At 43.2% G+C, this 57,671-nt stretch carries 57 protein-coding genes and 1 tRNA gene (1 of these 58 running past the window's edge); 18 read left to right on the top strand and 40 right to left on the bottom strand.

What is annotated here, in order from left to right; genetic code table 11:
- Positions 1-826, bottom strand: the 5' portion of a protein-coding gene (recA, locus tag AC2A4J_RS18115; RefSeq protein ID WP_255828026.1) for a recombinase RecA. It extends 242 nt beyond the left edge of the window; the window shows 826 of its 1,068 coding nt (coding positions 1-826); the start codon lies at positions 824-826; the stop codon falls past the left edge of the window.
- Positions 827-936: 110 nt separating this feature from the next.
- Positions 937-1,431 (bottom strand): CinA family protein, encoded by a 495-nt coding sequence (locus AC2A4J_RS18110; protein ID WP_205115792.1) that lies wholly within the window; start codon positions 1,429-1,431, stop codon positions 937-939.
- Positions 1,432-1,510: 79 nt separating this feature from the next.
- On the opposite strand from AC2A4J_RS18110, the gene mutS reads away from it, so the two are divergent.
- Both mutS and fdxA read left to right on the top strand, forming a co-directional pair.
- Complete coding sequence (mutS, locus tag AC2A4J_RS18105) at positions 1,511-4,165, top strand: DNA mismatch repair protein MutS (protein ID WP_484177015.1); 2,655 nt, start codon at positions 1,511-1,513, stop codon at positions 4,163-4,165.
- Positions 4,166-4,305: 140 nt separating this feature from the next.
- Positions 4,306-4,629: a ferredoxin FdxA gene (gene fdxA, locus AC2A4J_RS18100; RefSeq protein WP_012071401.1), complete on the top strand. Its 324-nt coding sequence runs from the start codon at positions 4,306-4,308 to the stop codon at positions 4,627-4,629.
- A 558-nt stretch (positions 4,630-5,187) separates the two neighbouring features.
- On the opposite strand, the gene AC2A4J_RS18095 is transcribed toward fdxA, so the two are convergent.
- A complete protein-coding gene (locus tag AC2A4J_RS18095; RefSeq protein WP_484177014.1) occupies positions 5,188-6,408 on the bottom strand; it encodes an EAL and HDOD domain-containing protein in 1,221 nt (406 codons plus the stop codon).
- A 162-nt stretch (positions 6,409-6,570) separates the two neighbouring features.
- Between AC2A4J_RS18095 and ilvD the strand changes: the two genes are divergently transcribed.
- The 3 genes from ilvD (at position 6,571) to AC2A4J_RS18080 (ending at position 10,598) form a co-directional block, all read left to right on the top strand.
- Positions 6,571-8,415, top strand: coding sequence for a dihydroxy-acid dehydratase (gene ilvD, locus AC2A4J_RS18090; protein WP_205115793.1), 1,845 nt, complete (start codon positions 6,571-6,573; stop codon positions 8,413-8,415).
- A 94-nt stretch (positions 8,416-8,509) separates the two neighbouring features.
- Complete coding sequence (locus AC2A4J_RS18085; protein ID WP_255828022.1) at positions 8,510-9,352, top strand: 23S rRNA (adenine(2030)-N(6))-methyltransferase RlmJ; 843 nt, start codon at positions 8,510-8,512, stop codon at positions 9,350-9,352.
- 22 nt (positions 9,353-9,374) lie between these two features.
- Positions 9,375-10,598, top strand: a complete 1,224-nt coding sequence (locus tag AC2A4J_RS18080; protein WP_255828021.1) for a sensor domain-containing diguanylate cyclase — start codon at positions 9,375-9,377, stop codon at positions 10,596-10,598.
- A 75-nt stretch (positions 10,599-10,673) separates the two neighbouring features.
- Here AC2A4J_RS18080 and AC2A4J_RS18075 read toward each other — a convergent pair whose 3' ends face one another.
- Complete coding sequence (locus AC2A4J_RS18075) at positions 10,674-11,093, bottom strand: secondary thiamine-phosphate synthase enzyme YjbQ (RefSeq protein WP_255828020.1); 420 nt, start codon at positions 11,091-11,093, stop codon at positions 10,674-10,676.
- A gap of 6 nt (positions 11,094-11,099) precedes the next feature.
- Positions 11,100-11,609, bottom strand: a complete 510-nt coding sequence (gene folA / locus AC2A4J_RS18070) for a type 3 dihydrofolate reductase (protein WP_484177013.1) — start codon at positions 11,607-11,609, stop codon at positions 11,100-11,102.
- Positions 11,610-11,771: 162 nt separating this feature from the next.
- Here folA and AC2A4J_RS18065 point away from each other — a divergent pair, with 162 nt between their 5' ends.
- The gene (locus AC2A4J_RS18065) at positions 11,772-12,623 is read left to right on the top strand and encodes a thymidylate synthase (protein ID WP_484177012.1); all 852 of its coding nucleotides are present in this window, start codon (positions 11,772-11,774) and stop codon (positions 12,621-12,623) included.
- Between the two features lie 86 nt (positions 12,624-12,709).
- On the opposite strand, the gene AC2A4J_RS18060 is transcribed toward AC2A4J_RS18065, so the two are convergent.
- From AC2A4J_RS18060 to AC2A4J_RS18040, 5 genes are read right to left on the bottom strand one after another with little or no spacing between them, the layout of a single operon-like run.
- Entirely contained in the window at positions 12,710-13,216 is a 507-nt protein-coding gene (locus tag AC2A4J_RS18060) for an N-acetyltransferase family protein (protein ID WP_484177011.1), read from the bottom strand.
- Entirely contained in the window at positions 13,200-13,811 is a 612-nt protein-coding gene (locus AC2A4J_RS18055; RefSeq protein WP_484177010.1) for a GNAT family N-acetyltransferase, read from the bottom strand. Before AC2A4J_RS18055 ends, AC2A4J_RS18060 begins: the two co-directional genes overlap by 17 nt.
- Positions 13,812-13,818: 7 nt before the next feature.
- Positions 13,819-14,616 carry a prolipoprotein diacylglyceryl transferase gene (gene lgt, locus AC2A4J_RS18050; protein WP_484177009.1) on the bottom strand — a complete coding sequence of 266 codons (798 nt, stop codon included), beginning with the start codon at positions 14,614-14,616 and terminating at the stop codon, positions 13,819-13,821.
- 23 nt (positions 14,617-14,639) lie between these two features.
- A complete protein-coding gene (gene ptsP, locus AC2A4J_RS18045; RefSeq protein ID WP_484177008.1) occupies positions 14,640-16,928 on the bottom strand; it encodes a phosphoenolpyruvate--protein phosphotransferase in 2,289 nt (762 codons plus the stop codon).
- A gap of 49 nt (positions 16,929-16,977) precedes the next feature.
- On the bottom strand, positions 16,978-17,463 hold the full coding sequence (locus AC2A4J_RS18040) for an RNA pyrophosphohydrolase (RefSeq protein WP_255828013.1): 486 nt from the start codon (positions 17,461-17,463) through the stop codon (positions 16,978-16,980).
- Positions 17,464-17,598: 135 nt separating this feature from the next.
- Between AC2A4J_RS18040 and AC2A4J_RS18035 the strand changes: the two genes are divergently transcribed.
- Positions 17,599-18,255, top strand: a complete 657-nt coding sequence (locus AC2A4J_RS18035; RefSeq protein WP_484177007.1) for a histidinol-phosphatase — start codon at positions 17,599-17,601, stop codon at positions 18,253-18,255.
- Positions 18,256-18,340: 85 nt separating this feature from the next.
- Here the strand turns inward: AC2A4J_RS18035 and AC2A4J_RS18030 are convergent, their stop codons facing one another.
- Entirely contained in the window at positions 18,341-19,537 is a 1,197-nt protein-coding gene (locus tag AC2A4J_RS18030) for a class I SAM-dependent rRNA methyltransferase (RefSeq protein ID WP_484177006.1), read from the bottom strand.
- Between the two features lie 102 nt (positions 19,538-19,639).
- Here AC2A4J_RS18030 and AC2A4J_RS18025 point away from each other — a divergent pair, with 102 nt between their 5' ends.
- A complete protein-coding gene (locus tag AC2A4J_RS18025; protein WP_484177005.1) occupies positions 19,640-20,506 on the top strand; it encodes an HDOD domain-containing protein in 867 nt (288 codons plus the stop codon).
- A gap of 110 nt (positions 20,507-20,616) precedes the next feature.
- On the opposite strand, the gene AC2A4J_RS18020 is transcribed toward AC2A4J_RS18025, so the two are convergent.
- The 9 genes from AC2A4J_RS18020 to recJ form a co-directional block, all read right to left on the bottom strand.
- The gene (locus tag AC2A4J_RS18020; RefSeq protein WP_484177004.1) at positions 20,617-21,684 is read right to left on the bottom strand and encodes an ABC transporter ATP-binding protein; all 1,068 of its coding nucleotides are present in this window, start codon (positions 21,682-21,684) and stop codon (positions 20,617-20,619) included.
- Between the two features lie 24 nt (positions 21,685-21,708).
- The gene (locus AC2A4J_RS18015) at positions 21,709-23,373 is read right to left on the bottom strand and encodes an ABC transporter permease (protein WP_484177003.1); all 1,665 of its coding nucleotides are present in this window, start codon (positions 23,371-23,373) and stop codon (positions 21,709-21,711) included.
- A 55-nt stretch (positions 23,374-23,428) separates the two neighbouring features.
- The gene (locus AC2A4J_RS18010) at positions 23,429-24,496 is read right to left on the bottom strand and encodes a Fe(3+) ABC transporter substrate-binding protein (RefSeq protein WP_484177020.1); all 1,068 of its coding nucleotides are present in this window, start codon (positions 24,494-24,496) and stop codon (positions 23,429-23,431) included.
- Between the two features lie 287 nt (positions 24,497-24,783).
- Positions 24,784-25,611 carry an HDOD domain-containing protein gene (locus AC2A4J_RS18005; RefSeq protein ID WP_484177002.1) on the bottom strand — a complete coding sequence of 276 codons (828 nt, stop codon included), beginning with the start codon at positions 25,609-25,611 and terminating at the stop codon, positions 24,784-24,786.
- Positions 25,612-25,753: 142 nt separating this feature from the next.
- Positions 25,754-26,959 (bottom strand): UbiH/UbiF/VisC/COQ6 family ubiquinone biosynthesis hydroxylase, encoded by a 1,206-nt coding sequence (locus AC2A4J_RS18000; protein WP_484177001.1) that lies wholly within the window; start codon positions 26,957-26,959, stop codon positions 25,754-25,756.
- A 31-nt stretch (positions 26,960-26,990) separates the two neighbouring features.
- Positions 26,991-28,298 (bottom strand): aminopeptidase P N-terminal domain-containing protein, encoded by a 1,308-nt coding sequence (locus AC2A4J_RS17995; RefSeq protein WP_484177000.1) that lies wholly within the window; start codon positions 28,296-28,298, stop codon positions 26,991-26,993.
- Between the two features lie 81 nt (positions 28,299-28,379).
- On the bottom strand, positions 28,380-28,970 hold the full coding sequence (locus AC2A4J_RS17990; RefSeq protein WP_255828004.1) for a UPF0149 family protein: 591 nt from the start codon (positions 28,968-28,970) through the stop codon (positions 28,380-28,382).
- 125 nt (positions 28,971-29,095) lie between these two features.
- On the bottom strand, positions 29,096-29,938 hold the full coding sequence (gene folD / locus AC2A4J_RS17985; RefSeq protein ID WP_484176999.1) for a bifunctional methylenetetrahydrofolate dehydrogenase/methenyltetrahydrofolate cyclohydrolase FolD: 843 nt from the start codon (positions 29,936-29,938) through the stop codon (positions 29,096-29,098).
- Positions 29,939-30,073: 135 nt separating this feature from the next.
- Entirely contained in the window at positions 30,074-31,798 is a 1,725-nt protein-coding gene (recJ, locus tag AC2A4J_RS17980; protein ID WP_484176998.1) for a single-stranded-DNA-specific exonuclease RecJ, read from the bottom strand.
- A gap of 353 nt (positions 31,799-32,151) precedes the next feature.
- Here recJ and AC2A4J_RS17975 point away from each other — a divergent pair, with 353 nt between their 5' ends.
- Entirely contained in the window at positions 32,152-33,384 is a 1,233-nt protein-coding gene (locus AC2A4J_RS17975; RefSeq protein WP_255828001.1) for a sugar MFS transporter, read from the top strand.
- Positions 33,385-33,462: 78 nt separating this feature from the next.
- Here AC2A4J_RS17975 and AC2A4J_RS17970 read toward each other — a convergent pair whose 3' ends face one another.
- From AC2A4J_RS17970 to ffh, 10 genes are all read right to left on the bottom strand, one after another.
- Complete coding sequence (locus AC2A4J_RS17970; protein ID WP_484176997.1) at positions 33,463-34,569, bottom strand: GGDEF domain-containing protein; 1,107 nt, start codon at positions 34,567-34,569, stop codon at positions 33,463-33,465.
- Between the two features lie 161 nt (positions 34,570-34,730).
- Positions 34,731-35,453, bottom strand: coding sequence for a 16S rRNA (uracil(1498)-N(3))-methyltransferase (locus AC2A4J_RS17965; RefSeq protein ID WP_484176996.1), 723 nt, complete (start codon positions 35,451-35,453; stop codon positions 34,731-34,733).
- An 84-nt stretch (positions 35,454-35,537) separates the two neighbouring features.
- Entirely contained in the window at positions 35,538-36,923 is a 1,386-nt protein-coding gene (gene thrC, locus AC2A4J_RS17960) for a threonine synthase (RefSeq protein WP_484176995.1), read from the bottom strand.
- 12 nt (positions 36,924-36,935) lie between these two features.
- Positions 36,936-38,237, bottom strand: coding sequence for a homoserine dehydrogenase (locus tag AC2A4J_RS17955; protein ID WP_484176994.1), 1,302 nt, complete (start codon positions 38,235-38,237; stop codon positions 36,936-36,938).
- 162 nt (positions 38,238-38,399) lie between these two features.
- Positions 38,400-39,116 (bottom strand): thioredoxin fold domain-containing protein, encoded by a 717-nt coding sequence (locus AC2A4J_RS17950; protein ID WP_484176993.1) that lies wholly within the window; start codon positions 39,114-39,116, stop codon positions 38,400-38,402.
- Positions 39,117-39,221: 105 nt separating this feature from the next.
- The gene (rplS, locus tag AC2A4J_RS17945) at positions 39,222-39,584 is read right to left on the bottom strand and encodes a 50S ribosomal protein L19 (protein ID WP_255827995.1); all 363 of its coding nucleotides are present in this window, start codon (positions 39,582-39,584) and stop codon (positions 39,222-39,224) included.
- A gap of 69 nt (positions 39,585-39,653) precedes the next feature.
- Positions 39,654-40,406, bottom strand: coding sequence for a tRNA (guanosine(37)-N1)-methyltransferase TrmD (trmD, locus tag AC2A4J_RS17940; protein ID WP_114412617.1), 753 nt, complete (start codon positions 40,404-40,406; stop codon positions 39,654-39,656).
- A gap of 22 nt (positions 40,407-40,428) precedes the next feature.
- On the bottom strand, positions 40,429-40,974 hold the full coding sequence (rimM, locus tag AC2A4J_RS17935; RefSeq protein ID WP_113917778.1) for a ribosome maturation factor RimM: 546 nt from the start codon (positions 40,972-40,974) through the stop codon (positions 40,429-40,431).
- Between the two features lie 15 nt (positions 40,975-40,989).
- Positions 40,990-41,238: a 30S ribosomal protein S16 gene (gene rpsP, locus AC2A4J_RS17930; protein ID WP_012071436.1), complete on the bottom strand. Its 249-nt coding sequence runs from the start codon at positions 41,236-41,238 to the stop codon at positions 40,990-40,992.
- A gap of 178 nt (positions 41,239-41,416) precedes the next feature.
- A complete protein-coding gene (gene ffh / locus AC2A4J_RS17925) occupies positions 41,417-42,802 on the bottom strand; it encodes a signal recognition particle protein (protein WP_255827994.1) in 1,386 nt (461 codons plus the stop codon).
- A gap of 129 nt (positions 42,803-42,931) precedes the next feature.
- On the opposite strand from ffh, the gene AC2A4J_RS17920 reads away from it, so the two are divergent.
- The 3 genes from AC2A4J_RS17920 (at position 42,932) to AC2A4J_RS17910 (ending at position 45,614) form a co-directional block, all read left to right on the top strand.
- A complete protein-coding gene (locus tag AC2A4J_RS17920) occupies positions 42,932-43,699 on the top strand; it encodes a cytochrome C assembly family protein (protein ID WP_484176992.1) in 768 nt (255 codons plus the stop codon).
- Positions 43,700-43,782: 83 nt separating this feature from the next.
- Complete coding sequence (locus tag AC2A4J_RS17915; protein WP_484176991.1) at positions 43,783-45,039, top strand: HlyC/CorC family transporter; 1,257 nt, start codon at positions 43,783-43,785, stop codon at positions 45,037-45,039.
- Positions 45,040-45,068: 29 nt separating this feature from the next.
- Positions 45,069-45,614: an NUDIX hydrolase gene (locus AC2A4J_RS17910; protein ID WP_484176990.1), complete on the top strand. Its 546-nt coding sequence runs from the start codon at positions 45,069-45,071 to the stop codon at positions 45,612-45,614.
- Here the strand turns inward: AC2A4J_RS17910 and AC2A4J_RS17905 are convergent.
- From AC2A4J_RS17905 to dinB, 10 genes are all read right to left on the bottom strand, one after another.
- Positions 45,595-45,903, bottom strand: a complete 309-nt coding sequence (locus tag AC2A4J_RS17905) for a YqfO family protein (protein ID WP_484176989.1) — start codon at positions 45,901-45,903, stop codon at positions 45,595-45,597. The genes AC2A4J_RS17910 and AC2A4J_RS17905 overlap by 20 nt on opposite strands.
- 47 nt (positions 45,904-45,950) lie before the next feature.
- Positions 45,951-46,814, bottom strand: coding sequence for a DUF72 domain-containing protein (locus AC2A4J_RS17900; protein WP_484176988.1), 864 nt, complete (start codon positions 46,812-46,814; stop codon positions 45,951-45,953).
- Positions 46,811-47,320 (bottom strand): transcription elongation factor GreB, encoded by a 510-nt coding sequence (gene greB / locus AC2A4J_RS17895; RefSeq protein WP_255827988.1) that lies wholly within the window; start codon positions 47,318-47,320, stop codon positions 46,811-46,813. The genes AC2A4J_RS17900 and greB overlap by 4 nt, the downstream gene beginning before the upstream one ends.
- Positions 47,321-47,436: 116 nt before the next feature.
- Positions 47,437-48,267 carry a mechanosensitive ion channel family protein gene (locus AC2A4J_RS17890; RefSeq protein ID WP_484176987.1) on the bottom strand — a complete coding sequence of 277 codons (831 nt, stop codon included), beginning with the start codon at positions 48,265-48,267 and terminating at the stop codon, positions 47,437-47,439.
- A gap of 37 nt (positions 48,268-48,304) precedes the next feature.
- Positions 48,305-48,556: a hypothetical protein gene (locus AC2A4J_RS17885; protein WP_255827986.1), complete on the bottom strand. Its 252-nt coding sequence runs from the start codon at positions 48,554-48,556 to the stop codon at positions 48,305-48,307.
- A 119-nt stretch (positions 48,557-48,675) separates the two neighbouring features.
- On the bottom strand, positions 48,676-49,134 hold the full coding sequence (locus tag AC2A4J_RS17880; RefSeq protein WP_484176986.1) for a DUF2489 domain-containing protein: 459 nt from the start codon (positions 49,132-49,134) through the stop codon (positions 48,676-48,678).
- A gap of 30 nt (positions 49,135-49,164) precedes the next feature.
- The gene (locus tag AC2A4J_RS17875; protein WP_255827984.1) at positions 49,165-49,977 is read right to left on the bottom strand and encodes an inositol monophosphatase family protein; all 813 of its coding nucleotides are present in this window, start codon (positions 49,975-49,977) and stop codon (positions 49,165-49,167) included.
- A 48-nt stretch (positions 49,978-50,025) separates the two neighbouring features.
- Positions 50,026-50,694: an alpha/beta hydrolase gene (locus tag AC2A4J_RS17870; RefSeq protein ID WP_484176985.1), complete on the bottom strand. Its 669-nt coding sequence runs from the start codon at positions 50,692-50,694 to the stop codon at positions 50,026-50,028.
- Positions 50,695-50,814: 120 nt separating this feature from the next.
- Positions 50,815-51,795, bottom strand: a complete 981-nt coding sequence (locus AC2A4J_RS17865) for a hypothetical protein (protein ID WP_255827982.1) — start codon at positions 51,793-51,795, stop codon at positions 50,815-50,817.
- 70 nt (positions 51,796-51,865) lie between these two features.
- The gene (dinB, locus tag AC2A4J_RS17860) at positions 51,866-52,924 is read right to left on the bottom strand and encodes a DNA polymerase IV (protein WP_484176984.1); all 1,059 of its coding nucleotides are present in this window, start codon (positions 52,922-52,924) and stop codon (positions 51,866-51,868) included.
- A 392-nt stretch (positions 52,925-53,316) separates the two neighbouring features.
- Here dinB and AC2A4J_RS17855 point away from each other — a divergent pair, with 392 nt between their 5' ends.
- The 6 genes from AC2A4J_RS17855 to AC2A4J_RS17830 all read left to right on the top strand — a co-directional run bounded on the left by AC2A4J_RS17855 (position 53,317) and on the right by AC2A4J_RS17830 (position 57,176).
- A complete protein-coding gene (locus AC2A4J_RS17855) occupies positions 53,317-53,946 on the top strand; it encodes an LPP20 family lipoprotein (protein WP_484176983.1) in 630 nt (209 codons plus the stop codon).
- Positions 53,947-53,949: 3 nt separating this feature from the next.
- The gene (locus AC2A4J_RS17850; protein ID WP_484176982.1) at positions 53,950-55,143 is read left to right on the top strand and encodes a flagellar assembly protein T N-terminal domain-containing protein; all 1,194 of its coding nucleotides are present in this window, start codon (positions 53,950-53,952) and stop codon (positions 55,141-55,143) included.
- Positions 55,144-55,200: 57 nt separating this feature from the next.
- The gene (locus tag AC2A4J_RS17845; RefSeq protein WP_484176981.1) at positions 55,201-55,431 is read left to right on the top strand and encodes a cell division protein ZapB; all 231 of its coding nucleotides are present in this window, start codon (positions 55,201-55,203) and stop codon (positions 55,429-55,431) included.
- The gene (locus tag AC2A4J_RS17840) at positions 55,428-55,901 is read left to right on the top strand and encodes a hypothetical protein (protein WP_484176980.1); all 474 of its coding nucleotides are present in this window, start codon (positions 55,428-55,430) and stop codon (positions 55,899-55,901) included. The genes AC2A4J_RS17845 and AC2A4J_RS17840 overlap by 4 nt, the downstream gene beginning before the upstream one ends.
- A gap of 186 nt (positions 55,902-56,087) precedes the next feature.
- Positions 56,088-57,041 carry a ProQ/FINO family protein gene (locus tag AC2A4J_RS17835; protein ID WP_484176979.1) on the top strand — a complete coding sequence of 318 codons (954 nt, stop codon included), beginning with the start codon at positions 56,088-56,090 and terminating at the stop codon, positions 57,039-57,041.
- A gap of 51 nt (positions 57,042-57,092) precedes the next feature.
- A tRNA-Tyr gene (locus AC2A4J_RS17830) sits at positions 57,093-57,176 on the top strand.
- Positions 57,177-57,671: the final 495 nt, after the last annotated feature.

Below are 57,671 nucleotides of genomic sequence, written 5' to 3'. Positions count from 1 at the left end.
CTTCGCCCATGCGGTAAATACCAGCACCGTACATGATTTGGAATTCAGCTTGTTTAAATGGCGGTGCAATCTTGTTTTTCACCACTTTAACGCGGGTTTCGTTACCAATCACTTCATCACCCTGCTTCACCGAGCCGATACGACGAATATCTAAACGTACAGAAGAGTAAAACTTAAGCGCATTACCGCCCGTTGTTGTTTCTGGAGACCCAAACATCACACCAATTTTCATACGAATTTGGTTAATGAAAACAACAAGGCAATTGGCATTTTTGATAGAACCGGTCAATTTACGCATTGCTTGAGAAAGCAAACGAGCTTGAACACCAACAGAAGAACTACCCATTTCGCCTTCAATTTCAGACTTAGGAACCAAGGCAGCCACAGAATCGACGATAACAACATCGACACTATTAGAGCGTACCAACATATCTACAATCTCAAGAGCCTGCTCACCCGTATCTGGTTGAGAGATCAAAAGATCAGCGATATTTACACCTAGCTTTTCTGCGTAAGAAGGATCAAGCGCATGCTCGGCATCAATAAAGGCACAAGTCTTACCTTGTTTTTGTGCTTCCGCAATCACACTTAGCGTAAGTGTTGTTTTACCTGAAGATTCTGGTCCGTAGATTTCACAAATACGACCATAAGGAAGACCACCCGCACCTAGCGCAATATCCAGACCTAACGATCCAGTAGAAACAGTATCAATATCAAGCTTGGCACCTTCGCCCATCTTCATGATGGCACCTTTACCAAATTGACGCTCGATTTGAGACAGCGCTGCATCCAGCGCCTTTTTCTTGTTGTCTGCAATAGATGACATGATGAATTCCTTGTGGATACTTTTCGTTGTGACTAATTGTCGTTGTCGGTAACTCTATCGTTTTTTTTGGGTAATCTCAAGAAATACTGTATATAAAAACAGTATTATTTTTAAACTCTTTCAAGCATCTCTTTTACACCGCGAAGAGCCTCTAAAACCGTCCCCTCTCTTACCGCCTGACGATCCCCAGAAAACAAAAATCGCTCTACTCTGGCTTCTTCACCAATCCGTTGCCAGCCAATATAAACACAGCCCACAGGCTTTTCTGGTGAACCGCCCCCAGGACCTGCCACACCACTTACAGCAACAGAAATGTCGCCGCCCAATTGTAAAGCACCAGCACACATCTCTTTTACAGTTTGTTCAGACACGGCGCCAAAAGACGACAGGGTTTCTTCTTTCACTGACAAACCACGCATTTTAGCTTCATTGGCGTAACTAATCACACCACCGAAAAACCATGCCGAGCTACCAGCTATTTCCGTGCATACCGCGCCAATCAAGCCACCAGTGCAAGACTCTGCCGTGACGAGTAACAGCCCTCTTTTTTGTAAGAGCTCTCCAGCTTGTTGTGCCGCGTGTGTCATTTTTTGCATTGGATTCATTATCATTATCCCTTAAATCCTTGGAAAATATCCCGTAGAATACCCCTCTATTTTTTGGATCACAATCGAGCTTTCCCAGATGAGCAAAACACCAGCAGATAACCATACACCAATGATGCGCCAGTACTTCGGCCTTAAATCACAGCATCCGAACCAACTGCTATTTTATCGCATGGGAGATTTTTACGAGCTTTTCTACGACGACGCTAAACGCGCGTCTCAGCTGCTTGATATTACACTTACCGCTCGCGGTCATTCTGGAGGCATGCCTATTCCCATGGCTGGCATTCCCTTCCATGCAGTAGAAAACTACATTGCACGCTTGGTTCGCATGGGCGAGTCCGTTGTGGTTGCTGAGCAAACTGGCGATCCAGCTACCAGTAAAGGTCCAGTCGAACGCCAAATCGCTCGCATCGTCACACCCGGCACCATCAGTGACGAAGCCTTTCTTGAAGAAAAGCGCGAGAACCTTTTACTATCACTTGCTCACCAATCCCGCAAAGGCTTGGATGTGTTTGGTTTTTCTTATCTAGACATGGCCAGTGGTCGTTTTTGCCTGTTTGAGGTCGATGGCCACGAAGCACTTTCGAGTGAGCTGCAGCGCTTGTCTCCAAGAGAAATACTTATCTCTGAAGATTTCCCTGCGCGCGCGACGCTTAAACTAGAAAAAGGCATTGCTGAACTTGGCCCTTGGCATTTTGATTATGAATCCAGCTATCGCCAACTTATTCAGCAATTCAACACCAAAGACTTATCCGGCTTTGGCTGTGAAGCATTAACGGCCGCCATCTCATCTGCTGGCGCATTACTGCAATATGCGAAAGACACACAGCGTTCAGCTTTGCCACACATTCAATCCATCATGGTTGAACACAAAGATGATTCGGTATTAATAGATGGCGCAACCAGACGCAACTTAGAAATCGATATCAACCTTACAGGCGGCACCAGCAACACAGTCGTGGAAGTTCTCGACAAATGCTCTACGCCAATGGGTAGCCGTTTGTTAAAACGCTGGTTACACACGCCAATTCGTGATTTGAACGAAATTCAGGCTCGTCAACAGGTTGTCGCTGAGTTAAAGAACAATCAAACTTACGACACTTTTGAAGCACCACTAAAAAAAGTCGGTGACTTGGAACGTATTTTATCTCGTGTTGCTTTACGCTCTGCTCGTCCTAGAGATTTATTACGCTTACGATTTGCCCTTGAAGCCGCGCCAGAGATCAACCAACTATTATCAAGCGCCACTTCTGAGCGACTACAAGAGCTCAATCAACGCATTATTGCGCAGCCAAATATCACTGAAACCTTGGCAAAAGCGCTAGTTGAAAATCCACCATCCGTGGTTCGTGATGGCGGCATTTTTGCTAAAGGTTACGATGAAGAATTAGATGAGCTGTTGGCGCTATCTACCAATGCCACCGATTTTCTTGCCGAGATGGAGCGCAGCGAAAAAGCTCGCACTGGAATCAGCTCATTAAAAGTCGGCTTTAATCGAGTTCATGGTTATTACATTGAGATCAGTCGCCTGCATTCCGATCAAGCACCGGTTGAATATATACGTCGCCAAACACTAAAAAATGCTGAACGTTTTATTACGCCAGAATTAAAAGCCTTTGAAGACAAAGCCCTCAGTGCAAAATCCAAATCACTTGCCCGTGAAAAAGAGCTTTATGAAAGTCTTCTAGATCAACTAAACGAGGCACTAAGCGAATTACAAACCACCAGCCAAGCCCTCGCACAGTTAGATGTACTGAACAACTTCGCCGAACGCGCTAACATACTTAATTTCAGCTGTCCGGAATTACACAATCGAGGCGGCATTCAGATTAGTGGCGGACGCCACCCGGTTGTCGAATCGGTTATTTCAGAACCCTTCGTGCCAAATGATCTCGACCTAAATGACAAGCGCTCACTGCTGATGATTACCGGTCCGAACATGGGTGGTAAATCCACTTATATGCGCCAAATCGCTCTCATCACTTTGTTAGCGCATACAGGTTGTTTTGTGCCTGCTGAATCTGCTTCCATTTCAGTAGTAGATCGAATTTTTACGCGTATGGGCTCATCAGATGACCTTGCTGGCGGTCGCTCAACCTTCATGGTGGAAATGACAGAAACAGCAAACATCCTAAACAACGCCAGTAAAAACAGCTTGGTTCTTATGGATGAAGTTGGACGTGGCACCAGTACTTTTGATGGCCTATCTTTGGCTTGGGCTGCTGTTGACTATTTAGCTAACAGGCTAAAATGCCACGTATTGTTTGCAACGCATTACTTTGAACTCACTACGCTAGCAGACCAGCTAGAAAATGCCGCCAACGTTCACTTAACAGCAACCGAGTACGAAGATGAAATCGTCTTCTTGCATAAGGTTCATGAAGGTCCAGCTAGCCAGTCGTATGGTTTACAAGTTGCGCAATTAGCAGGGGTTCCTCGTGATGTTATTGGGCACGCTAAGCAAAAGCTGAAAGAACTAGAAGTCGTAACAGGAATAGACCTTGATAGTCACTCTTTAGAGACTTCAACTATTTCAGCAACGTCAACAAAAGTAAAAACCAAAGAACATGCTATACAGGAGAGCAACAATGGCTACCAACCTCAGCAAGCAGATATGTTTGCTCAGGCGGAACAAAACGCCTTGAAAAATGCCCTTGAAGAACTGGATTTAGACAACATGACGCCATTAGAAGCAATAAGCGCCTTGTACCAACTTAAATCTCAGTTGTAATAGGTTCAGGACTGAGACTACTGTTGATATAAGCTAATAGCAGATAAATGTAGAATATTGTCGATTGTTGCTTGCCGCGAAATGGCCTATACCTCTAAAATAGTGCGCAATCATTTTTATAGCTTGTAAGGAGAAGTCGAATGGCTTTCATCGTTACCGATAACTGCATTCGCTGCAAATACACTGACTGTGTTGAAGTTTGTCCTGTGGACTGCTTCTACGAAGGCCCTAACTTTTTGGCGATCAACCCTGACGAGTGTATCGACTGCGCATTGTGTGAACCTGAATGTCCAGCTAATGCCATCTTCTCGGAAGATGAATTGCCTGAAGATCAAGAAGTATTCGTCGAATTGAACCGCGATCTGTCTTTGATCTGGCCAAACATTGCCGAGAAAAAAGACGCTCTTCCTGATGCTGCGCAATGGGATGGTGTTGAAGATAAATTAGAGCACTTAGAGCGTTAATTTAACTCAGCACTAAATCTAAAATCCAAGTATAAAAAAAGCGACTTTAAGTCGCTTTTTTTATAATTAACGTCAACACTAATCGACGAATGATAAATTTTAGGCAAAAAAAAAGGGCGCCTATTGGCAACCCTGCTTTTTGCTAACATCCTGTAAGCAACTCTTCCGATAAGTAAAACATCACTGTTTGCGTCTTCCTGAAGCTTCCAAACTGTCCTTATTACATGGCGTATCCATCAAACCACGTTTATTCCCTTGAACAATCCATTGCTCTTGAACATCCGAATTCAATCCTCAACACCATCAATGGCATATCATCAAGCACTCCATGTGCTCTTCATCCATGAACTCCGTTTGGATAAGACACAATTTACCAGCTAAAAAATATATATCAACCTTGCAAAAAACTGACATTTGAAAAATATTTACTTATAAATCAAATAGATAAGTAATAACCACAATAGAACATGACATTAAGCCACGTAACAAACGGGAAACACCTACAGACATGTAAGAAAAGGACTACACAGGATCAGGGTTTCTTTAAAATACACTTCATCAAACGGCAAGTAGAAATTCGTCGGCCCATCTGATCGCATCTAAATAGGTCTTTTTCAGATCCCCTAAATCTTGAGAATTCTTTATGGTATGGCCATTACCATAAAGCTCGACTAGATCAAGCGTATTACCCACTCTTCCAGATCGATGTACTATCGCATTAATAAATTCGCTGGGTAGAGGTAACTCACCAAGCACTTCGTCTAATTTCATACCAGTGCAGACATCGATCATAGACAACATTCCGGCTAAAAAATATTTGTCTTGATTATTATATCCTCGGCTTTGGGCAAACAACTCCGCATGTTTCGCGCGAATCATTATTTGCTCTAACAACACATGGCGATCGCCCACCATTTCAGACATTAACAATAAATTAGTTAATGATTTAAGTTTTTCTACACCTATAAGCATAATCGCCAAACGAACAGAATCTACAGAAGCGACTAAGCCTGTTATAGGAGAGTTTAAATAACGCAGTAGTTTATGAACCAGTCCAGCGTCTTGGCTAACTATCTGTTCCAATTCATCAATGCTTAAAACGGAGGTATTTAACAGCGAAGACATCAGTTGAAGCAGCGTCATGCTATTTACTTTGGACGCTTTACTAGACATTAACTCAGGCTTTTCAAAAAAGTATCCCTGGAAATACTCAACACCTAGCAAACGACAAAATTGATAGTCTTCCCACGTCTCCACTTTCTCAGCAATAACTTTGATACTGAAGCCTCTTAGCGCTTCAACTTGCTTATGAAAATCATCTCTACCTAACGCCTGAACATCTAATTTAATGTAATCAGCCAGCTCAATAAAAGGCGTGAGCTTACTATCAAATACAAAATTATCTAATGCGATGGAACAACCCTCTTTCACCCAACGGCGTAAAGATGACAGCAGAATGGCATCAAAGCCCGAGCCGGCAAGCACTTCAATGACGATATTTTCTTTGTTAATAGGCATGCCGCTAGAACTTAACAAGTAAGCGCGAGGAAAATTAATAAAGGCTTTACTGGTACCCACAAGGCTTTCCATACCGAGCTCAAAAAGACTGGCCGCAATCACCTGAGCTGTCGCACCTACCTCATCAATGACGTCTGCCTGTGCTGCGACAGTATTCTTGCGATAAAGAAGTTCATACCCCATTACAGCAAGGCGACTATCTACTATTGGTTGCCTTGCCAATGTAACGTTAGAGTGGGCTGACAGTATGTTTTCGGCCATATCGTTTCCGTTTCAATAAAAATATCAGTATCGATTCATACAGTGTCTCAATATTGCCTAAAAATTGCCATTGGGCATACGCAATAATCTTGGTAACATGGACGCATTAAATGTAGACAACTATATAAAACAAAATAAAGCAAAAAACCTGTGGGGAAAACAATGCCAGTATATCGCTCCAAAACAACTACATCGGGCCGTAATATGGCCGGAGCTCGTGCGCTATGGCGTGCAACCGGAATGACAGACGATGATTTTCAAAAGCCAATCATCGCCGTGGTCAACTCTTTCACTCAATTTGTACCAGGTCATGTTCATCTCAAAGACATGGGGCAACTGGTTGCTCGTGAAATTGAAGCCGCTGGCGGTGTAGCGAAGGAATTTAACACTATCGCTGTCGACGATGGTATCGCCATGGGTCATGACGGAATGCTTTACAGCCTTCCATCCCGTGATTTGATCGCAGACTCTGTTGAATACATGGTTAATGCTCATTGCGCCGATGCTATGGTGTGTATTTCAAACTGCGACAAAATCACACCTGGAATGTTAATGGCCGCTATGCGTATTAACATTCCGGTTATTTTTGTGTCTGGCGGCCCAATGGAAGCGGGTAAAACCAAGCTGTCTGAGAACAAGCTTGACCTAGTCGATGCTATGGTTATTGCTGCAGACCCAACGGCAACAGATGAAAAAGTCGCCGAATACGAACGTTCTGCCTGCCCTACATGTGGTTCTTGTTCTGGTATGTTTACAGCCAATTCCATGAACTGCTTAACCGAAGCACTTGGTCTAAGTTTACCGGGCAACGGCACGACACTAGCCACTCACTCAGATCGTCGCCGTTTGTTCCTAGATGCAGGTCGTCGCATTGTAGACATAACTAAACGTTTCTACGAAAACGATGAAGCAAACTGGGCACCACGCTCTATTGCAAGCTTCGAAGCCTTTGAAAATGCCATGACGCTAGACATCGCTATGGGTGGATCAACCAACACTATCTTGCACTTATTGGCGATTGCCCGTGAAGCTGGTGTTGAATTCACTATGGAAGACATCGACCGCTTGTCTCGTAAAGTGCCTCAGCTTTGTAAAGTAGCGCCGAACTCACCGAAGTACCACGTTGAAGATGTACACCGTGCAGGTGGTATCTTTGCTTTGCTAGGTGAGCTTGATCGCGCAGGCATTTTACACAACCAATGTCACACAGTGCACTCGAAAACCATGCTCGAAGCATTAGAGACATGGGATATTATGCGCTCACCGACTCCTGAAATTGTCGAGTTTTACAAAGCAGGACCTGCTGGCATCCCAACGCAGACAGCCTTCAGCCAATCTACTCGCTGGCCTTCTCTAGATGGTGATCGTGCAGAAGGTTGCATTCGTTCTATCGAAAATGCTTTTTCCCTCGAAGGCGGCTTAGCCGTACTTTATGGCAACATCGCTGCGGATGGCTGTGTTGTAAAAAGTGCCGGTGTAGACGAATCGATTCTTGTGTTTGAAGGCCGTGCTCACGTAACGGAATCTCAAGACGAAGCGGTTAAGAACATTCTTGATGATAAAGTAGAAGCCGGTGACATTGTCATCGTTCGCTACGAAGGCCCTAAAGGCGGCCCTGGGATGCAAGAAATGCTTTACCCAACGTCTTACATCAAATCAAAAGGCCTAGGTAAAGACTGCGCTCTATTAACAGATGGTCGTTTCTCTGGTGGTACATCAGGCCTATCTATCGGACACGTTTCACCTGAAGCGGCTGCCGGCGGCGCCATCGGTCTAGTTGAAAATGGTGACCGTATTTTGATCGACATTCCAAACCGTTCGATCAACGTATTGCTATCCGACGAAGAGTTGGCCCACCGTCGTGCCGCCATGGAAGCAAAAGGCGCAAACGCTTGGAAACCTGTTGAAGAGCGTCCTCGTAAAGTATCTCCAGCACTCAAAGTGTATGCACACTTTGCAACCAGTGCAGACAAAGGAGCGGTACGCGATATTAGTCAAATCGACTAATATCTAAAAAGTAATAAGCAAAAGGCCGCTTTGCCAAATATAGGCGTTGCGGCCTTTTTCATTCACAACCCAATAACTTACCACAGGAAAGACCATGCTCAGCTATCGCCATATTTATCATGCAGGCAACCACGCTGATATTTTAAAACATTTGACGGTCAGTCAAATATGTCGCCATTTCATAAAAAAAGACGCGCCCTTTTTCTATTTGGATACACACGCTGGCATTGGTCAATATTCCCTAAACTCTGAACAAGCGCAAAAGAACAAAGAATTTCACTCAGGTATCGCACGATTGTTAACTGAAGATAACCTTCCAGAGCCATTGGAAGATTTATTAGACATCGTCCGTGATATGAACCCAACGGATAAGTTGGAGTTTTACCCTGGCAGCCCAAAAATTGTCGATTATTACGTTCGCCAAAAAGACAAACTACACTTATGTGAGCTGCATCCAAACGATTACCCAATTTTAGCGGCGCTGTTTCCAAATAAGCGTAAAGCCAATGTTGTTAAAGACAATGGCTTCGCAGCAGTTAAAGCCATGTTACCACCACCGCAAAAGCGTGGATTCGTTCTAATGGACCCGCCTTATGAGGTGAAGAAAGACTACCAATACGTGGTTCAAGCATTGGAAGACGGTCACAAGCGCTTCCCTCAAGGCACTTATGCTATTTGGTATCCGGTATTAAATCGTCAGCAAGCTAACGAATTATTGAAATCGGTTAAAGCCACCAATATTCGCAATGTACTTTTGCTGGAACTTTGCATAAGAAATACAGAACAAGAGCGCGGCATGGCTGGAAGCGGTATGATTATCGTCAACCCACCTTGGACTCTAGAAAAAGAAGCCAAGGAATTTTTGCCGGTTCTGAGCAAACTGCTCGCAGAAGATAATGATGCGGATTACCAAGTCACTTGGATCACCCCAGAATAACCGAATTATAAAGGAGCGTGTCATGAACACCGCTTTCGAACTCGCGTTTAAGTACATGCCAACGCCTGCTTTTATAATAGAAAGCAGCTCTGGTAAACTATTATCGTGCAACCGCAACTTTGAAGTTTTATTTGAAAATTTTAATGCGACACCATCCGATACATGGGAATCCCTTTGTGAAGATGCTGTCTGCGCAGAAGATTGGCAAACACTCCAAAACAAAATTAAAACTGGCAATATTGAACGCTGCGAGAGCGTGATTCGTGTTGGTGACAAGCTCGTCAATATGCAACTGGAAATGCGCCATCTTGGCGAAACAGTGCTCGCTTGTGTTTACAATACAGATCACATGGATCTTTCTGCGGCTGAAAACACTCTGCTAAAATTCGCATTAACCGAATCATCTGCAGGGTTGTGGATCTGGGAAACAGGGTCAGATTTAGTCTCCTGTTCAAAATCCATTGCAACATTATTAAATTATCCACTCGATCAAACACCACGCTCAACATCGGAATGGCACGCCCTCGTTCATCCTGATGACGTGAAAAGACTGGCGACTGTAGTCAATGAGCACGTGGCTCTTAACCAAGATTATTATGAAGTGGAATACCGTATTTTGACTGGAGATCAGCACTATCTTTGGGTAAAAGAGCGCGGTCGAAGCTACACCAAAGGACCTGATGGTAGCATCAAAAAAATCATTGGTTTCATGGTCGATATTAGCCCCCAGAAAGCATTAGAAGAACATCTGCGCAACCAAGCTACTTTCGATGAACTAACAGGCTTGCTCACCCGTGGCGCCGCGCTGACACACTTCAAAAAACAATTGGGGTTGGCAAAGCGTCAATATACGCCGTTAACCATGGCGAAAATCAACCTTGATGCAAATGAACGCCTAAGCAAGCTCCCAATGGAAGCACGCAATATAGCCATTCAAACTTCCGCTCGCTATATTTATAAAAAAATCCGCGAGGCCGATGTATTGGCACGGGTAGAGCCTGACAAACTGCTGTTGTTACTACCTAATACCAGTGTAAAAGATGCCAAGACATTGTTAAAACATATCATCAACCCTACAGAAGATGAGAAGTCTGTCTTATTTGAAGGCAACTCAGATCCACTGGACTTCTGCGTTGGTATCGCCGCTTTTCCAGAAGATGGTGAAACGATAGAAGAATTGGCTCTTAGCGCAAATCAAGCGGTTGAAAATGGACAAGCTTCTTGTAAACAAATTGTGGTTAACTAAATCGAACGATCAAAAACAAAAACGCCGCATTGAAAAATGCGGCGTTTTTATTTTTACCAAATATTATTACCAGTATTACTCACCTTGCAGCGTTAATACCATCCGCCTCGCACCGCCATGATCTCGGTGCTCACCTAAATAAATACCTTGCCAAATCCCTAAGCACAAGCGCTTATCCCGAATCGGAATCGTCAAGGACGATCCCAACATGCTGGCTTTAATATGCGCAGGCATGTCATCACTGCCTTCGTAAATGTGTTCATAATAGGGTTGATCTTCCGGCACCATATGAGAAAAATGGCGCTCCATATCTCGGCGGACCGAAGGATCGGCATTCTCGTTGATCGTCAAAGACGCCGAAGTATGAAGCAATTGAACATGCAACAATCCTATCGACACAGGCGATAATTTAGACAAAGCCTCTTCTACCTGATCGGTAATCAAATGAAAGCCTCGACGCACCGCTGGCAATTGAACTTCAGCTTGCTGCCACATAACGAATTACTCTGCGCTGGTTCTTTGGTAAACAGAAAAACGGTAGTCGTATGGGTTTGGTCCTTCAGCGGCAAACGCTTCCTCACCTATTAGAGTAAACGAAGGCCAATCTACTTCTGGAAAAAACGCATCGCCTTTTACTTCAGCATCCACATGCGTAATGTATAAACGATCTGCGCGCTCAAGCGCTAATTGATAAATTTGTGCACCGCCAATCACCATGACTTCTTCTTGGCCATTGACCAAGCAAATATCTTCACCAAGGGAAATGGCATCTTCCAGCGTTGTTACCACATCAATCCCTTCTGCTTGATAAGCGGGGTCGCGACTAATAACAATATTACGACGTCCTGGTAGCGGCTTACCAATCGATTCAAAGGTCTTACGCCCCATGACAATGGGCTTACCGATCGTCGCTTGCTTGAAGTATTTAAGGTCATTTGGCAAATGCCAAGGCAAAGAGTTATTAATACCGATCGTTCGGTTCGTAGACATAGCGACAATAAGTGACAACATAAAACAACCTGCGTAAAAATCTTGGCTCTTCTTTACTCCGACAATCCAAGAGCAAAGGCTTCTGATATAATCAATGGCATTTATTATACCCATGACGAGCCAGATTGCATTTCTTAACCTGCGCAAGAAAGCGTCATCGGCAACACTGATAAGGCATTTTTTATGAAACAGTATTTGGATCTTTGCAACCGTATCGTCAATGAAGGTGAATGGGTCAATAACGAGCGTACTGGCAAACGCTGCCTAACCGTCATTAATGCCGACCTCACTTATGATGTAAGCAAAGGCGAATTTCCCCTCGTTACCACACGCAAAAGCTACTGGAAGTCTGCCATTGCTGAAATCATCGGCTACTTAAGAGGCTACGACAACGCAGCGGACTTTCGTGCACTCGGCACCAAAACTTGGGATGCCAATGCCAACGAAAACGACGTTTGGCTAAACAACCCTTATCGTAAAGGCGAAGATGATATGGGGCTTTGCTACGGCGCCATTGGCCGTAACTTCCCTAAGCCAGACGGCGGTCATATCGACCTATTAAAGCAAATTGTTGATGATCTAAGTCGTGGTGTGGATAACCGTGGGGAAATCCTCACATTTTATCACCCCGGCGCGTTTCACATGGCGTGTCTTCGCCCTTGCATGTACAGCCATCACTTTTCGTTGCTTGGTGATACGCTTTATTTAAACAGCACTCAGCGCAGCTGTGATGTGCCGCTCGGGCTAAACTTCAACATGGTTCAAGTATATGTATTACTTGCCATCGTTGCGCAAATCACTGGCAAAAAACCAGGTAAAGCCTTTCATAAAATAGTAAACGCTCACATCTATGAAGATCAGCTAGAATTAATGCGTGACGTACAACTAAAGCGCGAGCCTTACCCTCTGCCAACGTTAAAAATCAACCCAGAAATCAAGTCCCTAAAAGACATAGAAACTTGGGTCACCATGGACGACTTTGAAATCGAAGGCTATCAATTCCACGAGCCTATCGCCTATCCTTTCTCAGTGTAAGCAACTCTCGGTTCAAGAGACCTAAAAGCAAAACGGCGAACCATTTTGGATTCGCCGTTTTTATTGAAATGAACTTTGTGGATAGATTAATCCAACAAGAACTTTTCTATCAGAATCTCATCAATATATTTACCACGAACTTTAGCGTGCTTTTTCGCAGTTCCTACCACTTCAAAGCCTTGTTTTAAATATGTCGCTAAAGCGTTTGGATTATCCTCTCTGACGTAGGCAAATAACTTCTCATAACCTTTTGATCTCGCTAAGTTGAAAGTCGCTTCGAATAAACTCGATGCAACGCCTTGCCTTCTGCTGCTAGCATCAACGAAAGTGCCTATAATACCAACATGATCAAAAGCATGAGTATAGGCTGCAAACGGCTCGACATTTTGAAAGCCAACGACGTTTGAATTCTCTTCATTTAACGCCACATGAAACACACCACGTGTAGGAAAATTTTGAATAAATTGCTTCTCCTCTTCCTCTGAGAAAGTGGTATCAAGTACGGTAAAAAGACCTTCCTCGATAATGGGGTTCAAAATATTAATAATACCCTGTGCATCTTTAGTCTGTGCTTCTCTAACTAAAAGAGTCATCTCTTTCCTTAACGATTTTCTGGTATTCAATACAATTAATGTTTTTACCCTGCACTTCAGCAAAGTTTTCATGGATCTTGATTTCAACAAATCCGCTGTGTGTCAGTACTTTCTGCGAGGCAATATTATCCACAGAGACAAAAGCGATTAAGGTTTGTAGATTAAGCTCGTTAGCAAGTTGAATCATTTCTTTAACGGCACGTTTGGCTATGCCACGTCCAGTACAGTTCTCGCCCAACCGATAACCTAAATAAGCTTCCCTCAATACCAGATTAATATCGGTTAAATTGATACGGCCAGCAATCTCTCCATTGTCGTCAACAATAAGCATCGGCAACATGGCTTTTCTTTGATGTTGCGAAAGAAATTCTTCAATATGCTTTTTTACGCCATCGTCAGTGTAAAAACTAACTTCCCGCGGATTTATATGTGATTCAAACCAAACTCGATTCTTAGTTTCAAAACGCAACAAACACTCAGAATCCGATCGAGATAACAACCGAAGACTCGATTGTTGACCGCCAAGTTCCAAAGAGTGCACCACAGCCTTTTCCTTTATTCTTTTATAAAAAAGCAGCCAATTGGCTGCTTTCATTTGCTATTTATTGTTTGGGATATCGTTTTAACTTAAACCCTGCGACCATCAATCCAGCCCCAATGATCACCATAGGCAAAGACAAGAGCTGCCCTTCTGTCAGCCAACCAAAAGCAAGGTAACCAATCTGTATATCTGGCTCACGAACAAATTCTACTAGGATTCGGAAAATACCGTAGAAAAGTAGGAACATGCCGGAAACACAATAACGTGGCTTTGTTCTTTGCGAAAAGAACCACAAAATACAAAACAGAGCGACGCCTTCTAGGGCAAACTGATATAACTGTGAAGGATGACGAGCTAGTTGCAAAGGATCGTTAGGGAAGATCATAGCCCAAGGAACGTCTGTCGGCTTCCCCCATAATTCGCCGCCAATAAAGTTACCTAAACGGCCTGCTCCCAAGCCGATTGGTACAAACGGTGCCAGAAAGTCAGTCACATCCACAAGGTGTTTATTATAGCGACGAGCGAAGAAGAACATAGCGGTAATAACACCTAGCAATCCACCATGGAAGGACATACCGCCTTCCCATATACGCACAAGAATAAGTGGATTATCCACAAAAGCAGGAAACTGATAAAACAGAATATAACCAATCCGCCCACCTAAAATGACGCCAAGTGCACCATAAAATATCGCATCACTAACCATCTCTGGCGTCCAAAGCCCATTAGAGCGTTTGGCGCGATACATGCCGCACAGGTAAGCTCCGGCAAAACCGATTAAATACATAATACCGTACCAATGCACGGAAATTGGCCCTATTGAGATGGCGATAGGATCAATGTTTGGATATGAAATCATATTGAAAAAATCTCTGGTAGGTATTATTCCACGTTTGTGGTTTTAGATGGTCGAATCAAACGCTCGATATTGGCTTCGCGCATAAGTCGTGTCATGGTCTGTGTGACCGCTTCGGCATGAGATAGTTTCATCACTTCATTAAGCATGGCTTGGGCCTGTTCCATCGAAATGTTTCGAATCACTGCTTTCACCTTAGGAAGGCTAGTCGAACTCATCGATAAAACGTCGTATCCCATGGCCATCAATAAAATAGCCCCCATCGGATCGCCAGCCATTTCACCACACACACTTAAACCGACACCTTCATCTTGAACTTGTTCAACTATGCTGATCAGAGCACGAAGAACAGATGGATGAAATGAATTATATAAATCGGCAACTCGAGGGTTATTACGATCAACGGCTAATAAGTATTGAGTTAAATCATTACTACCGACAGAAAGAAAATCGACCATCCCTGCCAGTTCTTTTGCTTGATATACCGCTGCAGGAATTTCAATCATCACACCAACTCTCGGCATTTTGACATCGTATCCTTCTTCTTTCACTTCCGCATAAGCCCGACGAATAAGCGCTAACGCCTCCTCAACTTCTGCGACATTGGAAATCATCGGTAACATAATTTTTAGATTATGCAGGCCGGCACTGGCTTTTATCATGGCACGAATTTGCGCCATAAAAATTTCCAAGTGGTCTAAAGTTACTCGGATACCGCGCCACCCCAAGAATGGGTTCGCTTCGTTTATTGGAAAATAAGGCAGCGCTTTATCACCACCGATGTCTAAAGTACGAACCGTTACTGGTGCTGGAGCAAAACCCTCTAGTTGCTGGCGATAAATAATCACCTGCTCAGCTTCTGTCGGAAAACGATCTCGCACCATGAAAGGCACTTCAGTACGATATAGACCAATACCTTCCGCACCTCGATCTAAAGAGCGGGCAATGTCAGCGGATAAACCTGTATTCACATACAAAGAAAGGCGATGGTTATCAAGCGTTTCACAGGGTAAATCTTTAAGTGTTTCGTACTCTTCTTCTAGTAGCCGCTCTTCATCAACAATTTGCTGGTAATTTTCTATTAATGCTTCAGAAGGGTGGGTGTAGATTTTACCAAGATAGCCATCAACAATAAGATCCACTTTATCTAGCTGGGCATAAGGTAAATCCAACGCCCCCATGACAGTAGGAATCCCCATTGCACGAGCTAATATCGCCACATGGGAGTTACCAGAACCCATGACAGAAACGAGACCTTTGATCTTGTCAATTGGGATTTCACCCAACATAGATGCGGTCAGTTCTTCACCGATAATAATAGACGGCTCGCTGAAACGCTCTGCAACATTCGGGGCTTTTTCCTGCAAGTGAGATAAAATTCGTCGCCCAAGGTCGCGTAAGTCAGACGCACGCTCACGAAGGTATGGATCATCCATGCGGTTAAACTGCTGGATATGTGTTTGAATAACTTGTCTTAATGCACCCTGAGCCCAATTACCGTCTTTGATTTTTCGAACAACCTCTCCGGCAATGGAGTTGTCATCGAGAATTTTCAAATAAACATCGAAAAGCGCTTTTTCATCCGCTGAAAGGTGCTGACTAATTCGGTTACTGGCGCGACGAATATCTTGACGAACAGCATCTAAAGCCTGGTAAAAATCTTGGATTTCTTCTTCAAAATCTGTAGTGCTGCGGTCTGGAATCACATCCAAATCAGCAGGAGGAAACACCACGACACCGCGACCAATGGCCACACCTGAACTACCAGGAATACCTTTGTAACGGAAATCAGATCCACTGGGAATAACATTAGGGTTGATACTGGTAATCGCACCAGTGGCTTCAGCGTGGGCAATAACCCCCGCTAATTGGGCAGATAAAGTAATAAGAAAGGCTTCTTCACCCTCATCGAATCGGCGCTTGTCTTCATGCTGAACGACCAACACGCCTAAAACTTGTCGATGATGAATAATAGGAACCCCTAGAAAAGAACGATACCTTTCTTCTCCAGACCCCTTTAAATAATGAAAAGACGGGTGAATATGAGCGTCTTCAAGGTTAACAGGTTCAGCCCTACGGCCCACCAAGCTCACCAAGCCTTCATCCGCTTGTAGACTAACATTACCCGCAACGTCCGCATTCAAACCACGAGTTGCCATCAAGATATATTCTTTAGTATTTTTGTCTACTAAATAAATAGAACACACTTCTGCTCGCATAGCTCTGCGTACACGCCGGACAATAATATCCAGTGCCGCAGACAAAGACTGCGCGGCGGTCACTTCCTGGGTAATTCGTCTTAACAAACTTAGCATAGCTCTCCCATCAATCTATATTACCTCCAGCATCAAGCCAGCAAGTTTATCACTTTTCTAGTCGACGATGTGCGCAGGGGATCAGCTCTTTCAGCGCTCGGCGGTAAACATCTTTTTTAAATGCCACAACTTGGCCAAGTGGGTACCAATAACTTACCCAACGCCAACCATCAAATTCAGGCGTTTCAGTTCCATCCACGCACACAGATGCATCAGGGCAACGAATAGAAAGAAGAAACCATTTCTGTTTTTGTCCAATACATAAAGGCTTACTATTGTGTCTTAGCATGCGTTTAGGAAGACGATAGCGCAGCCAACCTCGGGTTTTCCCTACGATTTCCACCTGATGTGGGTCTAACCCCACTTCTTCTTTTAACTCTCGATATAAAGCTTCTTCAGGTGTTTCATCAGGTTTAATCCCCCCTTGCGGAAACTGCCAAGCATTCTGCCCAACACGTCTCGCCCAAAGGAGCTGGCCACGCTCGTTCATCAGTATGATGCCCACATTCGGTCTGTATCCGTCTGCATCAATCACGAGCTATCACCTTTTAATATAAAAATAAATTAGATTCATTGTTCCATAATTCCCCCATCTGCACAATTAAGACTGCTGTTATTTATTGTCTGCAAGGCTATAATTCGCGCACTTTAGAAGAATTGAGGACAGCTTGTGACACTCGCAATATTTGACTTAGACGGCACATTATTAAACGGCGACAGTGATTACACTTGGGGACAATTTCTGGTCGAGAAAGGCCTAGTAGACAGCCAAGAGTACAAACAGGCGAACGATAAGTTCTTCGAAGAGTACCAAGCAGGTACTTTAGACATTCATGAATATTTGGCGTTTAGCTTAGAACCACTCACCAAGTTTTCAAAACAAGAACTCGCTAAACTTCATAACACTTTTATGCAGGAAAAAGTTCAGCCGATGATGCAAGAAAAAGCCAACGCTTTGCTAAAACATCACAAAGACCAAGGCCATTTCTTGCTGATGATTACTGCGACCAATCAGTTTGTTACTGGGCCAATTGGCGATGCCTTGGGCATGGATCATATTATTGCGCCTGTACCAGAGATTATTGATGATCACTACACTGGGAAAATTATTGGCGTGCCAAGCTTTCAAGCAGGCAAAGTCACTCGCCTAAACGATTGGTTGGCTGAAACAGGATATTCAATGGAAGGCAGCTATTTCTACAGCGACTCTCGTAATGATTTGCCACTGCTAGAACTAGTCACACACCCAATTGCTGTTGATGCCGATGAGACATTAACAAAAATTGCCCAGGACCGTGGTTGGCAACATATTTCGTTAAGAGATTAATCAACGAAACGATGAAAACAAAAAAGCGCTGCCAGATATAATCTGGCAGCGCTTTTTACTATTACATTCTATAAACAAACGGAGCTTATAAGCCCATATTGTTATGTATACGATAAAATAGCGCTTTTAGATATTCCGTTTCTTCAATCGCAGGATGGACTGGGTGATCAGGCGCTTGTGTTCCACGATAGATTAATTGTGAGAAACGCTCTAATTGACGACTGTTACTGCGAATTATATCGTGCAATCGTCCAGTCTCTAAATGCATAGAACAAGAGCCCGACACCAAAATCCCGCCCTTCGCAACCAAGCGCATCGCCAGCTGGTTAGCACGATGATATGCTCCTTCACCTGCTTTAATATCTTTACGGCGAGCAATAAACGCTGGAGGATCCATAACCACAACATCGAAGCGCTCTTTGTCTTCAATCAAAGACTGCATCGCCTCAAAGGCATCACCATGCATTAAGTTAGAACCACCTTCATATTGATTCAACTTAAGGTTTTCACCTACATGACTCAACGCACTCTCAGACGCATCAATAAAAGTAACATCGGTTGCACCAGCTGATGCCGCTTGAACTCCCCAACCACCAATGTAGGAAAATACGTCTAATACGCGCTTTCCATCACAGAAGTTTTGCATGGTTTTACGGTTTTCACGGTGATCATAGAACCAGCCTGTTTTTTGTCCATCCCACACTGGCGCTTGGAACAACACACCATTTTCTTGTAGGAAAACCAATTCTGGCACCGTACCGAAAGCTTCTTCAACATAAGTCTCAAGGCCTTCAATTTGACGCATCTTGCCATCATTTTTCATCAGAATAGCTGACGGCTTCACCACATCTTGCAAAGCTTCAACAATTTCGTTTTTCACGCGTTCCATGCCTGCAGTCGAAATTTGTACGACCAATACATCGGCAAAGCGATCAACCACTAAGCCAGACAAGCCATCAGAATCACCAAAAACAAGTCGGTAATATGGCGCAGGATACGTAAGCTCGCGCAAAGATAACGCAATTTTTATACGATGAACCAAAGTCGATTTATTTAAAAACGTATCGGTACTACGGCTCATTAAGCGACCACAAATCAAGGTATTAGGATTGATTGTCGCAATTCCAAGAGGTTTACCTTGAGCTGTTTCGACAACAACCTGATCCCCTGGGGTAAATTGCTTTAATGGCGTCGCTGAGGTATCTACCTCATTACTGTATATCCATTGATGTCCAGCCCTTAATCGGCGATCAGCTTGACCTTTTAGTCGAATAACACTCAAAATTTTCACCCAGTATATTTAAAAAACGCTATTATAAAGACTCTAGATTCAATTGCTACGAATTACGTGGCAGTAAAGTTACTTGCCTTAAAGAAGTATGCCATGTCATCTACATTAAATGAAAATCAGCTTAAACTTATCCTGCAAGGCATTAGCATTCCACCACAGCCACAGATAATGGTGGATCTACACATGGAACAGGCCATGCCTGACCCAGACATGGACCGTATATCAGATATTATTTCACAGGATGTGAGCCTTTCAGCGGCCGTATTAAAACTGGTCAACTCAGCGTCTTTTAATTTGCCTAAAAAAATTACCTCAATTCAAAAAGCGGTGATGCTGCTTGGCCCAAATAGTGTCACTAATATTGTTAATGGCCTTGCGGTAAAAAGCGAATTGTCTGATGAGGCAATACAATCACTGCACAGTTTTTGGGACACAGCCAGCGAAGTTGCGGCGATTTGCTCCAGCCTAGCCAACCAACTTGGTTTTAAATATCAAGATGAATGCTATGCATTAGGGCTGTTTCATAACGCTGGTATCCCTTTGATGCTTAAACGCTTTGACGGTTACCAAGATGTGTTAAAACAAGGCTATCAAGACCCTGAGTTCAATCTAACCGACCTCGAAAACCAAACCTTTAAAACTAACCACTCTGTGATTGGCTATTATTTAGCAAAGTCATGGGGATTGCCTAAAAGTTGCTGCGCTGTCATAGCCAAACACCATCGGGTCGAATATCTATTTCGCCACAGAGTACCGGGCGACTCTATCAACCTAACCTTTGCTTCCATTTTAAAAATGGCTGAACACATAGCATCTACTTTCAGGCATATAGGTGGAGCAAATGAAGACCATGAATGGCAAAAAATTGGCCATTACGCTCTGGATCATTTAGAACTGACGGAATACGACTTCGAAGGCATGATTGAATTGTGCCACGAGCAGGGAATCGGAACGGTTTAACTCTTTGGTTGCATTATTTTACTAGCAAGCATCTATAAAAACGCCCAAGTCATTTGTTTGTAAATGACTTGGGCGTTTTTATTTAGACATCTTTTTCGAGGCACAATGTTCTAACGAGGGAACATCACCAAATGATCTAAATGGACGCTTAATCCAATTTCCTGACCAACAGAATGATTGTGATGGGAAGAGGCAAAACAATATACCACCTTGCCAGAAGACAATTTCACTCGATATAAAAAATGCGACCCTCGAAACCAACGACTGACAATAACGCCAACAAACTCACTGTCGTCATCATGCAAAATATCATCAGGACGGACCAACAAATCCACTTCTGTATTGTCAGCGAAACCGTGATCTAAATCTCCACGGATATTGCCTAAGTCAGAATGCACACAATCTGGCCCGCAGACGGTTGCCGTTAAGAAGTCCCCATGACCAATAAAACTTGCCACAAAGCGTGTTTTTGGCCGATGATAAATCTGATACGGTGAACCAGTTTGATGAATCACCCCTTCGCTCATAACCGATACCTGATCCGCCATGGCAAAGGCTTCCATCTGATCATGCGTCACCAATAAAGCACTCATTTTTTCATGCTGTAATATGGCCCGTATATCAGGCACTAGCTCTTCTCTTAGCTTGGCATCCAGCCCAGAGAAGGGTTCATCCATTAGCAATAATTTAGGCTTTGGCGCAATAGCTCGTGCCAAAGCGACGCGTTGCTGCTGTCCACCAGACAGAGAGTGCGGATAGCGAGACTCAAAACCTGCCAACCCAACTAAGTTTAACAAGTAAATCACACGTTCTTGTACTGACTCTTTAGGCCAAGCAGACAAGCCAAAAGCAATATTTTGTGCAATGGTAAGATGTGGAAACAAGGCGATATCTTGAAAAACCATACCAATAAAACGATGTTCAGGATTCACACTGTGAGATGGACTAGATATAACCTCGCCATCAATGCCTATTTCCCCCGCCATTAAAGACTCAAAGCCCGCAATGGCACGCAACAAGGTAGATTTACCGCACCCACTTGGTCCAAGCAAACAACCTATCTGCCCTTCTAATAACTTAAAGGAAGCATTTTTGACAACCGCATTCCCCTCGTAACCAACCGATACATCGGTCAATATCATTTCTTTCAATAGTTTATGAGGAGGTAACGATGACATTTGCAATCCTATTATTACTCAACTTTATTTAGCACTGTCAGTGCGAGAAGAAATGGAACGACTCAATAAAATCACTGGCACTAACCCCACCAGCACTATCATTAACGATGCTGGCGCAGCGTCAACTAAGCGTTCATCTGACGCCAGTTCAAACGCTCTCACCGCTAAGGTATTAAAATTGAACGGTCGCAATACCAAGGTAGCAGGTAATTCTTTTAGAACATCGACAAAGACAATTAAGATCGCCGTTAGAACAGAACCTTTTAATAACGGAATATGGATGCGCGTTAATACTTTAAAAGGCGACATGCCGAGCGAACGCCCAGCCATATCCATACTAGGCTTGATTTTTCCAAGACCATTTTGAACAGCGCCTAACGACACCGCCATAAATCGAACCGTGTAGGCAAATAATAGTGCCACTAACGTACCTGAGAAAATTAAGCCAACTCTGTCACCACTGTAATGTTTAACCAAATCAATAATTCGATGGTCTAACCAAGCCAACGGAACAATAGTACCGATCGCGATAATGGTCCCGGGCAAAGCGTAACCTAAACCAGCGATTCCAACCGATGCTCTAACTGTTTTACCGCTATTCAAACGAATCGCATAGCTCAGCACCAAGGCCAAACTCACCACTATCAAAGAAGCCATCGCAGCAAGATAAAATGAATTCCACGCCAATTGAATAAAGTTTGTTCCGGGCATTTCTGCTTTAAATATCGCCCAATACGCCAGCACACTTACAGGAATAAGAAAGCCCACTAGAATGGGGAATAAACAAAAAATGCAAGCCATCAATCCTCGGCCACCGCTTAAAACGATGCGCCGACTGCTGGCTTTTTTTAAACCTGATGCATGATAGCGAATACGATGTCGTGAATGCCGCTCAAGCAGTATCAACACAGCGACAAATATAAGTAAAACACCCGCTAACTGAGAAGCAGCTGCCACATCACCAAAACCATAAAAAGTTCGTAAAATACCTGTAGTGAAAGTATTTACACTGAAATATTGTACTGTGCCGTAATCTGCCAATGTCTCCATAAGTGCCAAGGTTAAACCAGTCACAATAGCAGGACGAGCAAGAGGAAGTGCCAATTTGAAAAATACAGCACGGCCAGAGTAACCAAGTGTGCGACTGACTTCTAACGTATTCTCTGATTGCTCTAAAAAAGCCGCTCGGCTCATTAGATACACATAGGGATACAGCACCAAAGTTAGCATAACAATGGCACCTCCGAGCGAGCGAATTTCAAAGAACCAATATTCACCATATCGCCAACCAGTTAGTTCGCGAATGAAGGTTTGCACTGGGCCTGCGAAATCCAATACTCCAGTGTAGGTATAGGCAATAATATAGGCAGGCACCGCCATAGGTAACAGCAAGGCCCAAGAAAGGAATGCACGACCAGAAAAATCGCACATACTAGTTAACCAAGCACAAGGCACACCAATTATCAGCACACCAGTGCCAACACCCAACATCAGTAACAAAGAGTTAGATATATACTCCGCTAATACGGTCTGATAAAGGTGTTGCCACACCTCACTATCACCGGTCAAAACGTTAATCACTACAACCAAGATGGGTAATGCTAAAATGGCAGCAATTAGCATTGCCGCCATTTTCAACCAATTCCACTTAGACTTACTTGCTAAACTCGGATGAGCTAAATTAGCCATTAATAATCAAAAACCATATAAGAAAACTCGTTATACTGAGCGAACATCAGAAAAATCACTTCCAACCAGCAATATCCATAACTTCAACGGCTTCACGGTTATTTTCACCAAGTTGGCTCAATGAAATAGTATCCGCACGGAAGTTACCAAATGGCGCCAGCATTTCTGGGGCACCAATGTCTTTTACGACAGGGTATTCGTTGTTCACATGTGCATACCATTCTTGAGACGCTTGATTGGTAAGAAACTCCAGCAGCAAAGTGGCATTTTCAATATTTGTTGCTGCTGCCGTAATGCCTGCACCACTCACATTTACATGAGCACCGCGTTCACCCTCAGCCTGATTAGGCCAAAACAATTTCACCTTATTATAAACGGCTCTTTCGTCTGAGCGGTCACTTTGACCAAGACGGCCATAATAATAAGTGTTCGCCAGAGTTAAATCACAAACACCTGCAGAAACCGCTTTCAGTAGATCCACATCTCCACCAAACGGCGGGCGCGCTAGGTTCGATATTAGCCCTTTAATCCAAGCTTGAGTTTTCTCACGACCATCCGCATCCAACATGGAAGCAACCAAAGACTGGTTATAAATATTAGCTGATGAACGTACGCAAATACGGCCTTTCCACTTTGGATCAGCAAGGTCTTCGTAGGTAGACAAATCTTTGGGGGAGACTTTTTCAGGATTATAAAAAATCACGCGAGCACGCTGAGACAAACCAAACCAATAACCATCGATGTCGCGTAAATGGCTTGGAATATTAGCACTCAATACATCACTTTGGATTGGTTTTAATACCCCTGCCGCTTTTGCACGGTGCAAACGGCCAGCATCAACCGTAATAAAAACATCCGCAGGACTGGCATCCCCTTCTGCTTTCAAACGGCTTAACAAAGCATCGGCAGACCCAGTAATAAGGTTAACAACTACATCGTTCTGTTCTGAAAATGTATCTAAGACCGGCTTTATAAGAGATTCTTTACGGGCAGAATAGATATTCACTTCGCCTTTGGCTTGTAAGCTAGTGGAAACAAGCAGTGACGAAGCTAACGCTGCAAACCCGACATAGCTCAATATTGGTTTTTGCCCTTGCGTTTTAATCGTTTTGCGTAGTTTCACAAACATACTCACCTTCCAACAATTTAATGGACTCCCTCCTCCTAAAGCACCATATATATGACGGTAGTGAGAGAAAAGACCGTAAAAAAAGAGACAAGAAATTAGCACAACACACAGCCAAACACTAGCGATTATCATTTATTTATAGAGTTATACTCAGGAGATTCGGCAAGAAAAAACAAAGGTAAAATCATAGATTAATTTGTTTTTCAAATACGCTGATCTATTAAACAAAAGTATTAAATAGCATCGATAACCATTAAATTACGACCCTTAATACTTAAAGCTTAGTGAAGTAGTTGATTAAGGCCATCACCAATAGCCAAAGCATCATCTAATTCATAAATGATGCCTTCAGGTAAACCTGCTGCTTTTGCGACTGCTGAAGGGAAACCTTCCCGAACTAAATCGTATTCTCGCTCATTACGAATACAGGCATTTATGTAGCAGGCTAGATTTAATACACAAGCAAGCGAATTAGGCTCACCATCTGAAAAAGGACGTTTATGCTGTTGCACAGCGTAGCCTAGTCCGGCAGGAAATTTCCATAAGTCCATTAGTGCTTTACCCGCATCCTGAGTCGTAAAGCCAAGTAAATCTTGCTCTGCTTTAACACGACCAGCCTTTCGGTTAGCCACCAAAGTGTGAATTTCTTTCGCGATATCAGGCTCAGTTAGGTGCAACAATAACCGGCCGATATTATGAACGATACCTACAGTAAACGCCTCGTCTTCTTGAACCAAAGGCGAGCGTTTGGCAAACCACTGCGCCAACTCAGCGACCCGAAAAGAATCAGCCCAAAACTCAGACAGTTTTATTCCATCCACCTTTGCAACGGAATTAGAAAAACCAGAAGCAATCACTAAGGTCCTTAGTTTGTCCGTACCAAGCAAAACGGTTGCTTCATCTATCGAAGAAATTTTTCTAGATAAGCCAAAATAAGCTGAATTAACTATTCGTAATACTTTTAAAGAAATCGTCTGGTCATGGGAAACACGTTCAGTAAGATCAGAATAATTTACATTAGGATCACTAAGCAGCTGAATGAGTTCACGAACGACATCTGGGACATTGGGAAGTTTATCCGTTTTCTTCAGAAGATCAGTTGGTTGCATACCATTCAGCCCTTTACTCTAATTAGTTATATATCTATACATGCAGAATAAGACAGCCAATGTGTTTTGCAACCGGAAATACGTAGCGTTTTGAAAACACGCTTTTCGCCTCACTATTATGAACGACCGCACTGACACCCTATTAAGAAAAAGAAGACAAACCTGCAGCACGAGCAACCAGCTTTTTCTTCAAAGATTCACCTTTATTAAACTGCTTCATGCCGATATTTCTAAGCTGAACAACCAGAGGTTGCTGTGTAGAAAATAAACGTTTAAACGATTCCATTCCAGCCGCCATGGCAATATTATCCAGCATTCGAGCGCGTTGATAACGGCGTAGAACCCTAGTCGCTCCTAAGTTCTCGTTACGTCGATACGCTTTCTCCAACACTTCCACCAAGGCTTTTACATCACCAAACCCCAAGTTGGCCCCTTGTCCAGCGAGAGGGTGAATTGTATGGGCAGCATCACCTATCAATACCAGCCCAGCTTTAACATACTGCTTGGCATGACGTTGTCTCAACGGAATGGCCTGACGAACCTGAGTAAGCCCGAGTACATCAAAGCGTTTGTTCATTGCGTAATGTAAACGGCGACAAAAAGCGTCTTCGTCGAGAGCCAGCAGAGATTCAGCGTCTTTTGGTGGCACAGACCAGACGATGGAAACAAAATGCCTCTGATCGACCGAAGGAAGTGGCAGAAATGCCAGAATTCCTTCTTCTCCGAAACTCTGCCAAGCGGTATTTTCATGGGGTTGAGCAATCTCGATCGTAGTGACAATCGCATGATGCCCATAATCCCACTCAACCGTATCAAAAGCATTTTCGCTGCGAAGTTTGGACATAGCACCATCTGCAGCAACAATCACCTGAGCGTCCAAAACATGGCCTGATGTCAGTTCTACTCTTACTCCAGACTCACTTAATTGATGAGAATCTAAAGTATCGTCTAAATACAAGTCGATGTTTTTTGAACGTCGAACTTGTACCATTAATTGCTGATTTAACACCGCATTTTCGACTAAATGACCAAGCTCAGGCATGGTCGTCGCTTGAGCATTAAAATCAATATATCCCTCACCAAGCCCATCCCAAACCACCATATTGTCGTAAGCCGCAATACGGTCTTGGTCAATACCTTGCCAAACGCTAGCTTGCTCAAGCAAGGCTTTTGATTGACTGGAAATAGCACTCACTCGAGCATCGTAGGCTGGCGGAGTCGACAGACGATATTCACCGTTATGTTTATCGACAAGCGCAATGCGTAAAGAAGATTTGGCTAATAATATCGCTGACAAAGCACCTACCATTCCAGCGCCCACAATAATTAAATCATACGATTTAGCCATCTAACTTGTCTCCGTCTCGTCTAAGTGGTGTTTATCGACTTTCAGCCATTAAGGCCTCAATGTCAGCAATTTCTTTTGGCAGTCCGTGGGTTAATACATAAGGACCATCAGCGCGGATAAGCACGTCGTCTTCAATACGAATGCCGATACCTCGCCATTTAGCATCAACCGATTCGTTGTCTGCCGAAACATACAAACCTGGCTCAATGGTTAACACCATACCTTCTTCTAACAAGCGAGATTCGCCAGCAACTTTGTAAGCGCCACAGTCATGCACATCAAGCCCCAACCAATGCCCAGTATTGTGCATATAAAAATCTCGATATGCTTTGCTCTCGATCAGGAAATCCACATCGCCAGTTAACAATCCGTGAATCACTAAACCTTGTGTTAGTGTCCGAACCGCTGCGTTATGACAAGCCTCGTACGGCGTTCCCACGTTAAGCTCTTTCATTCCCGCATTGTAAGCGTCTAATACCACTTGATATAAAGCCGCTTGCGGCTCACTAAATTTACCTGTTGCAGGAAAGGTACGAGTAATGTCCGCGGCGTAGCATCCCAACTCAGCCCCCGCATCAATTAAGATCAGGTCGCCCTCGTCGATCTCTTCGTCATTTTTGATGTAATGCAAAACACAAGCATTGCTGCCTGAGGCGACAATATTGTTATACGCAGGTTGGCGCGCACCGGATTTCATAAACACGTAATTCAATTCAGCTTCTAACTGATATTCATTCATCCCCGGACGAACAGAGCGCATTGCCTGTTTATGAGCTTCAACACTAATTTGCGCTGCGGCTTCCATAATGGCAATTTCTTCAGCATCTTTATGCAAACGCATTTCAGCAACATGAGGGGCAAGGTCGATGAAGCTTGCAGGTGCAACAGCGCCGACTCTGACCCGTGCGGCAATAGCATCACGCCAGCTGGCAATTTTTTCGCGTAAAACATCATCATTAAACAAATACACCACATGCTCCACGCCATCCAGAGCAGAAAAAGCGACCTTGTCTAACTCTTCTAGCGGAGCAGCATCACTTGCGCCAAAATTTGCTATCGCCCCTTCACTACCAAAACGGAAACCATCCCACTGCTCACGCTCAGGATCTTTTGGCAGAGTGACGAGCGTCATCTCGCCAGCGCCATAAATAATGGCGTAGGCGCTTGGCTCAGGAAACCCCGTTAAATAGAAAAAACTACTATGAGGACGAAACTCATACTCACAATCATTATTACGAGTGGCTAGCTCACCCGTTCGTATAACCACCACACTGTTTTCAGGCAATGATTGCATCAAACGCTCACGGCGAGCCTGATAAGTCTGAGTATCAATTTTCATAGAAGGTCTCACTTATTAATTGTCATTCCATCAAATACCATCGGTCACATTTTTCTTAGACGCTTTATTAGTGCAAAGTACTTAATGCAAAGGATTCTGTTTAGTATGATCAATATCTGGGTTGATATCATGATGCTCTGTATACATCATCATCGCTGATAACCTGACATATTCAACCAGCTCGGTTAAATCGGCTTCATTGTCATTGTTGTCTTCTAATGCACGCATTTCTGCTTGCATGCCAGAGATATTGGCAAAATCACGTAAGATTTGTTTGGTTTCATCAGAGAGTTCATTCTTCTGACCAGATAAACCATAACCCGCCAAAAAGCCATGCGCCCATTGAGATAAAGTCACACCTCTTTCACATAATTCGGCATCTTCGTCTGAAATACTTGGCACAAGTGCAAACTCACCATTTTGAAGCAAGGTTAACGTAGCAGTATAAAGTTCAACAATAACGGCTCGACTTGCTTCTTCTTTCCAGCCTTCAATGTCACAAAACTCTACCACCATCTTGAGCCAGTCTTCTAATGGCAAAGTCACACCAGAAGCCAAATAACCACAAAGCTGACCGTGCAACTCGGAAGGTGACGCCGTGATAGATTCAGTAACAAAAACATCGGCGATTAAATCGAAGTCCAATGCGTCTTTTAACATTTCCGTGGACATATCATGCCAACCTTTTGCTGTTCAGTTTATAAAAAAAGAAGCCGCACCTAATGGCGCGGCTTTCTGTCCCATCTTGCGATCTTATCTCAACAATATGGGGCAGTTATACAGACCTTTCAAGTCTATCAGGCTAGTTGCTTAAGACCAGACTCTAGTGTTTGCAGTATCAAAGTGTTGATTGTCATTGGACCAACGCCACCAGGAACTGGCGTATAGGCCGCAACGCGATCCTTCAAGGGACCCAGTTCGATATCACCAATTCCACCAGGATGGTAACCAGCATCGACAACGATTGCCCCGTCTTTAATCCATTCTGCTTTGATTAACTCAGGCTTGCCTACAGCGCCGACGATTACATCGGCTTGCTTAACAAATTCAGACAAGTTTTGAGTACGAGAGTGACACATTGTTACCGTAGCATTGGCGTTCAACATCATCATCGCCATCGGCTTGCCAAGAATTGGACTACGACCAACCACAACAACATGCTTCCCTTCTAATGCTATGTCGTAAGCGGCAAGCAAACGCATAATACCCGCTGGAGTCGCTGCACCGTAAGCAGGCTCTTTCATTGCCATACGGCCAAAGCCAAGACAAGTCACACCATCGACATCTTTATGAGCAGCAATCGCATCAAAACATAGACGCTCATCAACTTGTACTGGAACGGGATGCTGTAGCAAAATCCCATGCACATCAGGGTTATTATTTAGCTCATTAATTTTGTTTAAAAGCTGCTCTGTCGTAGTGCTTTCAGGCAGTTCAATGGCCATAGAATCCATGCCAACGCGACGGCAAGCATTGCCTTTCATTTTCACATAAGTGGCTGATGCTGGATCAGCACCCACTAATATTGTTGCTAAAATAGGGGTGCAACCGGTACGCGCTCTAAGCTCAGTAACTTGAGCCTTTAGGCGGTTTTCAGTTTCTTTGGCGCAAAGTTTGCCGTCAAGAACCAGTGCAGTCATGAATGAGCTCCAGTAAAATTAGAGTGATGTATGAGGGAGCGGCATTATACCTCAACTTTTGTTTCGATACGCAATGCCTAAAACAATTTGTTCCTCAAAATGGAAAATCTTCCCCTTTTGCTCTTTAATACCTAATTATGCAGGCTCTAAATAGTCCACTAGTAGCTGCAGATTACGCTGACCTCGAAACTCATTCACATCCAGCTTATAAACCAAGCGTGCTTGAGTCGCTTTATCATTGGGCCATTGGTCTAAATCGACAAAAAAACTAATCGCATCCAGCAATAGCCCACTGCTCGGCTCGCGTACCATAAGCTTCAGGTGCTTTTCACCCACGATACGCTGCTGCAGAATATCAAATACACCATCAAAACAGGGTTCAGGAAACATTTGTCCCCACGGACCAGATAAACGAACTTGCTCGGCAAAACTCAAACTAAAATCTTCTGGCGCCAGCGGCCCATCAGTCAATAAGGTTGCTTCTAACTGTTCTGGCGTCACCCACTCAGTAATGATGGCATCGAATGCCAGCTGAAAAGCCTCATAGTGAGACTCTTTAATCGACATCCCCGCCGCCATTGCGTGACCACCAAACTTGCTGAGCAATTGTGGATAACGCTTAGCCAATAAATCCAATGCATCGCGAATATGCACTCCAGGGATGGAACGCGCTGACCCTTTTAATTCATCTTCACCCACTCGGGCAAAAGCAATCACCGGGCGATGGCATCTGTCTTTCATTCGCGAGGCTAAAATGCCAATCACGCCTTGATGCCAATCCGCATCATAAAAGCACATACCATTTGGCATTTCCTGCTCTTCGTCCAACAAAGACTCAAGCACTAACTCTGCCTGCTCTTTCATATCAGACTCGATGGCTTTGCGCTCGCGATTAAACTGATCTAACTGCTGCGCATAATTACGCGCCTGATGTGGATGAACCGCCAACAGACATTCAATGCCAACCGACATATCATCAAGCCGCCCAGCCGCATTTAATCTGGGACCGACAACAAAACCCAAGTCTGATGCCTTCAATTGAGTATGATCACGACGCCCTACTTCTAATAAAGCAAGGATACCAGGACGCGCTAACCCAGCCTGAATTCGCTTAATGCCTTGCTGAACCAAAATACGGTTATTGGCATCCAAAGGCACTACATCGGCCACCGTACCAAGCGCAACCAAATCTAAATAGTCCGCCATTTTCGGCTCTGGAATATGCTGATCAGCAAACCAGTTACGACTATTCAACTCGGCTCTTAACGCCGACATCACGTAGAAAATCACCCCAACACCAGCTAAATTCTTGCTTGGAAAACCACAATTTGGATGGTTTGGATTCACAATAGCATCGGCATTTGGCAGCGTATCACCGGGCAAATGGTGGTCAGTCACCACCACCTTCATACCGTAATTTTTTGCCGTTAGCACACCATCAATACTGGCAATGCCATTATCCACCGTGACTAAAACATCTGGCGATCGCTCTTGCGCGACTTCAACAATTTCAGGCGTCAGTCCATAACCAAATTCAAAGCGGTTTGGCACCAAATATTCTGGAGAAATCGCGCCCATTGCTTCTAAAGCAAGAATCCCAAGACTGGTACTAGTCGCACCATCCGCGTCAAAATCTCCAACAATCAAAATTTTCTGACCAGCCACAATAGCATCCGCCAAAATCACGGCTGAATTTTTTAGATCAAATAAAGAATCAGGTCTTAATAAATGCGGTAAGCGATAGTCCAATTGAGCAACAGATACTACATCACGAGACAAAAAGACTCGTTGTAACGTCGCAGACATTGTTGATGGAAAGTCATTTTTATCAACCGGTACAGCTCGGCGCTCAATACGCATAGTAGTCTCTAAGTCAGGATAAGTAGATAGCTAAAGAATAACACGAAAGTGATGACTCGCGCGCGCCTTGCTATTACGAAAAGAAACGCCAGCTCACCAGTCTAAAAGAGCATAAAGTGCTTAAAAATCAACCTATTGAAAACATTATACTTTGTTACATTAGACGTAAATATATGAGGTTTTCTTACAAAAGTGACGCAAAAAAGGAATATTTCAGGCTATCGCCTTTTTCTCCCAACACCTGACCAGAAAGTTAAGATGTTCGGTGCTATGATGCCGCACTTTTTTGATTTGGATAGACGTCCTAAAGATAAAAACTGAGTAACTCTCGCTTTAACTCATCGGAAAAAAATATGAATAATCACACTTCCGTGGCAGACAAGCCACAATCAAACCAGCGTTTTGCCTTGATAGCTCTAACATCACTGTTTTTTATGTGGGGTTTTATCACCTCACTAAATGACATTCTAATACCGCACTTGAAAGGCGTTTTCGATCTTAACTACACCCAAGCAATGATGATTCAAATGTGCTTCTTTGGCGCTTACTTTATCGTCTCGATCCCTGCTGGGAACTTGGTTAAAAAAGTGGGATTTCAGCGCGGTATTGGCATCGGCCTAATGATTGCTGCGGCTGGCTGCTTGCTTTTTGTTGCTGCTGCAAAAGCACAGCAATACAGCATATTTTTAACAGCTCTGTTCGTTTTGGCTGCAGGCATTACTATTCTTCAAGTTGCCGCCAATCCACTTGTAACTGTAATGGGTCCAACCGAAACGGCGTCAAGTCGTTTGACCCTTTCTCAAGCCTTTAACGCATTGGGTACAACGGTTGCTCCTCTTGTAGGTGGTGCACTGTTGTTCACTGTCGCTGGGCAATACGCGACGAAAGCCCAAGAAGCGGAAAGTGTAATCATTCCTTATATCGGTTTAGCGATTTTGCTGATTCTTTTAGCGGCAATCTTTACTCGAATCAGCCTTCCAACGCCATCGAATATAGAAGAAGATACTACGGATGCACCCAGTGTTAGTATTTTAAAACACCGTCATCTAGTTCTAGGGACTGTCGCTATATTCATGTATGTGGGTGCAGAAGTTGCTATCGGCAGCCTACTAGTGAATTTCTTTGGCCTTGAAAATATTGCAGGGCTTGCAGAAGCCGATGCGGCTCATTACGTTGCCTACTACTGGGGTGGTGCTATGGTTGGACGCTTCATTGGTGCCGCTTTGATGCAGCGTATTTCTGCCGGCAACTTACTGACTTTTAACGCTTTAGCCGCCATTGCATTGATTGTAAGCGCGATTATGAATGATGGGCATGTTGCTATGTGGTCTATCTTATTAGTTGGCCTGTTCAATTCCATTATGTTCCCAACCATCTTCAGCCTTGCACTAAAAGACCTTGGTCCACAAACTAGCCGTGGTTCCGGCTTGCTTTGCTTGGCGATTGTGGGTGGCGCTATATTGCCTGTATTGCAGGGTTCTATTGCGGATTCAATTGGTCTGCAAATTTCGTTCGTAATGCCTGTAATTTGCTATCTATATATTGCTTACTTCGGTGTATTTGGCTCTAAGCCCGTGATTCGATAAACACACAGAATACGTCGCCTTTATAAAAGACTTTCATATAGGGTGAGCCATTATGGCCACCCTATTTTATTTCAAACTTTAACCTTTACGTGTTCTATTTCGACCTGAACGCTTTGCGCTGTATAAGTAATTATCAGCTAGGGTAATAGCCTCTCTAAGTGAAGTCGTTTCATTCATCGTTGCCACACCAAAACTCATGGTCATTTGGAACTTATGATCCAAATAAGCAAACTCATATTTTTCAACACGCTTTCGAATAGACTCCGCCAAAGCAAAAGCTTCAAGGTCACTGCAATCACATACAGCGATCAAGAATTCTTCGCCGCCCCATCGAGCCGCCAAATCGCTCTCAGAAAGAGACTCTTCAATAATTTTAGCCAATTGAGAAAGTGCATAATCTCCCGCATCATGGCCATATTCATCGTTAATGCTTTTAAAGAAGTCAACATCAGCCAATAGCAGATGAAAACTCGAATAAGAACTTGCTTCAAGCCGCTGTAGCATTCCCCTACGGTTTAATAACTCAGTCAAAGAGTCTGTATAGGCTACCAACTTAAGCTTAGCTGACGTCTCTTTTAGCTCCTCATTAAACCGAGCCATGGAGTACTCATAAATCCCAGAAAGAAACACAACCACAATAAATGAAAATAGAATTCTCGATTTCAGCGTAGGATCATAACCAAACTCAGCAAAGTGATTATTAGTAAAAAACATAGTAATGATCAAAGCAATCGTAAATAGAGCAAGCTCAATCATGCCTCTCTTCATGCCATGCAAAAACAAAGAAACGGCTGGAACACAATATATCCAAACATGCCCAGTACCACTTACCCCACCTGTGTAGACAAGATAAATCATCAAAATATAAAGTGGGTAAATAACAAAATTACCAGACACCGCATAGTTATGGGTATAGCGCAGATAAACATGGTTCACCGCGTATAACAGCGCAATAAACAGCAAGCAGATCCCCAAAGTGACCTTGCCTTCAAATAGTGAAACAAGCCCTAGAGGAAGAGTAAAAAGAATACCAACGGAGGCAAAAAGATTGATAATGAAAATCCGACGAATATCTTCAGAGAAAACATCATCGGTTATTCCGACATAAAAAAACTTCAACCATGCGGATTTAGTTTTATTATTTTTAGCATTTTCGGCTTTCAATTTATATGAATGTTTTGTCATGCGTATTCTCCGACCCAGCGATACTAAGTCGCAATGGTGGGGAAAATTTGAACAAACTCCCCAATACGCACAATCCTACACCAAAGCCTGAAATAGCTCCCCTAGAAATCAGCAACGCTTACAAATTACAACAATTCATATACTTAGCTATACTTAGCCATCTAAGCTGGATACAAACGTGATAACAAAACAGGCACAACGGTTTCAACTTTTAGGATTCTATCCCCTAAATGTACCGATTCCATTCCCGCTTCGTGCCACTTACTCACCTCAAATTCATTCCAACCGCCTTCTGGACCAAGAGCTAGGACACAAGGCTGCTGGATATCAATAGGACAACGCTTTGCTAAATAGGGATGAGCAAGTAACCCAACTTTGTCTTTTAAAATAGCCGGCAATTGATCTTCTACAAAAGGACGAAAACGAGGAATAAGCGTCCAGTTAGGCATAATAGTATCTTTTGCTTGCTCTAGGCCTTCTAACAAACATTGATGAATAGATTCCGTTTGTAATACGGGGCTTTGCCAATAGCTTTTTTCTACTTTGGCTGAATGAATAAGATATAAATCCTTTACTCCCATCGCGGTTATATTCTGCAAGGTTCGCTTCAGCATATTTGGCCTTGGCAAAGCCATAACCAGCACCATGGGTAAAGGCTCTGGTGGCTGTGAAGATAAATTTAACGAATGGATATAGCCAAATTGATTGTCGTCGCTTGGTGGTTCATAAATACCCTCTCCAATTTTTCCATTCAACATCCCCACTCGCAGAACATCACCTTGTTGCGCTTTAATCACTTTTGAAACATGGGTTTGTTGGCGTAAAGAGAGTCCGTAAAGGCCATCACCAAGGGTATTTTGAGGATCGAGTAAAATTATATTCATATGACAGGCGCAAAAGTATGAAGGAAAAAGAAACGGCCAATCTTAGATTGGCCGTTAATATTAGTCTTGCTGAACTATTTAAAACTAGATTTTATCTGCAACAAACGCCTGGACATCACTCAGACTATTATCTAACACTTCATAAGATTCTTCTCTCTCGAAAAGATCTTTCATGTGCTCTGGCAGCACAGGCGTTTCGCAGCCAGCTTTTTCAACGGCTTCTGGAAACTTAACAGGATGCGCTGTTGCTAAAGTAATCATAGGAACAGACTGATCTTTCCAGCAATGACGAGCCGCTTCAAGGCCTATCGCCGTGTGCGGATCAAGCAAGTATTGTGTTTTAGCAAACACATCTGCAATCACTTCACAGGTTTTCTCATCATCCACTTTATAGCTATCAAAGTTTTCTTTCACAAAAGACCAAGCTTGATCATTTAAGGACACATCGCCTTTATTAAAGCGCGCCATCAAATCATCAATCTCCGCACCATCACGACCATGAGCATCGAACAACAAACGCTCGAAGTTGCTTGAAACCATGATATCCATACTCGGCGACAAGGTGACATTCAAAGACTGGCGACTCATGTCGTTTTCAGCGATCACACGATGCAAAATATCATTTTGGTTAGTAGCAACCACAAGCTGATCAATTGGTAAGCCCATTTTCTTCGCCAAGTAACCAGCAAAGATATCGCCGAAGTTACCTGTTGGCACAGAAAAAGACACCTTACGATGCGGCGCGCCAACTGACAAAGCAGAAGAAAAATAGTAAACGATCTGAGCCATGATACGCGCCCAGTTAATCGAGTTAACCGCGCCCAGCTTAGCGCCTTTCAAGAAAGACTGATCCGCAAAGCTCGACTTCACCATGCCTTGGCAATCATCAAAATTACCTTTTACCGCAATATTAAACACATTATCGTCAATAACTGTGGTCATTTGACGACGCTGCACTTCAGATACACGCTGGTATGGATGCAAAATGAAAATATTCAGATGCTCTGAATGACGACAACCTTCAATAGCAGCAGAACCTGTGTCACCTGATGTGGCCCCAAGAATGACCAGTTTTTCCTTGCGCTCAGACAGAACATAATCCATCAAACGACCAAGTAGCTGTAGGGCAAAATCTTTAAACGCTAAGGTTGGGCCGCGGAATAATTCCAGTATCCATTCGTTGTTACCAACCTGAACCATAGGCGCGATAGAAGTATGATTGAAGCTCGCGTAAGCATCATCAATCATAGTTTTAAATGCGTCAGCTGGAATATCACCTTCAACAAACGGCCACATTACCTTGAAAGCAAGCTCTTGGTAACTCAAATTCGCCCAAGAAGCGATCTCTTCTTTGCTGTAATGAGGTAAGGTTTCTGGCACATACAAGCCACCATCATTTGCCAAACCAGCCAATAACACATCACCAAAAGAAAGCGCTGGCGCTTTACCACGAGTAGAAATGTATTTCATATTTGTTCTCTCTTACGCCAAGTTTTCAACACGGATTCGTTGTACTGTTCCAGCAACATCCGGCAAGGCTTCAATTGCTGCTATCGCAGCATTCATATTGCGTTCTTTTACATCATGAGTCATTACAACTAATGGCACTAGTTCGCTGCCTTCGCGCTCACGCTGAATAAGAGACTCGATGCTGATATCGTTAGTCGACAGAATTTGTGTGATATTTGCCAAAACACCAGCACGATCTTTAATGGTCATGTTAAGGAAAAAGCCACATTCAATTTCTTCCACAGGTAAGATTTGCACATGAGATAAAGAGTCTGCTTGGAATGCAAGGTGAGGCACTCTATTAGTTGGATCTGCCGTTAAAGTACGAGCCACATCAATCACATCGGCGATAACAGAAGAACCTGTTGGCAATGCGCCTGCTCCAGCACCATAAGTCAAAGTCGGCCCAACAACATCCCCTTGAACCATAATGGCATTCATCACGCCATTCACATTGGCCAAAAGCTGCTTATGAGAAATCAAAGTCGGGTGAACGCGCAATTCAATACCCGCTTTAGAGCGACGAGCGATCCCCAAATGTTTTATTGCATACCCCAGATCATCGGCAAAACCAACATCCTCAGCGGTAATTCGGCTAATACCTTCGGTATAGGTTTTTTCGAACTGTAAAGGAATACCAAATGCAATAGATGCCAAAATGGTTAATTTGTGTGCAGCATCGATACCTTCGATATCAAACGTTGGATCTGCTTCGGCGTAACCCAGCGCTTGCGCTTCTGCCAATACATCTTCAAAGTCGCGGCCTTTTTGACTCATTTCTGTCAAAATAAAATTACCGGTGCCGTTGATAATCCCCGCCAACCACTCAATTCGGTTAGCAGACAAACCTTCACGAATTTGCTTGATGATAGGAATGCCGCCAGCAACCGCTGCTTCAAACGCTACGATCACGCCTTTTTCTTGAGCTTTGGCAAAAATTTCATTGCCATGCTCTGCAATAAGCGCTTTGTTTGCTGTAACAACATGCTTGCCATTTTCTATGGCCGTAAGAACCAGCTCTTTAGCAACAGACGTTCCACCAATCAGCTCAAGAACAATATCGATCTCAGGATTATTAACCACCTCAAAAATATCACGGGTAATATTAATACCGGTGGTATCACAAGCGTCGTTATCGCGACGTGCACCTATTTGCTCAATAACAATACTGCGACCCACACGTCGTGTAATCTCTTCCGCATTATTACGAAGAATGTTAAAACTACCGGACCCCACTGTCCCCAGCCCACAAATTCCGACTTTTACCGGTTTCAAAACAATACCCCACAGAGACAATTTAATTTTTATAGGTTATTTAACCCTTTCTAAAATACAGGCTAAGCAACAAGTTGATTCATTATAACGCCAGTGTTATTCAAACCCAACGTAGAAAAGGCTGAAGAAGGCTCATGTTTAGTGGAATATTTCGCGATTAGACTATAGCCCGAGGTGTTTAACCAACTCGGCTGCAGGCAAATAACCTGGTAGAAACTCACCATTACCCAACACAATGCTTGGCGTTCCACGAACACCCACTTCGTTTCCTAGTTTATACTGATCTGCTACTGGGTTAACACATTTGTTTTCAGGAATCTCAGCACCTAGTTTTGCTTGAGTAAGCCACTCTTTAGGGTCAGCAGAACACCAAATGCTCACCATTTTTGTATACGCTTCTGAACCAATGCCCGCTCTTGGATAAGCTAAGTAACGAACAGTCACACCAGCTTCGTTAAGCTTTGGCACTTCTTTATGAAGCATTCGACAATAGCCACAATCAACATCCGTAAATACAGTGATATGTGCCTTTTCGTTCTTCGCCTTATAGACGATCATTTGCGACTCAGGAAGTGTTTCAATTTTAGCCAATTTGGCTTTTTCGGTTTCATTCTCAAGCGTTGTATTATCAATGCGGTAAAGGTCACCAGCGACAAAATACTTACCATCTTGCGTCACATGCAATGTTGGACCATTTTTTAAAACAACAACATACAAACCCGCACCTTCATGCAATTCAGCACTTTCGACTTCGTATTGAGGCAGCGCCATTTTAACAGCAGATAAAACAGCGGATTGATCAGCAAATACTGCACAAGAAAGAGAAAAAAACATACTCATTGCAATAAAGCGAGATAGGGAACGGAAAAAACTCTTCATGGAGAACCTCAAAGACATGATAAATAGTCTCTATTAGGCCATACGAACGGGGGTTAGTTCCATAAAAAAAGGCGACTCGCGTCGCCTTTTTTTAATAAGAAAAAATTAACGTTTAGCCAATTTTTCTTTGATACGTGCAGATTTACCAGAACGCTCGCGTAGGTAGTAGATCTTAGCTTGACGCACGTCACCGCGGCGTTTAACTTCGATGCTTTCAACCAAAGGGCTGTACGTTTGGAAAGCACGCTCAACACCGATACCGCTAGAAATTTTACGAACGGTAAATGCTGAGTTAAGACCACGGTTACGCTTAGAGATTACAATGCCTTCATAGGCCTGTAGACGCTCGCGTGAACCTTCTTTAACTTTAACTTGAACAACAATAGTGTCACCAGGACCGAAGGCTGGGACTTCTTTTGTCATTTGTTCAGCTTCTAACTGCTGAATCAGTTTAGTTTTATTACTCATGGATGTGACTCCTAATGATATGGTTTCTTATCAGCATGAAGGTTCTTCTGTCTGATAAGCTCGCAATTCCTACTCTGCCGAGGTTGAATCTTCAGTTTCGCGAATAAACTCTTCTAACAGCAACTGCTGTTCCTTGTCCAACTCAAGGTTCTGCAGAAGGTCTGGCCGGCGCTGAAAAGTTCTTGCGAGCTTTTGCTTTAAACGCCAGCGTCTAATCTCCTCGTGGTTGCCACTAAGCAGCACCGATGGCACAGGTTCACCATTTAGCACTTCCGGGCGAGTATAATGCGGGCAGTCCAACAAACCATCAGAGAATGAATCTTCATCCGCAGACGCTTGTTTTCCCAATACTCCTGGAACCATGCGGAACACAGCATCCATAAGCACCATTGCCGGCAACTCACCACCGCTTAGGACAAAGTCGCCAATTGACCATTCTTCATCAATCTCAGATTGAATCAAACGCTCATCAACGCCTTCATAACGGCCTGCTACCAGAATAAATTCTGCTTGTTTAGCAAGCTGTTGCACGCCTTCTTGCGTTAGCGTACGCCCTTGAGGGGATAGATAAATAACTTTTGCATTGGGCACCGATAACTTGGCACTCGCAATGGCATCTTTGAGAGGCTGAACTTTCATCAGCATCCCTGGACCACCACCGTAAGGTCGATCATCTACAGTCTTATGTTTGTCATGTGTAAAGTCGCGAGGATTAAAAAAATCCACCTCAACCAACCCAGACTTAATGGCTCTGCCTGTTACTCCATATTGAGTAATGGCCTGAAACATCTCCGGAAAGAGCGATATAACGCTAACCTTCACGTTGTGACCTCAGCTTATCTGTTTAAAATTCTGGATCCCAGTCCACTACCATTTCCTGCTGTTCTAAATCGATGTTTAAAACATAAGTTCCTGGAGCATAAGGAATCAATCGCTCTTCACGATCAAAGCTACCTTCACACGCGCGGACAACTATTACATCATTCGCACCAGTTTCCATAAGTTGAGAAACCTTCCCTAAGAGGACACCCTCTTTGGTAATAACCCTCAGTCCTTCCAGTTGGCTCCAGTAATAATCACCTTCTTCCAAATCTGGCAGTTCTGCTGCATCTATATAAACGTCCATACCACAGATATCTTTTACTTGATCCCTGTCGGTATAACCTTTTACCGATGCTACCAAACCTCGTCCTTGCAGACGGCCTTGGCTTAATTCTACGATTTTCCACCCACTAGGAGTTTTCAACCACCAATGCTTGTAATCAAAGATCCCTTGCATTGGGTCGGTGTGTGAATATAACTTCACCCACCCTTTAACACCATATACCGATGTAATGCGTCCAACCACAAGGGCTTGCTCAGGAGCGGCCGCTTGTTTTAACTCAGACATAGCATTACCTCAGTATTAAGCGTTTTTGCTAGCATCTTTTACAAGCTGCGCAGCACGGTCAGAAAGTTGAGCGCCTTGGCTAACCCAATGATTTACGCGATCTAGATCGATGCGTAGACGTTCTTCTTGACCACGAGCAACAGGGTTAAAGAAACCCAAACGCTCGATATAACGACCATCACGAGCACGACGGCTATCAGCCACGTTCAAATGATAGAATGGGCGCTTTTTAGAGCCACCACGAGAAAGACGAATAGTTACCATATGATTGGTTCCTTATTGCTTAACGAAACACCCCTTGCCGAGTCGTATTTTTGACTCATACAACAAGAAGGCGGCATATTCTAGTCGATTAACTAGAAAAACAAAAGGGCGAATTACTCACCCAGACATTAAAAACGGCAGTTTTTTAACTGCCGTTAGTAAAAACAAGAAGATATGATTAAAATTTAGGGAAATTTCCGCCGCCAGGCATGCCACCACCTGGCATCATTCCACCCAAGCCACGCATCATTTTCTTCATTCCGCCTTTAGCGCTCATCTTCTTCATCATCTTCTGCATTTGTTTATGCTGTTTTAAAAGACGATTCAAATCTTGAATTTGTAAACCCGCACCTGTTGAGATGCGTTTTTTACGAGAACCATTAATCACATCAGGGTTATGACGTTCTGCTGGCGTCATGGAATTAATCAAGGCTTCCATTTGAACAAACATTTTGTCATTCACTTTATCTTGGATATTGCCTAGCTGTCCGCCCATGCCTGGAAGCTTATCTAACATGGAACTCATACCGCCCATGCTTTTCATTTGCTGAAGCTGTTCTTTGAAGTCGTCTAGATCAAAACCTTTGCCTTTCTTCAGCTTACCAGCAAGCTTTTCAGCTTTTTCCTTGTCGATCTTCTGTTCTGCTTCCTCTATTAAGGAAAGCATGTCGCCCATACCAAGGATACGAGACGCTAAACGGTCAGGATGGAAAGGTTCAAGTGCGTCCGTTTTTTCTCCCACACCTAAAAACTTAATCGGCTTACCTGTAATGTGACGAACAGATAAAGCCGCACCGCCACGAGCATCACCATCTGTCTTGGTAAGAATCACGCCTGTAAGAGGCAAGACATCACCAAACGCTTTGGCTGTATTCGCCGCGTCTTGCCCCGTCATGGCATCCACAACGAACAAGGTTTCAATTGGGTTAACTGCTGCATGCAGCGCTTTAATTTCTGCCATCATGTCTTCGTCAATCGACAATCGGCCAGCCGTATCGACAATCAAAACGTCTTTATGGCCTTTCTTGGCATAATCAATGGCATTATTAACGATGTCGATTGGCTTTTGTGACAGATCGCTAGGGATGAAATCTACACCCACTTCACCCGCCAAGGTTTCAAGCTGCTTAATAGCCGCAGGACGATAAACGTCCGCACTAACAACCGATACCGATTTTTTCTCACGCTCTTTTAAGTATTTCGCCAATTTAGCGGCAGATGTGGTTTTACCCGCCCCCTGCAAACCAGCCAATAAAATAACGGCTGGACGAGCTACACGAAGGTTAAGACCATCGTTCGCTTGCCCCATAACACTTTCGAGTTCCTGCTTTACAATTTTCAGGAAAACTTGACCTGGACTCAAGCTTTTGGATACTTCAGCCCCTATCGCACGTTCTTTAACCGCGCCGATAAAATCTTTAACAACAGGTAAAGCAACGTCTGCTTCAAGAAGCGCCATACGCACTTCACGCAACACTTCTTGAATGTTGTCTTCAGTTAATTTAGCTCGACCTCGAATGCGATCAAGCGAGGAAGTTAAGCGATTCGATAAATTGTCGAACATATTGCCCTCAAATTTTGGCTCTAAATGGAAAAAACCTACGGTTTCAGTTTATCCAAGGTGAAATTGTCTCTATTATAACGGATAAATGATTATCACCCTATACCTTTACCCTGCGGAACCTTTAGTTTCATGACTCAATTATCGCTTTGGCTTGCTTGTATCGCTTGTTTGATTGCTGGCACAGCGTATTACCTGCGTCCAGAAAATCGCTCAACCCAGTACATTGGGGCGCTTACGATTGCCCTGCACACACTCTCTCTCACTCAAGTATTACTTAACCGAGATGGTTTTAATTTTTTAACTATTGGGCTATTAATTGCCTTAATTGGTAATAGCCTGCTCTGGTTCAGTAATCGCAACAAAGATTTATCCCTATTGCTAGGTACAGCTTTCCCATTGGGAGCAATAATTATCGCGCTAAATGCAATCGAACCGTGGAATTTAACCCAACTGCATAGCAACTCTTGGGGTACAAGCGCCCACATTCTTATTGCCTCCGTTGCCTACAGCTTATTCACTGCTGCCTGCGGAGTGGGGATTTTACTTTCCATGCAAGAGTACCAACTTAAGCACCACAAACTGAAACAACTACTTAGAGTGCCGCCACTACAAGTATTAGAGCGTTTGATGTTTGAGTTTATTTGGGCGGCTTTCATCTTGTTAACCATTACAATAGCAACGGGCTTCTATTTTATCGAAGACATGTTTGCTCAACACTTGGTTCACAAAACATTTTTCACAATTGCTTCTTGGTTTGTGTTTGCTGGTTTATTACTTGGCAGGCATATAGCGGGTTGGCGAGGGCAGCTGGCGGTAAAACTGACGTTGAGTGGCTTTTTCTTGCTTATGCTAGGCTACTTTGGCAGTCAAATAGCACTACAAATATTACGTCATTAATTGTTAATGTCGTAAAGTATGTTTGACAGTCTGATCTTAAGAACCAATAATCCATTTATCTACATAATTGAGGCGATCCCTTTTTGAACGAAGTACCCTTAGGTGTTCTTGGTGGAATACTTTTTTGTCTAATTTTACTTTCTGCTTTCTTTTCGAGTTCCGAAACAGGGATGTTGTCGATCAACAAATATCGACTAAAACACCTTGTTAAAAACAAGAACCGATCTGCAATCAAAGTAGACTCTCTTTTAGAACGTCCCGATCGACTTATCGGCGTTATCTTAATCGGAAACAACTTTGTTAATATACTTGCTTCTGCTATAGCAACCATCATTGCTGTGCGTCTTTGGGGCGATGCTGGTGTTGCTATTGCGACAGCTGCACTCACGATGGTTGTATTGATTTTTGCAGAAGTGACACCAAAAACATTGGCCGCCATCCACCCAGAAAAAATCGCTTTCCCAGCCTCTTGGGTTCTTGCCATTTTATTAAAAGTTCTTTATCCGCTTGTTTGGCTAGTGAATGGTTTGTCTAATGGACTGTTACGTTTAATCGGCGTACACGCTTCTCAAAAAAACCATGACACACTTGACTCAGAAGAACTAAGAACCGTAGTAAATGAAGCGAGCGGCTTAATTCCAGCTGCCCACCAAGAAATGCTTATATCGATCCTAGACTTGGAAAAAGTCTCTGTCGAAGACATTATGATCCCTCGTAATGAAGTCATAGGCATCGACATTGAAGACTCCATTGAAGAAATCATCGAACAGATTTGCCAAAGTAGACACACTCGCATGCCTGTTTACAATGGTGAGATAAATAAGGTCATTGGTATTCTCCATGCTCGCCATGCGGCGGTCTTTTTACGCGACCCTACTCCATCAAAAGCAGCGCTTTTAAAAGCAACGGTTGAACCTTATTTCATCCCAGAAAGCACATCTTTAAACACCGTATTGCTGAACTTTCAAAAAGACCATCAGCAAATGGGCATCGTGGTTGATGAATATGGTGATGTCCAAGGTATCGCTGCTTTAGAAGACGTACTTGAAGAAATCGTTGGCGAGTTCACTCCGCCAACTCAAGATGAAGAAGAAGAAATCCAAACGCTGGATGATGGCTCTTTTAGAATTGAAGGCTCTACGCACATTCGAGAAATCAATAAAACACTTGAATGGCATCTACCAACAGACGGACCAAAAACACTTAACGGCCTTATCATCGAAACATTAGAATTCATCCCAGAGCACCCAATTAGCTTATGGGTTGGACATTACATGATTGAAATCCAAGAAATCGAAGATAAAGTCGTAAAATACGCCAAGCTTCAGTTGAAACGCTAAGCCCAAGTAAACACGTTAAGGATGTACACATGAGATACTGCCCGCAATGCGGTCACGCCGTTAACATGACCATCCCTGCTGGGGATAATCGACCACGTGCGGTATGTCCAAGTTGCGATTTTATCGATTACGACAACCCTAGGCTAATAACAGGCACCCTTCCGCTTTACGACGGTAAGATTTTATTATGCCGAAGAAACATTGAGCCACGCTTAGGTTTCTGGACGCTGCCCGCGGGCTTCATGGAAAATCAAGAAACCACAAGCGAAGGTGCACTAAGAGAAACATTAGAAGAAAGTGGCTCTGTAGCGACCTGCAAACAAGCATTCAGCATGATCAGCATTCCTAGAATCAATCAAGTTCATCTTTTTTACATTGCAGAACTAGAAAGAGACGACTTTCATGCCACAGAAGAAAGTTCCGAAGTGGCACTGTTTGGGCTAGATGAAATCCCTTGGGACGAACTGGCTTTTAGTAGCGTTACTAAGACCATAGGGTTTTTCATCGAAGACCATAAAAATGGTCAATATGGTTTTCACGAAGACACCATTCATTTCAATACTGTATCTGAATAAAGTGGTAGGCCACCTCTTCATAGGGGTGAGCCAAGAGTAAAGCGGCTAAAACGCTCGCTTTACTGTCATCACCTACCACCATTTCAACACGATATTCATCGACTAACTCTAACTCATCGACTTGACCAAGAAAGGGCGTCGCTCCTTTTATCGGCCTAAACTGCCCCTGCCCTTTTACTTGCCAACAGCAAGAATCGTAGTTTCCCATTGAACCAGCACCAGCCGAAAACACCGCTTGTTTGACAGACTCCAAATGAGACTCAGGTACATAAAACACGAATGAATACATAATATTTCCCAACAATTTCACAAAAACAAGAAATCAGCTTATTAGACTCACCAAAGACTAACTTGCTCCTGACTTTGCGGCAACGTCAAAGCGCTCTGATAATTAGGCGTTAATAAACGAACCTTTTCATCCAATTTTGCCGCTAACGTAGGTGCCGCGATATTATCCGATGAATGCACAAATACACTTGGTGTCAGCCCTTGTGATAACCACTGGGACAGTTTTATCGCCCACTGATCTAGCCATACGTCGTTACGCGGTAAATCCGGGTGACCAATGAAACGCACGACTGGATGTCTCGCCGTCACTACAGGATGACAAGGCACCCTCGGCTTTTTCTTCTGAGCATCAACCAGACTTTCACAATACGCTTCGGTAGAAAAAACAGGCCGAGAATCCATCACCACACGATTGACATGACGATCTGACAAACCGGCTAAAAAGCGCGGCTCTGTTTGTTTTTTATCAAAATAGGCAAGATTACGTACCTCCACAGACAAAGGCGTAGGCAAAGTCCACATATCACACAAAGCCAAAATAGTATCTAAAGCACGCTCATCGCATATTGCTGGAAACTGCAGCATGGTTGGGCCAAGCTTATTCTGTAACGGCTGCAAGGACAGCATAAAAGCCACCCAATCTTGCTGAACATCACGCCAAGGACGCTCTAACAATCGATGAGTAACCGTTTGCGGTGCCTTAAAACTAAACTTAAAGTTCTCATTAACAGACTCATACCAACGCAATAGCTGAGCATCATCCACTTTAGTATAAAAAGTACTGCCAACTTCAACCGTTGAAAACACCTGCGAATACCGACCAATTCGCTCCCCCGTTGCCAGAGAGGCAGGATAAAGCCAATTCACCCAAGCCGGATGCTGCCATTGCGCCATGCCGTAATGAATAGTCATGCGGGTACTTGGCGATACTCAACAGCATCAATAAGATAGTTTTTTTCTCCGCCAGCAAGGCGAATAATTACTTCATCACCTTCTTGCTTCTTGAGCAAAGCCCGCGCAACAGGAGAATCGATACTAATGTAATTAGGATGATGATCCAGTTCATCTGGACCAACAATGCGATACTCTCGAAGATTCCCATCATCATCTTCTAATGTTACCCATGCGCCAAAAAACACACGCTCCTGATCCGCTGGCAAACGATCAACGACCGTGCAAACATCCAAACGTTTTTCGAGATAGCGTACTCGACGGTCGATTTCCCGAAGCTGTTTCTTGCCATAAATATATTCAGCATTTTCCGACCTATCACCTTGGGCTGCGGCCTCACGAACTGTTTCAGTCACAGCCGGACGCTTTTCTTTCCATAAATACTTAAGTTCAGCCAATAAAGCTTGCGCTCCTTCTTGAGTGATATAAGCAGACTTTGGCGGAGATGGGGGTCGATATCGACTCATTAACAGAAGCCTTTTCAATGATAAAAACGAAACACAATAAAAACAAAAAATGCCGCCAATATTTCCTTGGCGGCATTTCATATTTTACAACGATGAGGAGTTAAAGCTATATGTGCTTACGATTCCTGTTTGTGTACATGAACATCCATTTGAGGGTATGGAATACCAACGCCACGCTCATCAAAGGTATATTTAATTTTCTCCAAAAGATCGGCCCGCACTGTCCAGTAATCGCCCGCTACAACCCAAGGACGCAGGAAGAAATTAACCGAACTATCTGCCAATTCGGAAACAGCGATTAAACACTTAGGGTCTTTTAGAATACGTTCGTCAGCATTAACAATGTCTTCCATAATCTGTTTTGCCAAGCGAATGTCCGCATCATAACTAATACCAATAACAAGATCTAAACGACGAGTCGCTTCACGAGAAAAGTTAACAATAGAACCATTCATTACTGAAGAATTCGGCACTATAATGACACGATTGTCTGGCGTTTTAAGATAGGTATGAAATAACTCAATACGATTAACCGTACCCATTTGGCCGCCGGCATCAATAAAGTCACCAGAACGGAATGGACGCAATATAATAATCAACACACCTGATGCAAAGTTAGACAAGGACCCCTGTAATGCAAGACCGACAGCCAAACCAGCCGCACCAAGAATAGCAATAAAAGATGTGGTTTCTACGCCAATTTGCCCCAGCGCCATCAAAGCCACACCAGCAAACATCAAGGCATACAAGATACTCGATGCGAAGCCTGCAACCGCCTGATCAACGGACGCTTTCAGCATTCGCTTTTCACACCATTGAGACACTTTGGAAGCAATAAATTTACCCACAAAGAAAACAACAAGACCAATAACCAAATTAATAACACTATCAGCCAACCAAGGCATCAATTCGGAACCTTGATCAAATAACGCTTCTATCTCATTCATACATGTAAACCCTATGCTCTTCCGTTTTAAAATAAAATCAGACTAAATACTTTGATTTATGCTGCCACTCATCCAACAACATTTCCAGCTGAGAAATACCTTTTTTATTAAAAGTGATACAAACTTGGCCATTAATAAATTGCGACCCTTTAATACCGAACTCTTCAATAAGCAAACACTGCTCTCTTAACTCATCGAGCACATCATCATCTCTAACAGTCATACCGATAAAAGCATGCCACTCATGCTCTGGTAGAACACCTTGAATCGCTTTTTGAAGCAAGGTCACACATTGCTCTTGTGTCAATCTATAATAGGGTACTTTTGATTGATGACGAATAAAAAACAACACAAGTAAAACTAACAACAAAAATAAAAAACTGATAGAAACGAGCAACTGAACTAACATTACTTAAAGTCATAAGCCATCAATGAAGTTCTAGCGCGTTGCAAATGTTCGGCATATTCCACTTCATAACCATCCATTTCAAGACGAAATTTCATTTTTGCAGGCTTAGGCAAATCCCCCCATTGCTCGTGAGTTGGAATATGCAGAGTTTTCTCAGTAATAATATAAAACGCGGAAATATCCTCATGTCCAGATAAATCCTCGCTTAACTGATCCAATAGATTTTTTATTCGAATACTGGCTTCAATCCAGTTTAACTCCTCGGTCCCCACTGTTTTTAACAGAACCCGAATGCTATCGATTCTTTTTTGCCGCTCTTCAAAAAAGCGGTCCTCTCCAGCACGAATTTTTTCTTCTCGTGCTTTATTTAATTTTAGCTGATGGCGAATAAACCAAAGTGAAACGGCAATCACGCCAACACAGCCGAGCAAAACCAACATAAATGCAGTAAAAGACATAATAATTCCAATCAAGCAGAAGTAAATACGTTATAAATCAAGATCAACAAGCGCCAAAAGATCGTCATACAATTGAGGGGTTGATACCAAAAGCCCTTCTCCATTAACCACGTTGGGCCAAGAAGATGCGCTAGATAGATAATACCCAACTTTGGCACCCGCCTCTTCCGCTATTAAAGCCCCAGCAGCCATATCCCAAGGTTTTACGCTTTCAAAATACGCATCTAAACGACCTGCAGCAACCCAGCATAAATCCAAAGCGGCAGAACCATTACGACGAACATCTTGGCAGTGATGCAAAATACGCGACACTCGTTCAATGATAGGCGAAAGTGCCGTTTTTTGATAAGGAAACCCTGTGGCAACCAATGCACTTCTTAGCTCTTGAGCACCCGAAACCGCCAGCGGCTTCCCATTACAAAAAGCCCCCGAACCTTTCACAGCCCAAAAACACTCCTCTAAAAACGGAGCATTCACCACGCCTAAAATTCGCTGATCGCCAATATAAAGGCCAATTGAAACCGCCACATGATGATGCCCATGTGCAAAATTCACCGTTCCATCTATCGGATCAATCACCCAAACCGGAACATCATCACCAATACCGCTAAGATCCAGATGCGGCGAAGACTCTTCTGACAAAATACAGTGCGAAGGATAGCGCTCAAGGATGTGGCTACAAATGTACTGATCAACTGCAATATCCGTCGAAGTAACCAGCTCATGATCCATTTTGTAATCGCGCACGAAGGTTGAATTCTCTCGCGCATCCACTATCATCTGGCCTGCATGTATCGCTAGATTTTTCGCAAAATCCAGCCATTCCTCATAGTTTCCCGACACAAAAGCTCCTTAAATAAGACAAGAGAATCTCACCGACTCTGATAACAGTTATGCCAATCGAGTGTTTAACCAGTGAGAAATACCCTGCACCTGCTCAGGACACACAGAATGAGGCATTTCGTAAGATTGATAAGCGACAGAATAGCCCTTAGACATCAAAAGATCCCTTGCTTGAGTCGCCAACACAGGAGCAACTACTGGATCTTGCGAGCCATGATGGATAAGAATCGGTGTTTGGCCATTAGGACAAGCATCGGCTTCAGGCACTTCATCACCATTAACTAAATAAGTTGATAGCTCAAGAATACCCGCCAACACATGCTTAGTGCGTAAAGCTGTGTGGTATGCGATCACCCCACCCTGTGAAAAACCCGCCAAAACAATTCGATTTGCAGCAATGCCTTTATCAATTTGATCTTGTATTAACCGCTCAACTTGCAGGCATGATTCTTCGATATTTTCCATATCGACTTTACGCTCTAACGTCATCTCATAGATATCATACCAAGCACGCATTTCCATACCACCATTGACTGTAACAGGACGACGTGGAGCATGAGGAAAAACAAAACGCACTTTCAATGTTGGCAATAAAGATAAAGCTGGAACCAAAGACTCGAAATCATGACCATCTGATCCAAGGCCATGCAACCAAATAATAGCGGCATCAGGCTGCTCGTTTGTTTCCACTAAAACAGAGGGCAATAATTCAGTCATTTTCAACACTCCAAAAAAATAGGCTATCGCAATTCGCCATAGCCTATCATATTGACGTTTATCACTCGACACATTGAATCTACTACACTCGCTTTATAAACAAACTTTTGACGTTAAGGCTTAGTGCTCAACTGGGAAGCGCATTTCCATTACTTCCTGTTTTTCATTTAACTTAAATAGCACATCCGCCTTACTTGGCATCACAGCTAACATGTGTCGCGTCAGCCTTTCGTAATATTGCATGAATCGTTTCAACTCTTCTGAAGACATTACTTTCAAATCAATGGTATCTAGTAGGACACCATGAATATCATGAAGATGGTTTTCTAAAACCCGCTCTTGTTTATTACGCCAATGATAGACAACGTTGTAGTCTGGAGCCTGCATCCAAGCCATCAGATCAATTTGTGAAAATAACGACTTATAATCCTCTTTTAAGAGTTGATTCACTTTATTACGCCACAAACCATCGGCATCCATTTCCGCCTCAAGCTCATTCAATGCTTGACCCAAGCCTTCAACCATTGGCGGCGCACCAACACACCAACCTTCAAATAAAACAATATCAACAGGACCCTGAACCTCTTGCCATAAATGAACCGCTTTTCGGTCATCAATCGACTTATCAAAACGAGGAAACTTCATCACCTCCCCATCTTTAAGGTTTTTCAAGCGCTCAAAAAGAGAAAGAGCAAAGTCGACATCATGAGTTCCAGGCACACCTCGTACAGAAAACATTGGGGTTGTTTGATTGGCAAACTTCATCCGATCTTGCCGAGTGCTATATAAGTCGTCCAAGCTGATTACAATACTGTTCAGGTCAAACCCCTTCTTTAATATTCGACTAATAACACTACAAAATGTGGTTTTCCCACACCCTTGAGCACCACCAACACCAACAACTAAAGGCCCTTTCCCAGAATGCGCTTTTTGACTTAGCCAACTAGAAAAAGGGAGATACAATTCATCCATTTGATCAACCAAAGAAGCATCTGCATACAAACAACTCAATGTTTGCTCCACTTCAAAACGCAACCTATGCGACAAAGGGTCAGGCATACTTAAATTTGTATAATCAAACTTACTCTGTTGTTTCAACATAATGAGCACCTCCGAATTATTCATTCTTCAGTATAGTTAGAAGCTGCAAAATTGGTTGGAATTTACATTTTTAAACAAAAGGTAAATTCAACTGATGTGGTTCTGGTGGCGATAATCGATACCCTACACCAATCAAACGAACTGGACGCCGAGAGCGAGAATACGCCTGCTGCAAAAGTTGTGAAAACACCTCATCTGACAATTTAGCCTTAATTGGCTGCTCAATCGTGGTTTGCTTAAAATCGTCAAATTTCACTTTAAGATAATATTTACTTAGCTGTGACTCAAAGTTTCTTCCTGTCATCCGTTTTTTTAAATCTGCAAGCAAAAGAGGCAAAACAGCCTGACAGGCCGGAAGATCAAGTAAGTCTTTTGAAAACGTATGCTCCACAGAAACACTTTTCCTTTCACGAGAAACAGTTACTGGTCGGTCATCAATCCCAAGGGCAAACTGCGATAACCGAAATGCCATACTACCAAAGCTTTTCTGCAAAACCGAAAAGTCCAAAGCCTGCAAATCAGAGCATTTAAAGACTCCCAATGCGGCTAATTTTTCTTGCGCTACGCGACCAATACCAGAAATAAACTTAACAGGGACATTAGAAACAAATTCAAACTGCTTTACTGGTGTAACCACCGTCAAACCATCTGGCTTATCCCAATCACTCGCCACTTTCGCAATAAATTTGTTTGTCGCCACGCCAGCCGATACAGTAATCCCTACTTCTTTGGATATTCGTGAACGAATTTCTTCTGCTATTCGTGTTGCACTACCTTGAAAATCCGTTGTATTCGTCACATCTAAATAAGCTTCATCCAATGACAAAGGCTCAATAACATCGGTAAAATCACGAAAAATGGCGTGCATTTGCTCTGAGGCAATTCGATATTTATTCATATTTCCAGGTATCACTAACAATGCAGGACAAAGTCGCTTAGCGACTGACGTTGGCATAGCAGAACGCACACCAAAAACACGAGCCGCGTAGTTAGCGGTCGACAACACACTTCGACCACTTTCAGGGCCACCAATTGCAATAGGAACATCACGCAGACCAGGGTCGTCGCGCATCTCTATCGCTGCATAAAAGCAATCAGCATCGATATGAATAATCTTACGATTCTGCAATATAACACCCAAAAAGCACTGTATAAAAAAACAGTTTATACCATTTCAAATAGTCCTTCATCTTCTAAAAACATTGTAAAGACACTTCTAGAAAAAACACTCAGACCGTAGAATAATTGAACAAATTTAAAAAAATACACGGAAAGAACAACTTTATTACAAAAAACAAAGAAAAAGTGCTTTTTTAAGCCCCCAAACATGGACGCTGTAGAGCAAAATGGTTTACATTTTGTCCATCGGATTAGGCATATTGAAAAATAAAGCTTTTTTGAACAAACTACGAATAGTTACACCTGAAGCGATTCATCGCTTAGTTGAAAAGCACACCATTTAAATTAGTGGCTACTAGACTCAGGATATTAATGTAAGGACTTCCATACAAGGGCACCACCATGACACTATCACTTCGAATATTTTTTATAGCCATAGGTGCCATCACCCTAGCGGGTTGTCAAAACCTCAGTCAACAAAGCGCCTCTGGCACAACATGTACAACCGTCGCACCTTGTAATGGTAACACTGTAGGCAATGGCTCTTCTTATAGCAACCCACAGAATGGGGCATTGAATGCCAACAACACCATTGCTGTTATTAAGCAAGAACCTATCATTGTGACGGCTACAGGCTATGCCGCAATGATGACAAATAAACGCCTAACCAAATCTCAGGCGCGCATTATGACACTACGCAGCTCTATGCTAGACGCATATCGAAACCTATCAGAGCGTGTTTATGGTTTAAAAATTGATGGTTCAAGCTCCTTGAGTAACATGGTCATGCAAAACGATGAATTAAGAACCTATGTTGATGCCTACCTAGTGGGAGCGAAAGTTGTCTCTCAGCGCGAACACGAAGACGGTACATTCGAAACCGTTGTTGAAATGGCCTTACAAGAAAACTTTCGCCAGTGCTTAAGTTCTTCGAACGTCCAAACAGATCCAAACTGCAGAATTCAACCAGGATACCGCGCTATTAATGTTGAAAACGCCACTCCGACGACCAATTTCTACAGTATTGAATAACAAATGCTCATGTTGAAACGCCTACTGCTCGTCACAATAGTATTTTTATTGCCTATATCTTGCTTTGCAAAAAGCATTGATGCTGTGGGTGAAGCCGTCATATATAACAATGACATCGCTGATGCTCGCTATAGAGCAACGCAGCAAGCGATTAAACAAGCCGTTTTAGAATCGGGCTCAAGGGTCAATATTAAAGACGAATTATACAATGGCGAGCTTGAATCAAATTTAGAAATCCGCAGTTCAGGTTATGTTCAAAAAGCCAGAATCATTTCCGAAGAACAAAACGGTGACTTTCTCACCGTTGTTGCCCGCGTAGACGTTACACCAGACTCACAATGTAGCACCGGTCCAACAAGCTATTACAAGAAAACCGTTGGCGTAACTGGGTTTGAATTACAGGTTCCTCAGCAGGCAAGACTTGGAGAACTCAGCAATATATCCAGAGAACTTCCCAAAGACCTTGCCGATGAAATAAATAAACAAGGCTACCTAAGAGCCTTAACAGCAACCAATATCGCCATCTACCCTGATCTTATAAACGCCCCATCCTCAACCAATTACGATGGCTCACTAACAAATGTTACCCGCATAAGCGAACAGCTAGGCGTGCAATATATTATAAGCGGTGTTATCAGAGATATTGGCGAACTATACCTAAGACGCCCCGACGATAAAAATGCAAAAGACTTACTAGATGAAGAAATAGATAAAGAAAGAAACTTTGTGGTCGATATCTATATCTATGATGGTTTCAGTGGCGCCTTGTTGTTTGAACATAGATACAACGAAATTGGTAACTGGGATGTATCAGACCATGCAAGAATAGGCTTTGGCAGTGCAAAGTTTTGGACAGTACATTATGGCAAGGTAGTCCAACAAGCTCTAAAAGAAAGCGCCTTGGATACCAGCGAACAATTACGCTGCCAACCATTTATTGCTAATATTTTTCGTACCGAAGGCAATAGAATACATATTTCTGCAGGATCGTTGGCAGGAATCAAACAGGGCGATAAATTCAATGTTTATCGTCGCTACGAGGTTTTCAACCAGTTACAATCAGCTCAAACTCAGCTGAATAATGCGAATATCAGTGTTACAATAAAACAGGTTCAGCCTAACTTTTCAGTTGGCGAGCTCGTTGTTGACTCTCACATACTAAACGTGCAACAACAGGATGTCGTGATTGCCTGGTAATTTTATACAACTACGCCTACACACAAATGGCGATTTTTATTTTTTAGGATAAATACAATGAACAACGAACTACTACACCACCTAGAGCAACGCATTAATGACGCTGTTGAAGAAATTGGCTCATTGCGTAAACGAATTTCTGAATTAGAGATGCAAAACTACGAACTCAGTGAAGAAAAAAGTGAAATTCAAAGCACTCTAGATCAAACAAAAGAGCAACAATCAAACTGGGAATCATCTCTTTCCCAAATGCTTAATCGCTTAAACCAAATGGACGACAAACAATGAAATCACTTCTACTTGCAGCTTTAGTTCTAGTAAGTGCACATGCATCTGCAGAAGGTCAAATTGCGAGTTTAGTAAATTTTGAATCCACAGCGGCTCGACCGAACACACCTGATGGAGAAGACAATATAACGTCTATTCTAAATACCACGATGGAATACACCTTGCCTGAAAACATTTCATTCTATGGTGGTTTTTCATTTGTGCTTGGGGAAAAATTTGAAAGCTCCGTCACTGTAGGATCTCGCTTTTATAGCGCCACACCGGCCTTTCAGATATTTCCAGGCATTCCGATGTGGTCCTTCATAGGTGGAGGATTATCATTCCTAGAGGACACGGTATATTATCCTGAAGCAGGCTTTCGTATCGCGACATCTGATGCTTCTCGCTTAGATGTATACATCAAGATACTTAACAGCAGCAACGAGACCTATGACAAACACGTCATGATTGGTGCAGGACTTACCTTCTGAGTAAGATGAAGTTACTACCTCTTTTCGGCGCTAGTTTGCTAATAACAACGATTTACGTCTGGTGGCAAAGCGAAAGCTATATTTCCGTCACGCTACCCAATGAAAATCAGCGAAAAGAAATGATTGGCACAAGCAATACTCCCAGTATTCCGCTGACTCCAATAAAAAATTGAGCCTTGTGTCTTTATGGAACAACTTATTGCCAAACTCGAAGCAAGGATTAACTGGCTAACACAGCAGCTAGAAGATGCGAACGAGGAAATACAAAGATTAAAGGAAAAGAACGATCCTTCCATTGAGTACAGCGCTTCAATGGACCTATTGCAACACATGGCCGATCGCTCAACTGAAGATCAATTGCAGCTCTACATTGAAGACTCTCTTGATCTTTTAAATGACGCATCAGCCCCGGAGCAAGTAATAAAATCAGACGCAGTTGAATATCAACTTAACTTTGACTTATTGCACGAGCATGCTGAAAGCAGCACCACAACCACGACAACAGAACAGATTGATTACATGACCACACAACAACCTGAGCTTAACGGCTTGCAAGAAGACGACAAACTAGTCGATACCGACATTAGCGTACAAGAAGCAAGCGACAGCACGACAGAGGAAGCGACTTTGACGCCGGAACAAAGAAAGCGTCAAAAAAACCAAAAGAATAATCGCCGCCTAATCAAAATGCTTGAAGACCGTTACCCCAAAGCGTTTGACTGGAATCAGCCTAAGCCTCTAAAAGTCGGTATAGACAAAGATATGGTGCTGGACGATGACTTTAACGCTAGCAAACAAAAACGCGCTCTTGCCGCTTACACGCGTTCAGACAGATACAAGAAATGTCTACTGTCTGGCCAGCCACGAATCGATCTAGAAGGCATTGCTGTTAATAACGAGCCAGCCTTGCCTGAATCTATGATTCCAGCAAAAGCCAAAACTGCGACAACTAGCAGACCTACAAAAGAAAGACCTGCTCAACCGAATCGCAACAAAGCAAAACCTCAACCTAAGAATAAAACACACTCAAAACCTAAACCAGCCCAAAAAAGCGCACCTAAGCAAGAAGATATTTATGACAATTTATCTCCTGAAGAGCGCATGAAGGCTAAACTAGAAAAATTACTAAATAAATCTTAAAAAAGTGTTTACATAGTAAAGCGCGATGTATATTATACGTCGCGCTGCTGTGGAGGGGTTCCCGAGTGGCCAAAGGGAGCAGATTGTAAATCTGCCACGAAAGTTTCGGTGGTTCGAATCCACCTCCCTCCACCATTAGCAGCTTCTACTTAAGACTCAACATCTGCACTAAGAATTTCTGACACAACAAATTCAATACTATTTCCTCGTTATCATAGATAACACAACACCTTATTAACAATTTTATCCACAACAGAAATACGCGAATCCTCACAACCTAAACAACCATACTTACAACACGCAAACCCTATACACACACAAAAAAAAAAGTCCACCTCACTTTCTAAAAGCAGCACAAAAGCCCACCTCATAAGCCTTAGCGCACCCCAAGCCACCAATCTAATAAAGCCCACCAACTACAACGCCGACACAAAGAAGCCAGACGAGCCACACAAGGCAGCAACCACTAAGTCATTAACTTATGCACAAACAGCGATAATGGACACTCACGCCTAGTCACACCTGCAAGACAAGGGTAAATAGACGATAGACGATAGACGATAGACGATAGACGATAGACGATAGACGATAGACGATAGACGATAGACGATAGACGATAGACGATAGACG

It is taken from the genome of Marinomonas sp. ATLA20 (assembly GCF_057180105.1).
Note: the sequence above shows the minus strand (reverse complement) of the source record. Positions and strands in the feature narration are given on the sequence as shown.

Bases quoted from the DNA above. Each gene is read 5' to 3' on its own strand.
- AC2A4J_RS18110 (WP_205115792.1), bottom strand. From the start codon at position 1,431: ATGAATCCAATGCAAAAAATGACACACGCGGCACAACAAGCTGGAGAG.
- mutS (WP_484177015.1), top strand. From the start codon at position 1,511: ATGAGCAAAACACCAGCAGATAACCATACACCAATGATGCGCCAGTAC.
- fdxA (WP_012071401.1), top strand. From the start codon at position 4,306: ATGGCTTTCATCGTTACCGATAACTGCATTCGCTGCAAATACACTGAC.
- AC2A4J_RS18095 (WP_484177014.1), bottom strand. From the start codon at position 6,408: ATGGCCGAAAACATACTGTCAGCCCACTCTAACGTTACATTGGCAAGG.
- ilvD (WP_205115793.1), top strand. From the start codon at position 6,571: ATGCCAGTATATCGCTCCAAAACAACTACATCGGGCCGTAATATGGCC.
- AC2A4J_RS18085 (WP_255828022.1), top strand. From the start codon at position 8,510: ATGCTCAGCTATCGCCATATTTATCATGCAGGCAACCACGCTGATATT.
- AC2A4J_RS18080 (WP_255828021.1), top strand. From the start codon at position 9,375: ATGAACACCGCTTTCGAACTCGCGTTTAAGTACATGCCAACGCCTGCT.
- AC2A4J_RS18075 (WP_255828020.1), bottom strand. From the start codon at position 11,093: ATGTGGCAGCAAGCTGAAGTTCAATTGCCAGCGGTGCGTCGAGGCTTT.
- folA (WP_484177013.1), bottom strand. From the start codon at position 11,609: ATGTTGTCACTTATTGTCGCTATGTCTACGAACCGAACGATCGGTATT.
- AC2A4J_RS18065 (WP_484177012.1), top strand. From the start codon at position 11,772: ATGAAACAGTATTTGGATCTTTGCAACCGTATCGTCAATGAAGGTGAA.
- AC2A4J_RS18060 (WP_484177011.1), bottom strand. From the start codon at position 13,216: ATGACTCTTTTAGTTAGAGAAGCACAGACTAAAGATGCACAGGGTATT.
- AC2A4J_RS18055 (WP_484177010.1), bottom strand. From the start codon at position 13,811: ATGAAAGCAGCCAATTGGCTGCTTTTTTATAAAAGAATAAAGGAAAAG.
- lgt (WP_484177009.1), bottom strand. From the start codon at position 14,616: ATGATTTCATATCCAAACATTGATCCTATCGCCATCTCAATAGGGCCA.
- ptsP (WP_484177008.1), bottom strand. From the start codon at position 16,928: ATGCTAAGTTTGTTAAGACGAATTACCCAGGAAGTGACCGCCGCGCAG.
- AC2A4J_RS18025 (WP_484177005.1), top strand. From the start codon at position 19,640: ATGTCATCTACATTAAATGAAAATCAGCTTAAACTTATCCTGCAAGGC.
- AC2A4J_RS18020 (WP_484177004.1), bottom strand. From the start codon at position 21,684: ATGTCATCGTTACCTCCTCATAAACTATTGAAAGAAATGATATTGACC.
- AC2A4J_RS18015 (WP_484177003.1), bottom strand. From the start codon at position 23,373: ATGGCTAATTTAGCTCATCCGAGTTTAGCAAGTAAGTCTAAGTGGAAT.
- AC2A4J_RS18005 (WP_484177002.1), bottom strand. From the start codon at position 25,611: ATGCAACCAACTGATCTTCTGAAGAAAACGGATAAACTTCCCAATGTC.
- AC2A4J_RS18000 (WP_484177001.1), bottom strand. From the start codon at position 26,959: ATGGCTAAATCGTATGATTTAATTATTGTGGGCGCTGGAATGGTAGGT.
- AC2A4J_RS17995 (WP_484177000.1), bottom strand. From the start codon at position 28,298: ATGAAAATTGATACTCAGACTTATCAGGCTCGCCGTGAGCGTTTGATG.
- AC2A4J_RS17990 (WP_255828004.1), bottom strand. From the start codon at position 28,970: ATGTCCACGGAAATGTTAAAAGACGCATTGGACTTCGATTTAATCGCC.
- folD (WP_484176999.1), bottom strand. From the start codon at position 29,938: ATGACTGCACTGGTTCTTGACGGCAAACTTTGCGCCAAAGAAACTGAA.
- recJ (WP_484176998.1), bottom strand. From the start codon at position 31,798: ATGCGTATTGAGCGCCGAGCTGTACCGGTTGATAAAAATGACTTTCCA.
- AC2A4J_RS17975 (WP_255828001.1), top strand. From the start codon at position 32,152: ATGAATAATCACACTTCCGTGGCAGACAAGCCACAATCAAACCAGCGT.
- AC2A4J_RS17970 (WP_484176997.1), bottom strand. From the start codon at position 34,569: ATGACAAAACATTCATATAAATTGAAAGCCGAAAATGCTAAAAATAAT.
- AC2A4J_RS17965 (WP_484176996.1), bottom strand. From the start codon at position 35,453: ATGAATATAATTTTACTCGATCCTCAAAATACCCTTGGTGATGGCCTT.
- thrC (WP_484176995.1), bottom strand. From the start codon at position 36,923: ATGAAATACATTTCTACTCGTGGTAAAGCGCCAGCGCTTTCTTTTGGT.
- AC2A4J_RS17950 (WP_484176993.1), bottom strand. From the start codon at position 39,116: ATGAAGAGTTTTTTCCGTTCCCTATCTCGCTTTATTGCAATGAGTATG.
- rplS (WP_255827995.1), bottom strand. From the start codon at position 39,584: ATGAGTAATAAAACTAAACTGATTCAGCAGTTAGAAGCTGAACAAATG.
- rimM (WP_113917778.1), bottom strand. From the start codon at position 40,974: ATGTCTGAGTTAAAACAAGCGGCCGCTCCTGAGCAAGCCCTTGTGGTT.
- rpsP (WP_012071436.1), bottom strand. From the start codon at position 41,238: ATGGTAACTATTCGTCTTTCTCGTGGTGGCTCTAAAAAGCGCCCATTC.
- ffh (WP_255827994.1), bottom strand. From the start codon at position 42,802: ATGTTCGACAATTTATCGAATCGCTTAACTTCCTCGCTTGATCGCATT.
- AC2A4J_RS17920 (WP_484176992.1), top strand. From the start codon at position 42,932: ATGACTCAATTATCGCTTTGGCTTGCTTGTATCGCTTGTTTGATTGCT.
- AC2A4J_RS17910 (WP_484176990.1), top strand. From the start codon at position 45,069: ATGAGATACTGCCCGCAATGCGGTCACGCCGTTAACATGACCATCCCT.
- AC2A4J_RS17905 (WP_484176989.1), bottom strand. From the start codon at position 45,903: ATGTATTCATTCGTGTTTTATGTACCTGAGTCTCATTTGGAGTCTGTC.
- AC2A4J_RS17900 (WP_484176988.1), bottom strand. From the start codon at position 46,814: ATGACTATTCATTACGGCATGGCGCAATGGCAGCATCCGGCTTGGGTG.
- greB (WP_255827988.1), bottom strand. From the start codon at position 47,320: ATGAGTCGATATCGACCCCCATCTCCGCCAAAGTCTGCTTATATCACT.
- AC2A4J_RS17890 (WP_484176987.1), bottom strand. From the start codon at position 48,267: ATGAATGAGATAGAAGCGTTATTTGATCAAGGTTCCGAATTGATGCCT.
- AC2A4J_RS17880 (WP_484176986.1), bottom strand. From the start codon at position 49,134: ATGTCTTTTACTGCATTTATGTTGGTTTTGCTCGGCTGTGTTGGCGTG.
- AC2A4J_RS17870 (WP_484176985.1), bottom strand. From the start codon at position 50,694: ATGACTGAATTATTGCCCTCTGTTTTAGTGGAAACAAACGAGCAGCCT.
- AC2A4J_RS17865 (WP_255827982.1), bottom strand. From the start codon at position 51,795: ATGTTGAAACAACAGAGTAAGTTTGATTATACAAATTTAAGTATGCCT.
- AC2A4J_RS17855 (WP_484176983.1), top strand. From the start codon at position 53,317: ATGACACTATCACTTCGAATATTTTTTATAGCCATAGGTGCCATCACC.
- AC2A4J_RS17850 (WP_484176982.1), top strand. From the start codon at position 53,950: ATGCTCATGTTGAAACGCCTACTGCTCGTCACAATAGTATTTTTATTG.
- AC2A4J_RS17845 (WP_484176981.1), top strand. From the start codon at position 55,201: ATGAACAACGAACTACTACACCACCTAGAGCAACGCATTAATGACGCT.
- AC2A4J_RS17840 (WP_484176980.1), top strand. From the start codon at position 55,428: ATGAAATCACTTCTACTTGCAGCTTTAGTTCTAGTAAGTGCACATGCA.
- AC2A4J_RS17835 (WP_484176979.1), top strand. From the start codon at position 56,088: ATGGAACAACTTATTGCCAAACTCGAAGCAAGGATTAACTGGCTAACA.